Genomic DNA, 57,671 nt, shown 5'->3' on the forward strand with positions numbered 1-57,671 from the left:
GTAACCTAATGTACGACCCTTGCGGGCCGCCCTGTCTTTCTTGTTTTGGCTTTTTCTTGCTGTACAACATTTCAAAGAACTTCTCCGGCCTGCTTGCAGGACGGCTTGTCCAGATCCGCGGCCTCCCGCCGATCCGCTCAAAAAAAGACGCTTCCCGTCCCGTTTTGGCTTGTTTTGGTGTTTTTCGTTCCGGCGCTTCTGCCGGGCTTCTGCCCCGCTTTCGCCGAACAGGACTGCAAAGGTAAGAACTTTTATTTTCCCGGCAATATCTGGTGAAAAATAATTTGAAAATCTTTTTTCCAATATCCCCGATGCCTTCTCCCCGCTTTTCAATTCCCCCAGCGCCTTCTGCGCTTTCGGGAGGACAAATATCGCAGGATTTTATTTCTTAACAAATCACAACCACAACCTTTTTTTACTTTGTCAAGTAAGTGGTTGAGGATAAAGCAGGAATAGATCAAACTTTTTTTTACCCAATCAAAAAATCTGAGGATTAAAATCGAAAACCCGGTGGATTGGACATCTTTCGCTTTGCTGGATTTGGGGAAAGCAGATAGCGAATCGATATCTCATGAGCTCCTCCGGTAGCAGTTTGACCCAACTTTGAAATCAAAAAATCATAACTATATCCAATTTCAATTCCCGACTCAAGACTAATTCCAACCAAGGCAACAATGGACTCACTATTCGGAAGTTGATATTTTGTCGGAAGACCTCGATACCAAAGCCCGAGAATTAGGGGTTCGAAATAAAACTCTGTTCCTATATCCAACTGAGAAAATGCACCCTGACTTTTATAATTAAATGCGAAAGCCAGACTACGTTCCTGATTCGTGTTGTTAAAAAAATCATTGATATCACCTGGAGCCAAATCAAATCTTATCCCACCATGAGCGTTAAACCTGATTGGGAGCGTATTACTCTCTACATCCAAATAACTGATGGGCGGCTCGAGCAAATGGAAAGCCGAGAAACCAAACCAATAACGCTCCCCATAAGCCAAAATACCCGCATGAGCATCAAAAGCCCGTAATTGACTATCCCCCTCAAATCCCTCTCCAGGAGCCCCGATAATTACTCCCCGATCAATATCTAGCTGCGTTCCTAAAATGATATCATCAAAAAGAGCATCTCGGGAATAGAAACTACCCTGCATTCCAAATTGCAAAAAGTCAGATTCGGATAGCCGCAAACGATATGAATAAACCAGTCCTGCCTCCATTACCTGACTTTGAAGGAAACTTTCTCGAGAACCAGTAAAGATCAATCCAAACCCACTGTTAATTTCTTCTTTGAAAAAATCGGCATAAGCAGTGTAGGAAATAAAGCTTTCGTCCAAACCGGGCCATTGATTCCTGAAGTTCGCTCCGAGTCGGGCCTGATCGGTGCTACCAGCAAAGGCGGGGTTCAAATACAAAGGATTTGCATAGAATTGTGAATACTGCACATCCTGGCCTTTTGCAAAAAAGCTAATGAAGATAAACGTAAGGAAAATCCAATCTCGATACCTCATCTAATTAATCGGAATTTTCCTGTCTCAGTAATTGATTCTCCTTCTACCGTTTCAGCATTGATCCTAAAGATATAAAGACCAGCATCCAAAAGCTTTCCCTCTAGGGTTCCATCCCAACCAGGCCCCTGCAATTCATCTGATCGGAAGAGCAACTCACCCCAACTATTAAAGATCATCAAATCGACAGCTACTAAGCCTTTGTATTTGGGAGTGAAAGTTTTGTTTTCATCCGCATTGGGTGTGAAGCCAGTGGGTGACATTATTCGGTAGCTCTTGGTAATCAAAACCGTCTTTTGGAAAGATTCTTGGCAACCGTACTGGTCCGTAATTGTCAATACAACCTGGAACTCTCCCTTTTTTCCAAAAACATGAATGGGGTTCTGCTCCGTGGATGTACTTCCATCACCAAAGTCCCAAGACCATTCCACCGCTCGTTCATCAGCAAGCTCGGTAAAAGCAATCGGATCATCAGCAAATATACCTCCGCTCTCATCATCTCTGATATCCGTTCCCTCTACCACAAAGTCAAAATCTACGGTCAGTGGAATTAATTGGATAAATACCTCCACCTCAGTTGACTGAGTATTGTAACATTCAAAACCCTTTGGTTTTGCAGTCAACTCGTAAAAACCTCCTAAAGGAACTTGCTCGATCTCTTCATTGAATAATTCTAGGCCGTTTCCTGTCAGTCGATAGTCATATTCATCCGGCTCATAATTCAATAAAAAATCAAAAACATTTACCGGTTCATTTATTTCACATCCTATGACCGTCCCGGACATTTGTAGGGAAGGATATTCAGGGAAAAGCACTTGTACTTGATTGGACTTAGCAGGGCAATTCTTTCGATTATAAGCCCAAATCTCATAAAGGCCAGGTTCAAAAACCTCCAAATTCGCAGCCGTCTCTCCTTCGAGCAAAGTGCCATCTTTGTACCATTCGTAGCGCTGATAGGCTTCATCTCCTTCGGAAACAAAAACTACACTTTCACCAGGACAAAGATTAAAAGACTCTTCGATTGGGCTTTCAACTCCTTCGGCTAAAATTCGGACCGGAGCGGGTGATTCCTGAATATTCAAAGTAATCTTATTTCCCGATGATGCTTTACCATAATTATCTGTGATCGTATAAAAGACTTCTACCTGTTGATCTCTTGTACCCGGATTGGGGAAAAAAGTATAAGCCCCAGCTTCGCCAGCTCGAATAGTCCCTTGGGGTAGGACCAAAACCTGATTTTCTTCCAGGCATTTTCCCTGATTGCACACATCAGAACTATTCTCCTGAATATCCTCCAGCTTTTCAAAAAACTGCAAGCAACGAATCTGAGAATCCTGATTGGGAAGCACTACCTCTTCATCCGTAATGAAATACTGATTTTCTTGACCTTCACAAGAAGCCACATCTTCAAAATCCACTCCTTTCGGATCAACGAGATCATCATCTGCAGAAACCTCTACAACAAGATTTCTGATTTCATGGAAGTTGGTAAATCCACCTGTAGAAGCTGAAAATCCGATTTTTAATTCTTTTGGTGGTTGGAAAGCATAGGCTCGATCAAAAATAGCCACCATCCTTGGGTTATTTGGTTCGGTAGTGACCATCATGTCGACTTTAAATTGATAGCCAACACCTTGCTCCACAGGCTGTAGATCTATAAACACTTTCCGATACCCAACTTGATTGGGATCTGTGACCCGTTGTGTACCGGTTCCTCCCGAACTAATTTCAAAAGTCCTTTCTGGGCTTAAGCCTAAGTTGCCTGCATCAAGCGTTCTTCTACCTATTATGAAAGGATATCCTGACAATCCATTCCCGGGACCGCGCACCACAACTGTATTGGGAACTAGTGCTTCGCCAACTCCAGGAAAACCTCCATTTTTTCCCTCAGCAGTATTTCCAAAATTTCCAAACTCATCAAAGCCAATTCCCATATAGGCATTGGTAAGTCCAGGTTCATTGTTTCGCTGTGCATAGCCAAGGGATCCTCCAAATCCTCCTGGAGCAAAATTTTGGGTCGCGGCATCAAATAAAAAAACAGCTAATCCATCTGCGCGATTTTCAATATCTCCCCCGTAGCTGAAATATTCGAATTCTACCTTTATGCCATAAACAGATGGAAAAGGAACATCAATATAAACGTAACCACGCTGCTCAGTCTGATTGTTGGTAAGCCTCAAAACCCCATCAACCAAAACCGCATCGCCTCCAAAAACTGTATTAGCTTGAGTAGAGCTCGTCTGAAAAGTCTCACAATAGGGAAAGCCAAACTGCCCCTGAGCTTTAAGTGAAATTAAAAATAAAATAATGAATGCTATCCTTCTCAATCCTTCAACTTTCTGCTAAAATAGGAACCCCTTCGGTGAAAACTAAAAAAGCCCCGAAGTTTTCACCTCGAGGCCTTAATTTTTCCTTATAAATCAACGAAGAATCGTCTGAACTCTATCTGGTCCCACTGAAACTAATCGAATGGGAACCTGTAATTCTTTTTCCAAGTAAGACACATAGCCTTTCAGTTCGGCCGGAAAATCATCGTATGATCTCACCTCATCCAAGCCACAATTCCAACCCGGCAAAGTCTTGTAGATCGGTGTAGCCTCGATATCTGAAATCTCGAAGGTCAATTTATCTACCACGCTACCATCTTTCAACTGATAATGGGTACAAACTTTGATTTCCTCAAAGATATTCAGCACATCAGCTTTCATCATAAATAGCTGCGTAACGCCATTGATCATGATGGAGTATTTCAAGGCTGGAAGATCCAACCACCCACAGCGACGCGGTCTGCCCGTGGTGCTTCCAAATTCATTTCCCTCCTTACGCATAGCCTCTCCAGTATCATCAAAAAGCTCAGTAGGAAACGGTCCACTTCCTACGCGAGTGCAATAGGCTTTGAAAATACCGAAAACCTCACCAATCCGAGATGGAGCTACCCCCAAACCAGAACAAGCTCCTGCCGTCATGGTACTACTACTAGTCACGAATGGATAGGAACCAAAATCTATATCAAGCAGTGAACCTTGGGCTCCTTCTGCCAAAATCTTTTTACCTCCTGAAAGCGCCTCATTAACCACATATTCACTGTCAATTAGATTTAGGCTTTTGACGAAAGTGATTGCCTCAAAAAAGCTTTTCTCCAATTCCGGTAATTCATCCAGAGGAAAATCATAGAAGGATAAAATGGTCCTATGTTTTTCGAGAAGGGTTTGGTATTTATCATTGAAATCGGGACTTAAAATATCCCCAATCCGAAGCGCAGATCGACCAATTTTATCTTGATAAGTTGGGCCGATTCCTTTGAGAGTAGACCCGATCTTTTTATCGCCCTTGGACTTCTCGTAGGCCGCATCTAATAATTTATGTGTGGGAACGATGATTGTCGCCTTTTTGGAGACGACCAGGTTTTTCATATAATCTATCGAAAACTTCCCAAGTCCTTCGATCTCTTTCTTTAGGATTACCGGGTCTAATACCACTCCATTCCCAATGATATTCAATATCTGCGAGCGGAAAATACCTGATGGAATCTGATGAAGGACATGCTTGATTCCGTCAAACTCCAACGTATGCCCTGCATTCGGCCCACCTTGAAATCTGGCGACGATTTCATATTCAGGAGCCAAAACATCCACAATTTTACCTTTACCCTCATCTCCCCATTGGAGACCGAGCAATACATCCATCTTCATAATGATGCGGGGATTACTTTACTATCAAAGATTTTTTAAAGGCCGAAATTTGCGATTCAAAGAATCAAAACCAAGTGAAACTTGGGAATAATCATCAAATCATTCAAAATTCCTTCTTAAACTAAAATGCAGCTCTAAAATCCTCAACCGAATCATAGACTGAAAAAATATTATTCAACTTAGTAATGATCAAAAGTTTTTTGACATGCTCTGAAGGTGCAGTCAGATAAACTTCTCCGCCGGCATTCCTCATTTTTGTCAGCATGGTAATCAGTAAGCCTATCCCTGACGAGCTAATGTAGCGCACCTCTTTAAGATTTACTACAAATGTTTTAGCACCTTCCTGTATCGCATCGGATACAATCTCTACGAGCTTAGGCCCCATCTCATCACCTATCAAATCTCCCTGAATGTGTAAATAATGGGCCTTATCGTCCTTTTCTGATTGATAGCTTAGTTTCATCTGTTTATAATTTGTTTTTCAAAGGCCACAAACTGTCTTGTACCGATTCCGAGATCCCTTCTGCTTCAGGCAGTCTTTATTTTATCTTTTAATTTTGGATCGTGATCGGTCAGAAGCCAAATTTTATAAAAAGGACCGATCTCCCACTGTATAAAGAAATATTTGAAATCATCCTTGATTTTAAGCTTCTGGACTTGGTCTATTTTCGCAATTCTCCTTGTTACAGTTACCATACAAAATCAATGAATGATGAAGCACCTTGAAGTTCAAGATATCTCCAACGGTATTTTGGATATTTTGGATGCGTGGATCACAAAACTCCAGGACCTCATTGCAATCAATACAGATCAAATGATCGTGCTGTTTGTATCCGTAGGATTTTTCGAATTGCGCTAGATTCTTCCCAAACTGATGCTTGGTCACCAAATCACATTCAACCAATAGATCTAGGGTATTATAAACCGTAGCCCGACTGACCCGATAATTTTTATTTTTCATGCTGATGTAGAGCCCTTCTACATCAAAATGACCGGACCGACTGTATATTTCCTCTAAAATCGCATATCGTTCGGGCGTTTTTCGGAGTTTTTGATTCTCCAGATATGCCGTAAATATTCTCTTGACTTCCTCGAAATGTGCGGTATTCAAAGACATTTATTTATTTTTTTGTCAAATATAACCCTTGCTGGGGAGAATTAATTCACTCTAATCAAATCGAGTTACCTTAATGATCCCTTCGACCTCTTTGAGGTTTTTCACTAAAGTCTCCAAATGCTCCGTACTGTGAACATAGAGCTTGATTGTCCCCTCAAAAATTCCCGCATCTGAATCTACGGTAATAGATCGCATATTCACTTTAAGCTCACTGGAAATCACTTTGGTGACATCATTGATCAGCCCCACCCGATCTGTTCCTACAATATGAAGCCCTGCCAAAAAGGCTATTTCTTTTTGACTTGTCCAGCGAGCTTTGATTACACGGTTTCCATGATTAGAAAGCAACTCCAAGGCATTCGGACAGGATGTTCGGTGGATTTTGATTCCTTCATTCACCGTAACAAAGCCAAACACATCATCACCGGGAATTGGATTGCAACACTTGGCCAATATATAATCAACCACATCCATATCTTCCCCGATCAACAACTGGTCATGATCTGGCCCTTTAAGGCTCTTGATTTCCTTGGTGAAGGTTGATTCATCCCGAACTTTCTCCTGAATAGCCTTATGCTTTAACTTTTGATTTTCTCGGAAATCTTTGAAGGATTTGATTGTAGTTGGATCAATAATCCCCTTTCCAACCTTATAATAAAAGTCGTTGGCTGTCTTTAATTCAAAATAAGCGCGAAGCTTTTCCACTGTCTCGGAGCTAAACTCCATTTTCATTTGCTTCAGCTTACGCTGCACAATCTCTCTTCCGTCTACAATCGCAGACTTTTTTTCCTCCCTTAGCGCATCCTTGATTTTAGCTTTTGCACGCGAGGTGACTACATGATTGAGCCAATCTTCTGAAGGCTTTTGCTTATTTGATGTAAGGATTTCGACCTGATCGCCGTTTTTTAGTTTATGAGTAATCGGCACCAGCTTTTGATTGACTTTGGCTCCGATACATCGGGCTCCCACTTCTGTGTGGATTTCAAATGCAAAGTCCAAAGCAGTAGAGCCGAAGGCCAGTACTTTTAAATCTCCTTTGGGAGTAAAAACAAAAACCTCTTCTTGGAAAAGATTTCCCCTGAAGTCATCCATAAACTCTATGGCATTTCCTTCATTGGATTCGAGCATGCTTCTCACTTGGGTGATCCATTCGTCCAAACCTGAAGTAGTCTTGCCCGGAGCATCTTTTTCTTTGTATTTCCAGTGTGCCGCGTATCCTCGCTCTGCAATTTCATCCATCCTTCTCGTACGAATCTGAACTTCCACCCACTGACCGAGATTACTCATGACAGTGGTATGAAGGGATTCATATCCATTTGAACGAGGTGTAGAAATCCAATCTCGGAGACGGTCTGGATTTGGGCGGTAAAAATCTGTCACGATAGAGTACACTTGCCAACAGTCGGCTTTTTCATTTTCCAACTCAGACTCCAAGATAATCCGTACTGCAAAAAGGTCATATACCTCTTCGAAAGGTATATTTTGTTTTTTCATCTTGTTGTAGATGGAGTAAACCGACTTAGGCCTTCCTTTAATACTAAATTTGAATCCCTGTCGATTGAGCTCCTCCTCGATGGGCTGGATGAATTGCCGGATAAATTTATTCCGGTAGGACTTGGACTCATTGATTTTATGAACGATCGCCTTGTAGGTGGTGGTATCGGTAAATTTTAGATACAAATCCTCGAGTTCGGATTTGATCGCATAAAGCCCTAGCCTATGTGCAAGCGGAGCGTAGAGATACATCGTCTCAGAGGCGATTTTCAATTGCTTGTGGCGAGGCATGCTTCCCAGCGTACGCATATTATTCAGACGATCCGCTATTTTGATCAAAATTACCCGGACGTCATCAGAAAGCGTTAGAAGCATTTTTCGGAAGTTCTCCGCCTGCTGAGAGCTACCATATTCGAACACGCCAGCAATCTTGGTCAAGCCATCAATAATGGTCATGACCTTATGACCAAATTCCCGCTCAATATCCTCTAGCTCCCAATAGGTATCTTCCACTACATCATGCAAAAGCGCAGCTACTATTGACGTGGTACCCAAGCCAATCTCCTCCACACATACCAAAGCCACCTCCAATGGATGATAGATGTAAGGTTCGCCAGATTTACGGCGCATATCCTTATGCGCCTCCAAAGACACATTAAAGGCCTTTTTGATGATTTTCGCATCTCCAGGCTTTAAGATTGGTTTGGCCTGTCGGAGCAGACGACGGTACCTTTTCAGGATTTCTTTTCGCTCTTCTTCTATATCAACTTGGATCATGGACATATTAGAAATTTAACACAAAAATGGTAAGGATGATTTCTATTTCAGAATCTAAAATATTTTTTTCTCGGATGCTTGCAAATATTCAGGAAGTACCTACCTTTGCATCCACAATTGACAGCCGTACGAAAGTGATACGGTCGAAAAGCGGATGTGGCGAAATTGGTAGACGCACTAGACTTAGGATCTAGCGCCGCGAGGCATGGGGGTTCGAGTCCCTCCATCCGCACACAAATCGAACCCTCAATCACTCCCTGAAAACACTCAGGAAAGCGATTGGGGGTTTTTAGTTCGAAATCATCATAAATATTTTATACGTTGGAAATTACACTAGACAAGCATTCCGCAAATCAAGCCTCTATTAAAATTAAACTAACGGAGGCAGATTATCAACCCAAGGTAGACGCCAAGCTAAAAGACTATGCTAAAAAAGTCAGCATTAAGGGCTTTAGACCTGGCAAAGCGCCTGTTTCTATGGTAAAAAATATCTACGGAACTTCCATTCTAGTAGATGAGATCAATTCCATCCTCGGTGATTCACTGAACAATTACATTAAGGAGCAGTCCTTTAGAATCCTAGGAGATCCACTTCCTGTAGAAAAAGTTGAAGATCAAATCGACTGGAAAAAGCAGAAAGATTTTGATTTCGAATACAAAATTGGCTTCGTCGAGAATTTTGAACTTCCAATCGATGAAAATCTTGAGGCGGTGAAGTATCAAATCCAAGTGGATGACAAACTGGTCGATGAAACTATTCAAAACCTCAAGTCTCAGTACGGCGAAAGTACTAACCCTGAATCCGTAGAAGCTGGCGATCATGTTTACGGTGATGTTAAAGCTAAAGAGGGTGATTTTGAGCATACCGTTTCTTTGGATCTATCTAAAATCACCAAAAAACTGGCTGAAAAATTCATCGGAAAAGGCAAGGAAGACGTAGTAGACTTCGATGCTAAGGATGTCAAAAAAGGTCAGTGGGAAGAAGCATTTGGATTAACGGAGGAAGACGCGAAAGACCTATCTGGAGCGCTTTCTTTTACCATCAAGAATGTAAACAGAAAGGCAGAAGCTGAAATGAATCAGGAATTTTTTGATAAAATCTTTGGTCCTGATCAAGTAAAAACCGAAGAGGAATTTATTGCCAAGGTAAAAGAGACCCTTCAGTCTAGCTACGATAGAGAATCTCAAGTTTTCACAGAGGAAGAGTTGAAAAAGACCTTGGTCGAGAAAGCGAACCTTGAACTTCCAGAAGACTTCTTGAAGGAATGGTTGCTAAGAGCCAATGAAGGCAAAGTGACTGAGAAAGATGTAGAAAATGAATTCCCTGCTTATTCAAGACAGTTGATTTGGTCATTGATCTCGAATGAAATCGCTCGTGCTAACGACATCAAGGCTGAGCATGCAGATGTAATCGAGAAAACCAAGGAAATGATCCGTGAGCAATTTGCTTCGTCCGGCCTTGGATCTTCTATGGAAGAGAGCATGGATATGTTTGTTGACAATTACCTACAAGGTAATGAAGGTCAAAACTATATGAACATGCTGACCTCAGCTCAGAATGATAAGGTTTTAGCATATGTTCAAGAGAAAATAAAACTTGTCGAAAAGAACCTAAGCATCGATGACTTTAAGGAACTTTTGGAAAAGTAAATTGCTTTAAAGCTTAAAAAAGTCCTTATTTAAGGGCTTTTTTTATTTTTAAGCAACCATATTCAAAAAACCAATTATGATTAACAAAGAGGAATTCAGAAAATTTGCGATTCACAATCAGGGAGTAAGTGGATCGGCATTTGACCAGTACACCCAACATATCGAAAATATGACCCGAGCGGTCATCGAAGAGCGTCCTTCAAACTTCCGCGAAATCGACGTATTCTCTCGATTGATCATGGACCGGATCATTTTTTTAGGAACTCCTGTAGATGATCATATTGCCAATATTATCATTGCTCAATTACTTTTCTTGGAGTCAGTAGACGCTAAGAAAGACGTATTGCTTTACATCAACAGCCCGGGGGGCTCCGTGACTGCTGGTCTGGGGATCTATGATACCATGCAATATATCGGTCCTGATGTGGCTACTATCTGTACGGGAATCGCCGCATCCATGGGTGCTGTATTACTAGCAGGTGGTGCAAAAAATAAGCGATCTGCCCTCCAGCATTCGCGAGTGATGATTCACCAGCCTTCAGGTGGTATGCAAGGGCAATCCAAGGACATGGAAATTTCCTTGAAATTAATCCTTTCTATGCGTCAGGAGCTTTATCAGATTTTGGCAAATCATACTGGCAAAACTTACGAAGAAATCGAACGCGACTCGGACCGTGACTATTGGCTTAAGGCACCAGAAGCCAAAGAGTACGGACTTATCGACGAAGTTCTAGTTAAAAAATCAGTTTAATGGCACAAGTTACCTGCTCTTTCTGCGGTAGAAATAAAAAGGATGTGGATCTGATGGTCTCCGGAATATCAGCCCACATCTGTAATTTTTGTATCGAACAAGCACATATGATCCTTGGTGAAGAGGAAAAGACTAAGAAGTCTGCCCCTTCTAAACCAAAGTTCAAACTCAAAAAACCGAAGGAGCTCACCGAATTCCTCGGCCAATATGTAATTGGTCAGGAGGATGCTAAAAAAGTACTCACAGTAGCGGTATACAACCACTACAAAAGGCTACAGCAACAAATAGACCCAGATGATATCAAGATTGAAAAATCCAATATCATCATGGTGGGCGATACCGGTACCGGAAAGACTTATCTCGCTAAAACTTTGGCAAGAATCCTTGAGGTACCATTCTGCATCGCAGATGCGACGGTACTCACCGAGGCAGGTTATGTAGGCGAAGATGTGGAAAGCATCTTGACCAGATTGCTTCAGGCAGCAGACTACAATGTGGAAGCTGCCGAGAGAGGGATTGTGTATATCGATGAGATTGACAAAATCGCTCGAAAGTCTGACAATCCTTCGATTACCAGAGACGTAAGTGGTGAGGGCGTTCAGCAAGCCATGTTGAAGCTATTGGAAGGAACGGTTGTGAATGTACCGCCTCAGGGTGGGAGAAAGCACCCGGACCAGAAAATGATCGCTGTCAATACTGAAAACATCTTGTTTATCTGCGGGGGAGCATTTGACGGAATAGCGAGACACATCGCCAAGCGTCTCAATACCCAGCCACTTGGCTTTAGCAAGTCCGCAGGAGCGGCCATGGCTGATAGAGAAAATTTACTCCAATATGTGACTGCTCAGGACCTTAAAGCTTTTGGATTGATTCCAGAACTAATCGGTAGACTTCCTGTACTGACTCACTTGGACCCTCTTCACAAAGAAGCACTCAAGCAAATCCTAACAGAACCAAAGAATGCCCTTGTGAAGCAATACACCAAACTTCTGGAGATGGAAGGTGTTAAGCTGAAATTCAAAGAAAGCGGCTTGGATTTCATCGTCGATAAGGCTGTGGAATATAACCTTGGCGCTAGAGGCCTAAGATCTATTTGCGAAGCAATCATCACAGATGCGATGTATGAGCTCCCATCCGATGACAGTATCAAGGAGCTTGTCATTGATGAGGCCTATGCCAAGTCTCAATTTGACAAGTCAAAATTCAAACGACTACAAGTAGCTTAATATCAGACTAAGCTTTTTATACAAGCCAAATCATAAAAAAATCCCACTACTCATCGTAGTGGGATTTTTCATTTTTTTCAGTTACGCTTTTAATCAAGCTCAACTTCGAAGTAATATTCGGTACCGTCATTAAACATCCCTAATACCACGATTTCTTGACCGCTTAATGAGCTTAGCTCCTCAAGAAGATTTTCTGCATCAGAGATTCTGGTACGTCCATCTTCGCTAATAATGGATGTAATGATAAAACCTGGTCTTGCACCTGCAGATCTCCAAGCGGATCGTCCAACGGTAGCAATCATTGCTCCTCCGGCGATTCGAAGCCGCTCTTTCTGATCATCAGAAATATTTTCAAATACAACGCCGTCATATTCGTAGGTTTTCTTAACCTCTTTCTCTACAATTTTGGTGTTTCCATCAAAGTTTCGGAGGGTAGCCATTGCTTCCATCTTCTTACCATCACGCAAATACTCCACCTTCACTTGATCGCCTGGACGTTTTCTAGCTACCATTTCTTGAAGGATAGAAACGGATGTAGTCTCTCTACCATCCACTCCTACGATGATATCACCTGGCTGCAATCCTGCTTCTTCACCGCCGCTGTTTGGATTTACTCCATTGATATAAACTCCCTGATCTACAGGCAACTCAGTATTTAATTCCTCTGCTAGCTCAGGACTTACGTCTCGAATTGTCACCCCTAATAGCCCGCGCTGAACGGTTCCGTATTCCAAAAGATCATCGACTACTTTCCGAACGAGCGAACTAGGCACAGCAAAGGAATAACCATTGAAAGTACCTGTACGTGTAGCAATCGCTGTATTGATCCCAATCAATTCTCCTGCTAAATTGACCAATGCACCTCCAGAATTACCCGGATTGACCACTGCATCAGTCTGAAGGAAGGATTCAATTTGAAGGTTATTTTCTACTCCACGAAGAATCCCGATGTTTCTGGCTTTTGCCGAGATAATCCCCGCTGTCACGGTGGAATTTAGATTGAATGGGTTTCCTACGGCAAGGACCCACTCTCCTATTTTTGTTTGATCAGAATTACCAAACTTCACAAAAGGAAGACCATTGGCTTCGATTTTCAATAATGCCAGGTCAGTAGTAGGATCGGTTCCAATTACTTTAGCGACAAATCGCTTATTATTGTCTAGGGAGATATCAATTTGAGAAGCTCCTTCGACCACATGGTTATTGGTCACGATATATCCGTCTGACGAAATTATTACACCTGAGCCTGAACTCATGGGATTTCTCGACCCAGGGCCTTGCATTGGGTTTTCATCTCCCGGAGGAAATCCAAAAAGCTCTTCGATTGGATTCCTTGGTCGGGAAGCGGTATATCCTAATGTACTTTTGACGTGTACTACTGCAGGTGTGACTATCTCTGCAGATGCCACAAAATTAATCCCATCAGGGATCGTGAAATTTTCTCCGGCAAGTAGGTTTACGAAACTTGCATTTTGCTTTTCTTCAAATGTGGTAGCTCCCTGTGGCTGGAGGAAATAACTAACCCCTGCCAAAGCCACCATACCTCCAATGAGGGAGGCCAATAGCATTCCTAGAAAGAATTGTCTTTTGCTCATAGTTTACTTTCTTCTTGTTTTGCTGATTTAACTCAAAAATTATTCAATCAGGTCCATTTGGAAAATCAATTTAACCAGTTTTAACCGGCATCTATATTATTCTAACCCAAAAAAAAGAGTGGGGTTCACCCACTCTTCAGATTATTTTACTTCAATCAAGGCTTTATTGACTTTTTTCTCAGCTTTTGGAAGGGTTATTTTCAAAATTCCATCTTCATAGACAGCCTCGATTTTATCTGCCTGTACATTGTCTGGTACGTAAAACACTCTTGAAAATGCACCAAACTGAGATTCAAGGGAATGGAAGTTTTTACCTTCCTTCTTTTCCTCAACTTTTCGCTCACCAGAAATGGTCAAGCGACCATCAGTCAAGTCTACCTTGAAATCTTGCTTTTTCATTCCAGGCACCATTACCTGCAGTTCAAACTGAGAATCATCCTCAGAAATATCTACTGCCGGACTAAACTTTCGATTTACTTCTCCAAGTGACTCATTGAAAAATTTATCAAAGAAGCCACCAAAGGTGGAAGGGAACATCGGGTCGAGTTGATTATATTTTACTAGTTTCATAATTGGTTTTGTTTTGAGTTCTAAACGTTAACTGATTACTGATTAGAAATTTTAATACCAAAGCGAAAAATCAGTCATCTTGTCACTTTTTCTTAGCTAAACAGTAATTATTTTGTCAAAAAGTCATGATATTTTATCAATTTCATTTGACTATGATTTTTCCTATTTTGAGAATTCATTTCTGAATAATATGAAACCACTCCGCCTCTTAGTTTTTAGTGTATTTGTTTTTTTAAGCTTTCCACTGATTTCCAATAGCCAGACTATAAAAAAGGATGTTATTGATAAAATTACTGGCATTTCTGATTCTTTAAAGCTTGAAACTGAAAGCGAAGAGGTAATAAACCTTCTTGAAGTAGAAGAAGCGATAAATCAACAAGAACAGCAATTGAGCAGATTGCTTCCACAATTGATTTCTAAAATAAAACGCTATTCCATCGACATAAGTAAGACGCAGCTTTTGCTCAAAGAGCCCTTGGATACTACCGAAATGACTGAAATAATTCCTGAATTGGATCAGGCGATTCGCTCGATGCGGGGATTGATTGAAGACACGGTCCGGCAGGATAATGTGCGATACCTCAAAGGAATGAGCGCTATTCTCAGTGGAATATTAAGTGAAATTGAAAAGTTCGAAGCTATAATTGATTCTAGAGTAGATCTTGTTTTGAGGGCAAGTGAAAATCTCAATAAAATACAATCTGACTCTATTATTCGATATGACACAAAGAAACTCGAGTTTGCCCCTGAAGTATTTCAAGAGATTAATAATCTAAAAAAGCAAGTCTTCGATCTCGAAAAAGAGATATTCAAACAAGAACTCTTACTAACTAGATACCAATCACAATTAAATGATCTCAATAACCGAGTAATCTCTACAAGTCAATATTTCAAGCAAAAATCAAAGGAATTAAATCGTAAAATATGGAGTAAAGAAGTCAACTACTTATGGGAACAAAAAGATGAGACCTACGGGTCACAGAAATCGACTCTCACGATTATAAAGGAATCATTTTTTTCTAACGGAACCTTTGTTCTCTATTTCGTTGAGCGTAACCTGGCAAAACTCATTTTTTTCTTTGTGATACTAATTGTAGTTGGTTTTTATCTCAGAAGAACTATCAAACTAATCGAGCAAGAGAAGAATTTTAGCCAGACTATTTTATCAAAAAGCAAGTCTATCCACAACTACCCATTAATCTCCTCCTTTTTGATCATTATCCCTTTATATTTCTTTGTTTTTGATAGAACACCATTAGCTTTTAATTCAGCACTTTCAGTCATATTTTCCTTTCTATGTTCTTGGGTTATCAAAGATTTTTTCCCGGAGCGATTTAAGCGACTTTGGTGGATTTTTCTACCATTGACTCTTATTGGCCCTGTGCTTGGGGTGACTTGGGAGCACAACTATGGTGAAAGATTTTACTATTTGATAGCCAACATATTAGCCCTACTTTTTGGCTTTCTGGCACTTTCTACCATTAAAGAAAAAGATTTCAAGGGTAAATCCATCCTAAAAGTCCTCTTAGTTCTTTTGATCGTAACTCAGGTCTTTTCTCTAGGAACAAATACTTTTGGAAGGGTAAGTTTGGCTAAACTTTATGGTACCACAGGCATCACAAGTTTCTTCCGTGGAGTATCACTCTATATTTTTACAAACTTGGTGATGCAGTTTTTTTACCTGACTATCGAGTCAAAAAAAGAATCAGATACGATCTCAAGCTACATTGATTTTAGAGAGCTTGAAAAAAGATTTGCAGGGATTTTACAGGTTTTTGCTTTCAGTATCTGGGCCTATGGAATATTGATACATCTAGGTTACTTCGACACGATTTATGAAGGAGTTTCTGATTTCTTATCTGAGGAATATACCCTCGGAGAGACATCATTCACTTTTGGAACAGTACTGCTTTTTATGATCATCTTGTTGGTTTCGTCTTTCCTTTCTAACAGTATTGCCTATTTCTTTTCCACCTTTGATCAAAAGAACGCCACATCCCGGAAAAATCGACTTGGAAGTTCTGTCCTTTTGATACGATTAGCTGTGATGACCATAGGTTTTTTTATAGCTCTCACGGCAGCAAAAATACCTCTAGACCGAATCACAATCGTCTTGGGTGCTCTTTCAGTAGGTATTGGTTTTGGACTTCAAACCATCATCAATAATCTGGTTTCAGGGATAATTCTCGCATTTGAGCGTCCTATACAGATCGGAGATGAAATCGAAGTAGGAATGAATAAAGGTACTGTCAAAGAAGTCGGCATTAGAGCAAGTAAAATCCAAGCCTATGATGGCTCCGAAATAGTAGTTCCAAATGGAGACCTGCTCTCTCAAAGCCTGATCAATTGGACGCTTTCTGATAAGAGACGTCGAGTGGAGCTCATAATTGGAGTGGCTTATGATTCCGACATGAAGAAAGTCAAAGAAATATTGACGGAGATCTTGAATAGAGATAATATTTTGAAATTACCTCAGCCAAGAGTCTTTATGCAAAATTTTGGAGAATCTTCTGTTGACTTCAGGTTGCTTTTCTGGGTGGGAAGTATGGATATATGGCTAGAAATGAGGTCTGAGGTCATGACTTCGATCTTTGAAGCCTTTCAGCAAAATCAAATCGAGATTCCTTTCCCAAAAAGAGACTTGTATCTTAAGACTGTTCCTTCAAGTTGGCAGGAAAAAGTATCTCCCCCGATTAGGGAAAATCAGGAAGGCAACTCAGAAAGTCAGGCATAAAAAAATCCCCGGGGCGACCGGGGATTCACTTTCAAATCAAAATTGCATTTATGCTTTTTTGACGTTGATGGCATTAGGACCTTTCTTGCCATCTTTGACGTCATAAGTGACTTTGTCATTCTGGGCAACTTTGTCCACCAATCCGGTTGCGTGCACGAAGACATCACTTTGTGATTCATCGTCCACGATAAAACCGAAACCCTTGGCTTCATTGTAAAACTTTACTGTACCGGTAAACATAATAAATTGATATAAATTGTAATTGAACGTGCTGTTAATGTAAATATTTGTTTATAAATATCAAAAATTCCAAAATTCTATTTTGTTGCAATGAAAAAAATTTTTCTAATCCGACATGCAAAATCTTCCTGGGATGAGCCTTGGCTAAGAGACCATGACAGACCGCTTGCCCCAAGAGGTCTTAAGGCTGCTCCCATCATGGGAAAGCGACTTTTAAAAAAGGAAATTTTCCCTGATTTAATTATTTCATCTACAGCAGAGCGGGCAAAAGAAACAGCTATCCTTGTGGCAAAGGAACTAGGCACGACCAATCAAAAAATAGTGTTGGAATCCAGCCTTTATCACGCTCCGCCCAGCACTTATCTTAAGGTAATCAGACAACAACCCGAATCCATTCAAACTTTATTTTTGGTTGGACACAATCCGGGAATGACTGATTTGATTCAAAAATTGGGTGTGGACCTGGATAATTTGCCCACGGCTGGTATCTGCGGATTTACCTGCCTAGCTAATACCTGGAAGGAGTTTTCTAAAGAAAATAGCCAGTTGATTTTCATTGATTATCCAAAGAAAAGCACTTAAGGCGCCTCATACTTGCGGACATCTTGCTGCACTTCCTGAAACTCCTCTGGATTACTCAACAAATACTCGATTTTTCGGGCAACCTCTTCCGCCTTTACAAGCTCTCCCTGTTCTTTGAACTCCAAAAACTTCTGTAGTTCTGGAAAATCACTTTCTGCTGCCTTCCGGATTTCTTCTTGCATGTCAGTATCTACGATTCCGGGCGCCAAGCTGAAAAACCTAAAGTCAGAAGCCCCACTTTCTTTGTCGGCCACCATGGTAAACATGGCTAAAGCAGCTTTGGTACTGCAATATCCACCCCAACCTGCTACCGGTCTTGTGGCTGCACCTGAGGAAATATTACAGACCACTTTCTTCGCCGGGTGGTTTTTATAGGCCTTGATAAAAGCATTTGAAAGGTACATGGGAGCCAGCAAGTTGAGATTGACTTGCATACGCATTTCGCGCGGATGCATCTTACCGATAGGTTTGATCTCTCCTATCCAGCCAGCATTATTTACCAGGACGATTTGCTCGTAAGAATCCTCTGGAAAAAGGCCTTCCAATTCATTTTTCAATATATCCAGATCCGAAAGATCCAAACTAACCTGAGTTAAGTTGGGTGAATCTATATCTAATCTACTCCTCGATATTCCGATTATCTCAACACTTTCTAAACTCAAGTAATGCTCTAAAAGGGCTTTCCCCAAGCCTTTTGAATGGCCGGTGATTACCACAAGTGACTTATTCATATTTTAATTGATCAGGGTGATGAGTCAATTCTAACAAGTATCAATCCAAATTACTAAACCAGATTAAAAAGTTCCAGTTTGACCATTCAAGGAAAAAGCCCCGAACAACTCCGAGGCTTGTCAATTATAGAATGTATTGGGAAAGGTCTCGGTTTTTCACCAAGGTACTTAGACGCTCTTGCACCATTTCCTTTGTCACCATTATCTTCGAATTGGGTTCGATAGTATCCGGCACATCAAAAAGGAAATCATTTAATAAGTGGGACATGACGGTGTGCAATCTACGGGCACCGATATTTTCCACTTCCTGATTGATCAGAAAAGCAATACGAGCGATTTCCTCGATGGCCTCATCATTAAATTCAAGCGAAACCTGCTCTGCATCAAAAAGAGCTTGATATTGCTTGGTAAGCGCATTTTTGGGTTCACGAAGGATACGGGAGAAATCCTCCTGTGTCAAACTCTGAAGCTCGACTCGTATAGGGAATCTACCCTGAAGTTCTGGGATCAAATCAGAAGGCTTACTGACATGAAATGCACCTGCTGCTATAAAAAGCACATGGTCTGTGTTGATCACTCCATATTTGGTATTGACGGCAGAGCCTTCTACAATCGGCAGTAGGTCACGCTGCACACCTTCACGACTTACATCTGGTCCACCTCCATTTTTACCAGACTTGGAAGCCACTTTATCTATCTCATCTATAAAGATGATTCCGTTATTCTCTGCGAGTTTGATCGCTTCTTCTTTTACCTCGTCAAAATCTACCAACTTCGCTACCTCTTCTTCCAAAAGAATTTTACGGGCTTCGGCTATACTTACTTTTCGCTTTTTGGTACGCTTGGGCATCATTCCTGAGATCATATCCTGTAGCCCTTGCATGCTGGCATCATCCATCATGCCGTTTCCTATCATACCTACTCCGACTGGAGGCGCAGACTTCACATTGACCTCAACCTTGCGATCGTCTAGTTCGCCATTCCGAAGCTTTTCTCGGAATCGCTCTCTCGTACGCTCATTCAACTCGCTATCATCCGATGGCTCATCATCCGCATTCGCTGCTACGGGAGTTGTCCTGAATCCAGCACCTTTGACTGGAGGAATTAAAATATCCAAGATTTGCTCCTCCACAGCTTCAGCTGCCCGAGCTTTTACCGCCTCATTTTTGACCTCTCTCACGAGATGGACAGACTGCTCAACCAGGTCCCTGACCATGCTTTCCACGTCTCGGCCCACATAGCCTACTTCAGTGAATTTGGATGCTTCCACTTTGGTAAATGGTGCTTGGGCAATTTTTGCCAAGCGACGTGCAATTTCGGTTTTACCAACCCCAGTTGATCCAATCATCAAGATATTATTGGGGACGATATCCCGTTGAATATCAGATTTGACCATCATCCGACGTATACGATTTCGAAGTGCAATAGCCACATTTCGTTTTGCGTCGCCTTGTCCGATGATATATTTATCAAGCTCCACGACAATTTGACTAGGAGTAAGAGATTCTATTTTATTCATTTCAATGTTCTTTTAGTAAACAACCGGATTGATTCGCGGCTGTTTGGATGATTTTCAATCAGCCTTTCTTCTCATCTGGAAAAGAAAACTGTAAAGGCCTATCCACTTTTGACTTCAAGAGCGCAATGTCCAATACCTCGCTGACTCGATCCACAAAGTGAAATTCCAATCCTTTGAGGTAATTTTCGTCGATCTCATCGATATCCCGCTTATTCTTTTTGCAAAGAATGATTTCTTTGATTCCTGCACGCTTAGCCGCTAAGATTTTTTCCTTTATCCCTCCGACAGGCATGACCTTACCAATTAGGCTGATTTCTCCAGTCATAGCGAGCTTCGTTTTTACCTTACGCTGCGTATAGACAGAAGCCATTGCAGTTAGCATGGTGATACCAGCTGAAGGACCATCCTTGGGAACAGCTCCAGCAGGAACGTGTACGTGCAAATCATAATGCTCAAACACCCGGTGATCAATTCCAAGCTCCTCTGCTCTCGATTTGAGATAAGAAAGCGCGGTCATTGCAGATTCCTTCATCACATCACCAAGTTGACCGGAAAGTGTAAGTTTTCCCTTTCCTCTGCTCAAGCTCGATTCAATGAACAGTATTTCTCCTCCCACACTGGTCCATGCCAGACCCGTAACTACTCCGGCAATGGTATTGTCTTGATAAGTTTCCTTATCAAAAATCTCCGAACCCAATATCTTACGAACTGCCTCGGCGTTGACCTTCGGGTCATATTCCTCCTCCATCGCAATAGACTTGGCGATATTCCTCACAACTTTACCGATAGCTCGCTCCAAATTCCTCACACCAGATTCGCGAGTGTAATCTTCAATTATTTTCACCAAAGCAGCCTTGTCAAAACGAATCTGACTGGCCTTTAAGCCATGCTCTTTCCGCTGCTTAGGTACCAAGTGGCGTTTGGCTATTTCCACCTTTTCCTCTTGGGTATAGCCTGTCACCTCGATGATTTCCATTCTATCCCGTAGGGCAGGCTGGATCGTATCAAGGGAATTAGCCGTAGCGATGAAAAGCACCTTACTCAGATCATATTCTACCTCCAGGAAATTATCCATGAAGGCAAAGTTTTGCTCAGGATCTAATACCTCTAGAAAAGCTGAACTTGGATCACCACGGAAATCAGAAGATAGCTTATCGATTTCATCCAAAACGAATACCGGATTGGAAGTTTTGACCTTCTTCATGTTCTGAATTACCTTACCGGGCATCGCACCGACATAGGTTTTCCGATGTCCCCGGATCTCAGCTTCGTCATGAAGTCCTCCCAAAGACATTCGAATATACTTTCGCCCTAAGGCCTTAGCGACAGACTTTCCAAGGGAAGTTTTACCCACTCCAGGAGGGCCATAAAGGCAAAGAATGGGGCCTTTCAAGTCATTTTTCAATTTCAATACAGCCAAGTACTCGATGATCCGTTCTTTGACTTTATCCAAGCCAAAGTGATCGGCATCTAGCACCTTTCGAGCATGCTTCAGATCAAAATTATCTTGGGTGAACTCATTCCAAGGCAATTCGACCATGGTCTCGGCATAATTCAATGCAATTGGGTACTCTGCTGCCGATGGGTTAATCCGTAGAATTTTATCAAGCTCTTTTTCGAAATGCTTTTTGACCTCAGCTGGCCAGTTTTTCTTTTCCCCTCTCATTCGGAGGTCTTCGACTTCCTTTTCGGGTCCTTCTTCACCCAGCTCTGTCTGGAGAACTTTCATCTGCTGACGCAGAAAATAATCCCGCTGCTGCTGATCGATATCGGTATGCACCTTTTTTTGGATTTCGGACTTCAGCTCCAGCATCTGAATATCCTTCATCATGTACTCCAAAAGTAGCGTAGCTCTTTCTACTCCATCGTTGATTTCCAAAAGACGCTGCTTAGACTCTACAGGAGCATTGATATTGGAAGAAAGAAAATGGGTTAGAAATGGTGTATTATCAATATTATCTAGGGCTACCTGTGCCTCCCGTGGGATTTCAGGATTTAAATGTAAAATGCGAACGGCAGCATCTTTGAGAGACTCTTCCAATGCCTGAATTCGCTTTGAGCTTTTCGGGAAGTTTTCTTCCAAGTATTTTACTTTCGCAATAAAATAAGGATCCTCAGTAACCTGTTCAGTGATTTGGAACCTTTTCTTACCCTGAATGATGATTGTGGTATTTCCATCGGGAAGCACGATCATTTTGACGATTTTCGCGACGGTACCAATTTGATAGATGTCTTCCCAGCTTGGGTCATCTGTATTCGGATTGATCTGGGCACAAACTCCGATTAGTTTATCGCCTTTTTGTGCTTTTTTGACCAGTTTGATAGAGCGCTGTCTTCCTACAGTGATCGGTATGACCACACCCGGAAACAGCACTGTGTTTCTCACTGAAAGTATTGGAATCTCTTCCTTTAATGTATCTGACACCTGCTGACTGTCATCCTCCTCAGTGATCAATTGGATGAGGTCACCCTCATTGGCAAAGTCACTGACCATCAAATTTTCAAGCAGGGATTTTTCGAATTGACTCATATAGACATTTTGACAGACAAGCTGTCGGTTTTGGCTTAAATAAAAGAAGAACCTTCAATCTACAAAGGTTCTTCCATAAAGTTCAATGGCTGTGCCAAAGCTTATTCGGGTCAGATTGGCAGACCTTAGGATTAAAAGTACCCAAAGTCTTTCCAGAATCTCATGATAATATCTCGACGTAGCGACGGAAAATAGCGAATTCGAGCATTGCCTAGAATATTACCATCTCAAACTCAAATTGTTCCTGCTTTTTTTAAGTCTGGATTGTTTAAAAAAAGATCAAAAATAACTCTGATCAAACTCCCAGATTAACTGTATCCCGATTTGATAAAACATGCCATTAAACCCAAAGGTAAAGCCTTCCAGAAAATTAAATTGGCCAACTCCTCGGTCCCATTTTTCAAATGAATCTGTCCCCCACCTAATTCGTAAGTCATGGTTTTGACTAAATTGGGGAAAAACATAGTCTCCCACTGCTACCGATGGGAAGCGTAACACTTGATAGTTTTCCAGGTAGGTCTTTTCAGTGATCCAGCTTTCGGTAGATGGATTGAAGGATTTCAACACCAGCCTTTCTTGATTAGAAACTATTTCGTTTGAAAAGGCATATTTCTTTCCTTGAAAATCAAAAATAGAATATGGTTTACTCACCTCTCTATAGCCTTTGAACTCGCCCGGCAACTGAACCCATTCTCGTGTTGATAGGTCTAGCTTATACCTATTTTTGGAATACGTGATATCAAACTCACCTCTGACAAATCCTCCTTCGATATAAAATGCCCCATCCTGAGCATACATAGCTTCTGGCTGTTCGATAAGGAAAGGCATAGACGGAAAGACCTGTTTATCTCCAGTATTTGGATCAATGACAGTCAAAACACCTCCTTCATTTCCGTAGGAGTAGTAATCATCATAAAGAAACAGTTTTTGCCCATCTGTGAGAAGGTAGTAATAAACAAATTTATCGTATCCAGTTACAGGAAGAGTAAACAATTGGGTAACCTTTCTATTTTTTGGATCAATTCGAAAAACCCTCCTTCCATCTCTTTGGTAAACAAAATCACCAACGGTCACGATAGATGACTCGCCGTAGGTCAACTGCACTCCGCTGTAAGACATGATGGGAATACCCGGATCCGTCAAGAAAACCTCCGCAGAGTTATTTGAAACCTTTCCAGCCACTTTTGACCGAACTCGGATTTGTCTTCCATAGGGATGCTCTTTGTAGTTCAATTGAAAAGAATAAGTGTCATTCGTAACGGAAATTGGCTGAAAATAAAGCCCTCCTTCGTCTAAAATAATCTCATTGGCCTCTGGAATTTCAGAATTGAAATTGACCCCCTTTAAACTAATCGTATTACCAAGTTTAACCCTGATAGATTGATCAGGCTCAAGTTCGGTTGGATTGAGGCGAACCGCATTTTCCAAGTCATAGGTCTTTCCCCTTACTACAACACTGAGCTTTGGATTCAGGCTTTCAAAAGCCACTTTGGACTGGAAAAAGATTACGCTATCTGTATATACAGCGTCCAATGTCCTTTCCTCCCCATTGGCCAATCGTGCAATCACATAAGAAGCATCTGACCGCATGTATTTTCCCTTAATCTCCAATCTGGGCCCATAATTCTGTGGAACAGGGTTAATTGAGAATTCGGGTTCCCTAAATTTCACTTCTTCAATTATACCCAAAGATTTACCCGCTATATCAAATGAAAATTCCAGATATGAAGATGATTGATAGGGAGCATTGAAGGAAAGCATTGAGGGTAGAAGGAATCGAAAGCTTTCCTTTTGCAAATCAAAAACAGTAACTGCCTGTCCATTGACGCTTACCGCATAGTTACTGATTTGATTACTCAGATTCTTTCCAAAAACTGTCACTGTATCACCGAAATACAAAGGTTCGGCATATTGCAACCTTTCAAATTGAAAACCGGATGTGGTCTGACTGGTAAAACTTAATGGGCTGGAATAAACAGTATATTCAGCTGTTTTCAGATAAGCTCTTACTGCATACCTTTTGCCACCTTGCAATCCAGCTTTGGCTATTTCCGAAAAAGATTCCGAAGGTGCTCCTGAAAAAGCAATTTGCTCACCACCTCCAATTTTTGGACCTTCTGTTTCGCCGTATTCAAAATTAGTGGTTTGAGCATAGATAAATCCATGCTCTATGATTTGATCCGAACCAAAATCCTGAATAGTAGCTGAAAACTTAACTCCAAGAGAAGCTTCATTTTCCACTGCACTCATCTTTACCTGAGGATTTGTGCGGGGAACTACTTGCTCTTCACTGCAACTAGCTACCAAAATGAAAGCCATTGCGGAAATGAGGGATATGCGTAAACTTTTCATTTATCTAAATCGAATACCTGTGGAAATTGAAAAAATCAAACTGGAATGACTACGACTATTATTGGGTAGCTCTACATTGAATATATCTGATATGGGCATCACTTGGGCTTCTATCAGAAGCTGTAAATCTGAACCTATTGGTGTAATACTAGAAAGCTTGGCTCCATAAGTCACGGTAGAAGAGAGACCCTGTACATGGTTTCGGTCAAAGGTAACTACCTCGGTTCGACTGGAATTCCAATTATTTATCCTGCCATTCTCATAGGTGATTTCCTGCGAAACAACTGAAACCATTGGGCCTCCCGAAAAGACTGTGCGACCCTTTTTCAAGAAGAGATAATTGAGATAAATGGGAAAATGAATTCTTGTTCCATTAAATGGCTGTTCGCCAATTTCGAGTGATCCGTTTGATCCTTCAAAACTTGAATTGATCTCCCCTGAGAATGAGGAATAATATGCTCTCAATTCCAACTGAAAACGAGGTGTATTTCTAAAAGAGTGCAAAGTCAGTCCACCGAAAAAATGCGGGTAGGCTGAAATTGAAATTTGATCCTGCCGAGACTGGCTGACTTTCTCCCCAATGAAATTTTCAGCAGAAACCCCAACTCCCAAAGCAAATCCTAATTTTAAGAATGGAGACCGATCTACAAAAACATCATAAGACTGACCCTGACACTTATGATACATTTCGAGAAGATCAATCAGTTTAGACTCTACCAAGTCTGACTTCTCAATAGAAGCTGCAAGCTGTGTCCCACATTCTCCTTCCATCAGAGTCTTAAGTGTAGCAACATATTCTCTAATCTGCTTGCTAACTTTTTGTCCCTGATAGACTACCGTCCGGTTTGACTTTTTCAATTCGAAAAGATCGGAACCATTATCGATATAAAAATCACCCACAAACTTCACCAACGAAAGAGAGGAGCTAAATAGAAGTTGTCCAAAAACAAAGTTGCCTTTTGCAGGAATTTCATAGGTTCTGAAAACCCGGCCAGATTCAAAACCAAACTCAAGAAGCTCCCCTGGTAGAAAAACCTCAACCTCTCCTCCCTGTGTAAGAAACTCGATTTGATCGAAAGTCACTTTTTTAAAATCCATTAAAATCTGACCTTGCACCTTCTGCCCATCAAGCCGAACAATGTAATCTTGGGCACTTTGTGAAGGAGGAGAAACTGCTTGACCCAGCACTGTAAGCTGGAAAAGCAGAGTGGAAAGCAATAGGAAAATTAGCCTCATAAATCAATCTTATAGTTGGGCGAAAATCAGAAAAAAATGATTAAAAACTACAGCTTCCTTAAAATAAATTTTTCTTTTGATTCTCGTCAAAAAATAAAAAACCGAGCCTTATGACTCGGTTTTTTTACTTGGTAAATTCTCGAGGCCATCAACCTCCTGTAAATATTTTCAAAATGTCATTTCCTATCGCGAATACCATCAAAACCAAGAGAATTACCATTCCGACTTTTTGGGCATTTTCCAAGAATTTATCCGAAGGAGCTCTTCCGGATACCATCTCATACAACAGGAACATCACGTGACCTCCATCCAAGGCCGGAATCGGCAATAAGTTCATAAAGGCCAAGATCATGGAAATCAAACCAGTGATACTCCAAAATTTACCCCAATCCCAAGAATTGCCATAGATTTTTGCCATTCCAATAGGACCACTCACATTCTTCGCAGAGACCTCACCGGTAAACATCTTACCCAAAGCCTTGGCGTTGATGATCACCACTCCAAATGCTCGCTCCGTTCCTTTGCTCAAAGCTTCAGCGAAACCAAATTGTCGCTTCACAGGCTCAATCAGTGGATTGGCTGCTATTCCGATCGTTCCTTCAGCTGATACAGGAACTCTAACAGTGTCCCTTACTCCATCGGATTCAATTAAAAGTTGCGCTTCTTGAGTTTTTAAGTCAGCTAGGGCCGACTGTAATTCATCAAAATAATATACCTGCTGACCATTGACAGCTAAAATCTTGTCTCCTTCTTCCAGTCCTGCTGTCTCAGCAGCCTCTCCAGGTGCCACATCCAAAATCTCAAAAGGAAAGCGGATCGAAACAAACTTAGCGAAGGCTTCCTCGGAATTGAATGAATTGATAAAGCCTCTCGGAATTTCGATTTTGACCTGCTCCCCATTACGATCTACGGTGTAGTATCCATTTTCTGAAAGCAGCACACTGCCACTGCTCAGTTCATTTAGGCTTTGGTAAGGTTGACCGTTTACATCTAAGATTTTGTCTCCGGTCTGAAAACCTATGGATTCACCGTATTCGTATGCAACAATTCCATTTTCGATAATCTGATCTCTAGAAAAATAGGTCTCTCCGTTATTGTAAACCAGGATCACAAAAATAATTATACCTGTAATCACATTGACTATAATCCCTCCCAGCATTACGATCAGCCTTTGCCAGGCTGGCTTAGATCTAAACTCCCAAGGCTGAGGTTCAGTAGAAAGCTGCTCTGTATCCATGGACTCATCGACCATACCGGATATTTTCACAAAGCCCCCTAAAGGAATGGCTCCAATCGAATATTCTGTCTCTCCCCACTGAAATCCCGCAATTTTAGGAGGAAAACCAATCGAAAATTTTTCCACCCGCATGCCAAACATCTTGGCAGTCAATAAGTGACCCAACTCGTGCAAGCCTACTAGGATTGATAATCCCAATAAGAGCTGGCCCACCATAATCAATGTATCCATTATTTATACTTTTTAATTAATTCATAAGAAATAGCCCGGACTTCTTCGTCACTCGACACATAGTCTGATAGGCTTGGGTGGCTGATAAAATCAACCCGATTCATGGCATCTTCGATCAAATCGGACATTTGAAGGAAGCCAATCTCATCTTTTAGGAATGCCTCGACAGCTACTTCATTGGAAGCATTGAGAAGGCAGGCAGCATTTCCACCCTTATGCAAAGCGTCAAAGGCCAATTGAAGGTTCCTAAATGTTTTCAAATCCGGCTTTTCAAAAGTCAAATTTGGATAGTTTAAGAAATCAAATCGTTCGAAATCGCTTTTCAATCGATCCGGATAGCTCATCGCAAACTGAATGGGGATACGCATATCAGGAAGTCCGAGTTGTGCTTTGATCGAGCCATCTTCAAACTGCACCAAGGAATGAATTATACTCTGAGGATGAACAACTACATCGATTTGCTCGGGAGTCAATCCAAAAAGCCATTTTGCCTCGATGACCTCCAAGCCTTTATTCATCAACGAAGCCGAATCGATAGTGATTTTAGCACCCATATCCCAATTCGGATGTTTCAGTGCCTGCTCCTTGGTTACGCTTGCCAAAAACTCTCTGTCTTTGCCACGGAATGGGCCACCTGAGGCAGTCAGGATAATCTTCTCAATCGGATTGTGCCACTCTCCTACCAAGCACTGAAAAATTGCCGAGTGTTCCGAATCGACCGGGTAAATATTAACTGCATGTTCTTTGGCCAATTGGGTAATAATCTCTCCTGCTACCACCAAGGTTTCTTTATTGGCTAGCGCAATTTGCTTCCCAGCTTTGATCGCATGAACTGTGGGAATCAAACCTGCATAACCCACTAAGGCTGTCAAAACCACATCGATGGTTTCCATTTCCACCACCTGAGCAAGGGCTTTTGGTCCAGCAAAAACTTTAATATCATGTGGAATAAGCGCATCTCGCACCACCTGATACTTGGATTCATTGGTAATTACTACCGCATTTGGCTGGAATTCTAGGGCCTGCTTGATCAGCAAGTCACAATTATTTTGGGCCGTAAGTACTTCGACTTGGAAGTTCTCAGGATGCTGACGGATCACCTCCAGGGTTTGTGTACCGATACTACCTGTACTCCCTAGGATGGCTACGCGCTTTACTTCGCTCATTTTTTTGATTTGATGGAAAAACAGACTCCGAATAGGAAAGTTTTTAGAATAGCTGACAAAATTACAAGATGCTGAGAATTTACAGGTACAAATCGTCAGTTTTTCCCAAAAGGAAAAGTTTTTGAGCTAGGCAAGCTTAAAATATGTGAATTCGCCCAACAGAAATGAATTTTGGTCGTCAAGTTGAGAAAAGAAAGCGTATGGAAAATTTACTCAAAACTACCCTAGTGGGTTTTTTGGCAGGCATTTCTGGAGCCGCATTTTGGACACTTGCAGATATCGCCCCGGAAAAAGAAACCTACACTTCCCCTAGCCCGATGGCAGAGAGATCGGAAGTCCTAAACACTACAATTCCTGAATCTACACCTAGAAGTTTTGCGACAAACCCTCCCATCTCTTTCGTAGCTGCTTCTGAAAACAGTACGGAGTCAGTTGTTTTTATCAAAAACTTCTCTGGTAGTGATCCCCGCCGATACAGCATGTTTGATTACTTTTTTGGTACTGGGCCAACCCAACAAGTAAGTACTGGCTCAGGCGTAATCATATCGGATGATGGATACATTGTCACCAACAATCACGTGATAGACCGCGCAGAAACCATTGAGGTGATTCATAAGAAAAGAACCTATCAAGCGAGATTGGTTGGAACTGACAAAAACACAGATATCGCAGTACTCAAGATTGAAGCGGACAATTTACCGGCAATTAGAAAAGGAAGTTCTCGAGACCTTCAAATCGGAGAATGGGTCATTGCCGTCGGCAATCCTTTCAACCTTACCTCCACCGTGACTGCAGGGATTGTCTCTGCCAAGGAGCGTCAAATCAATATTTTGGGAGGTGACTTTCCTCTGGAAAGCTTTATCCAAACCGATGCACCCATTAACCCGGGGAATTCAGGCGGAGCACTCGTCAATGTAAATGGAGAACTCGTTGGAATCAATACAGCTGTCCTATCCCGAACGGGTTCCTACACAGGATATGGATTCGCTGTGCCGGTGGACATCGCAATGAAAGTAGCCAATGACCTAATCAAATATGGAGAGGTACAAAAAGCCATTCCTGGAATTGAGGCGGTAGAGATAACTCCTGAATTGGCGGAGGAAATGAAAATTCAATCCCTCGATGGAGTGATTGTCACTCACGTCATTCGAAATGGAGCAGCTGAACAGGCTGGCATGAAGCGAAATGATGTGATTACCCGAATCGGCGATCAAGTCATCACAGGAATGGGAAGTTTCGAAGAAGCGCTTTCATATCACTATCCCGGAGATAAAATTCCAGTTACCTACACCCGAGATGGAAAAGCCAACAACACAACCCTGACATTACAAAATCTGGAAGGTGGCACAGGGGTATTGAAGCGGGAATACTACAGCTCAAGACTGCTAGGTGCCCGGCTCGAAGCAGTCAATACAATTGAGAAGGATAAGTTGGGTATTTCCTACGGAATTAAAATTACGGCTCTTTCAAGAGGTTATCTCCGAGACTTAGGACTTCGCAATGGTTTTGTCATCACAGAGATCAACAGAGAGCCCGCAAACAACCCGGAAAAGGTGGGTAAGTTTTTGGAAGATTACAGCGGAAAATTGCTGATAGAGGGGGTAGCATCCAATGGCCAACCATTCATGCAAAGCTACACAGTACGATAAAAAGAGGGCTTCGGCCCTCTTTTTTTTGAAGACTTGTTGATTTATCCTTAGCTTTAATAAGGTCTCAGAGAATAGTTCGAAAGAAATTTCGAAAAGAGTTAAAAGACCAAAACCTAAACGATAATCCAATGAAATCCATGCCGCCATCCTGTGAGGACTGCTTTCAGGAATTCAAAATAGCTTTGGAAGATTTACAGATTTTTGTCAAGCAAGCTCGATTGAGAGAGTTATCTGAATCTCGGAAAAGGGAACTGATTGCCAATTTTGAAGTGGCACATGAATTAGCTTTGAAAGTCATAAAATCTTATCTAAAAAGATGCGGAAAAGGCCCTTTTACGGGTTCCCGAGACCTAACGGTAGAGGCCTTTCATGCAGATCTGATTGATGATGGAAAAGCCTGGCTTGATATGGTGATTGACAGGATTCAATACAATCCGATATACGAATTAGACAAGCAGCCTGAATTTTTTGAAAATATTGTAAAGAAATATACTCGCCTATTGGATCGGTTCGAAGATACGATGGATAAAATACTAGCTTGAGAGGTTAGTAAGATCTCATTTTAAACTTCTTCTTCAGCTCGTTTATGGAGTTTTTGAACTGATTGTCCGTATCAATCATGTCATTAACGGTGGTAAGGGCATGAATCACCGTCGAATGATCCCTACCCCCAAAGTGATAGCCGATGGATTTCAATGAGTGATTAGTGAATTCCTTAGAAAAATACATAGCCACCTGCCTCGCAATTACAATTTCCTTTTTCCTTGTTTTTGCTTTCAGATCATCCAAAGCAATCCCAAAATATTCGGAAACCGTTTTCTGAATGAAATCAATACCAACCTCAGTTTCGATATCTTTGATGATATTTTTCATCACCGTCTTCGCCAACTGCAGGTCAATATCTACGCGATTCAGCGAAGCATGTGCAATTAGTGAAATCAGTATTCCTTCCAGCTCTCTGACATTGGTATCCACCGTGTAAGCCAAATATTCCACTACATCATCGGGAATAAAAATCCCCTCCGACTGCATTTTCCTTCTGATAATCGCAACCCTCGTCTCAAAATCAGGCATTTGCAAATCAGCTGTCAAACCCCATTTGAATCGGGAAAGAAGACGCTCTTCCAGACCTTTCAGATCCCTTGGGGGACAGTCTGAGGTCATGATGATTTGCTTTTTACTCTGATGCAAGTGATTGAAAATGTGGAAAAACATCTCCTGCGTTCTATCCTTTCCTGCCAAAAACTGAATATCATCGATAATCAAAACATCCACCTGCATATAAAAATTGGTGAAGCTTTTGACATTACCATCCTTGATAGAGTCCATGAATTGATTCACAAACTTCTCTGAAGAAACATACAGCACGAACTTATCCTCAGGACCATTTTTAATCTCATTCCCTATAGCTTGGACCAAATGGGTTTTTCCAAGACCAACTCCCCCATACACCATCAAAGGGTTAAAAGAGGTAATCCCCGGTTTGGTAGCAACAGCAAAGCCTGCCGACCTCGCCAAACGATTACAATCACCCTCGATATAAGTACTGAAGGTGTAAGTCGGATTCAAGTTACTTTGGGTAAGCATCTCATCGCCCAAACTATCCATCTGGAAGGGACTTCTTTGAGATTCATCTTTTCCATTCGATCCAACAGGGACTTTTTTGGCCCCATGATTTCCTTGGGGATAAGAGACCATGTAAGGTTGATTAGAGGAGTTACCCCTGTCCACGACCACAGCATATTCCAGACGACCACCTTGTCCTAGAATGGTCTTAATTGCAAGCTTAAGCTCCTGAATGTAGTTGTCTTCCAACCACTCATAAAAAAATTGGCTTGGCACCTGAATAGTCAAGGAGGTACCCTCAAGCTTAACCGGGTTGATTGGCTTAAACCAAGTAGAAAAGCTCTGCTCGCTAACGTGCTGTTCAATCACACGTAAACACTCATTCCAAACTGCGCTAGCTTCTGAACTCATTTGAGAAGATTTCTGAAAATTGGTAACCGGTCAGGCTTTGACAAGGAGGTCAAAATTGAAGAAAAATCATATAAATAAAAAATGTCTAAGCGCTTGAAAAAGTGATTTTTTTTGCTTTCCTCAATTACTAAGAACGCTTTTATCAATTCAAGCATAATTCTTTAAACTGAAAACTAAGGCTATTGCTCTCCAACATTGAATGAATTATAGCTACCTATAGGTTTTAAGAAAGGTTATCCTTGCAAGGAATCTCATTCGATTCCTTAATTTTGAAAAGAAGTCTTATCGATTTAACCAGATACCCAAATATGACAAATCCAGATTTTTTTCCTTTTCAAGCTACAAGCAAATCTGATTGGAGAAAGCAGATTGAAAAAGACTTGAAAGGAAAAAACTTTGAAGAAACGTTAGAAAGCCAAGTTTGGTCGACTATCAAGCAGTCACCTTATTATGATTCTTCCGACTCACAAGGAATAGCTACCCAGTTGAGATTTCATCCAGAACCAGAACTTTCAGTTCTAGGCTCTCGAATTTGGGCAAATGCTGCTGAAGTTTCCAGTTCTAACCCAAAAGCTAACAATGCTACTATTCTTTATCAACTCCAAAACGGCGCTGATGCATTGATAATCCATGCTTCAGAATCCACCAATTGGAGTATTTTGCTGAAGGAGGTGCAATTGGAATATATATCCGTCTACATTTTACCGGAGAAAAGTGTCCGGGATGCCATTTCATTTTTGAATTATTTGGAACTAGTGAAATTTCCTTCCGGAAAGCTAAAGGGAGCCATACTTTGGTCTCCCACCGGTAGCTTATTTGAGGAAGAAAGAGACTGGACAAAGGCTTTGAAAGATGCTCATTCTTTAATTGAGAAGACAAAGCCATACCCCAATTTCTCTCCCATAACCTTTGATTTTTCCAGATATGCAAACGCTGGTGCTACAGGCCTGACTGAAGTTGAATATGGCCTAGGAGAAATCATTGAGACAGCTTCCAGACTAAAAATGCAAGGAGTAGAATTGCAGGAATGGTTTAGTAAAATATGCATTCACACAGCAGTTGGAGAGCCTCATTTCCCAGAAATGGTCAAACTAAAGGCGATTCGGATTTTGACTTCAGAATTGGCGGAAAAATTTGATGTGAATTTGGGAATTGAACAGATTCAGATCATTGCATCAAGCAGTCTTTGGACCAAGTCACTAATTGATAAAAACAATAATTTCATCCGTCAGACCTATGAGGGTCTAGCTGGGATTTTGGGAGGTTGTAATGTCCTTTGGGTCCGAAAATGGAATGGTGATGAATCTGATGCACTTAATTCGAGAATTGCACGGAATGTCTCTTCCGTGCTGAAAGAAGAGAGTTATTTAGATAAGGTGATGGATCCTATGGCAGGTAGCTTTTATCTGGAAAGCCTTCAGAAGGAATTTATCGAGCTTATTCAAGCTGCAATTTCCAAACTGGAAAAAGAAGGCGGCTGGCTTTCTCATTTTCAATCTAAGGCAGTTCATGAAAGAGTCAAATCAGAAAGGTTAGCCGCTCAAGAAAAAGTGAAGGAGAACCAACTGAGCAAAGTGGGTGTAAATCGCTACCAAGCAAGCGGTAAGTTGATCAATAATTTGGCTTTCCAACCTATCCAAGAAAGTGGCTACGAACTGAAACCAAGCAGAGAAACATATCTGATCGAACAAGAAATCCTGAAAAAATGAGACCTGACTTTTCTGACTGGAATATAGATAAACAATCAACCACGACAAGCCAATCGGATGCGCGATGGATGTCACCTGAGCAAATCGAGGTTCCTCCTTTTTTTGACCCTACATCTATCAAAAAACTGGACCATCTTAAATTTTCGGCTGGAATCCCGCCATACCTGAGAGGCCCATATGCTTCCATGTATGTCATGCGCCCTTGGACTATCCGGCAATACGCAGGCTTTTCTACTGCGGAAGAATCCAATGCATTTTACCGGAGAAATTTAGCTGCAGGCCAAAAGGGGCTTTCGGTAGCATTCGATTTACCCACGCATAGAGGTTATGACTCAGATCATCCACGGGTAGTTGGAGATGTCGGGAAGGCAGGGGTAGCGATCGATACAGTGGAAGACATGAAACTTCTTTTTGATCAGATTCCCCTGGATCAAATGTCTGTTTCCATGACCATGAATGGGGCTGTTATTCCAGTTCTAGCTTTTTATATAGTAGCTGCTGAGGAGCAAGGTGTCAGTCCCGAGAAGCTGAGTGGAACCATACAAAATGATATTCTGAAGGAGTTTATGGTTCGAAATACCTACATCTATCCACCGGTGCCAAGCATGCAGTTGATCGCGGACATCTTCGAATACACATCGAAATACATGCCTCGATTCAACTCAATCTCCATATCCGGCTACCACATGCAGGAAGCAGGGGCAACGGCTGATTTGGAACTGGCCTATACCTTGGCGGATGGTTTGGAATACCTTCGAACCGGAATTAAAGCCGGTCTGGATATTGACGAATTCGCTCCGAGGCTTTCCTTCTTTTGGGCCATCGGGATGAATTACTTTATGGAAATCGCGAAAATGCGTGCCGGAAGATTGCTTTGGGCTAAAATCGTCAAGCAGTTTAATCCCAAAAACTCCAAGTCCATGGCTCTCCGGACCCACTGTCAAACCTCAGGATGGTCGCTGACCGAGCAGGATCCTTACAATAACATCACCCGGACAGCGATTGAGGCATTAGGTGCTGCCATGGGCCATACACAGTCACTTCACACCAACTCTTTGGATGAGGCGATTGCATTGCCGACCGATTTCTCGGCTAGAATTGCACGGAATACGCAGCTTATTCTTCAGGAGGAAACAGGCATCACCGATGTGGTAGACCCTTGGGGAGGTTCCTTGTATGTGGAGTATTTGACAGATCAATTGGTGGATAAAGCTTGGAAACTAATCGAGGAGGTAGAGTCATTGGGAGGAATGGCTAAAGCGATCGAGGCGGGAGTACCTAAGCTTCGAATCGAAGAGGCCGCCGCCAAAAAACAAGCACGAATCGACAGTGGTCAGGATATCATTGTTGGGGTAAATCGCTATCAGATCGATGAAGAGTCTACGATTGAGCTCCTTGAAGTGGATAACCAAGCTGTACGCGAATCACAAATCAAAAGACTGGAGCAGGTCAAGTCATCCAGGAATGATTCTAAGGTCCAAGAATCCCTGGATCGAATCACAGAGGCCGCCAAAAGTAAATCTGGAAATTTATTAGCTTTAGCAGTAGATGCAGCTAGAAACAGGGCTACCCTTGGGGAAATTTCCGATGCAATGGAAAAGGTTTTTGGACGGCATCAAGCACAAACTAAATCCGTGACCGGTGTGTATGCAAGTGAAGTAAAAAATCAGGATTCATTTAAAAAGGCGCTTTCCCTTTCTGACGAGTTTGAAAAACTGGAGGGAAGAAGACCCCGGATTTTAGTCGCTAAAATGGGTCAGGACGGACATGATCGAGGCGCCAAGGTAATTGCCACAGGCTTCGCCGATATGGGTTTTGATGTGGATATCGGACCACTTTTCCAGACTCCAGAGGAAGTTGCCATGCAGGCAGTTGAAAATGATGTTCACATTGTCGGTGCTTCCTCCTTGGCAGCTGGGCATAAGACACTCATTCCTCAATTGATTCAAGAACTAGCCAAGCTTGGTCGAGAAGATATCATGGTGGTAGCAGGTGGAGTTATTCCTCCGAAAGATTATGATTTTCTTTACCAACAAGGTGTGGCTGCTGTATTTGGCCCTGGCACAGTGCTTTCTGAAGCGGCTATTAAAATCTTGCAAAAGCTGTTGGTAGAGTAGATCGAAATCAGAGGAATCAGTTTCAATCTTGAGCTTTGAGGATTTTTAGATTACCTTAAGGAAATAAGTTTTAAGTAATCACATGAATAACTACCTCCTCATCTACGATCCAAATTTGGATGAAAGCGAGCGTCAGAATTTTTTCGAGAAACTGGAGCCCCAGCCTCAGCAATTTATTGCCTACGAACCTGAGAATTGGGATCAGTTTTTTGAGTCTGACGTGCTTCTTCTTTGGGTAAATGATGAGCAGGGCTATTCCATCCTTCGATCGATTCCCGATCAAGGACCTAGCTTGGTATTTTTGCCACACCCAGATCTCAAGATGATCGCTCGATCCTTGAATATTCCAAGCTCGAAAGAAAAGGCTTTTCGACTTTTTTCAGAAAGCGAATCTATTCCAAACTTCGATTTACTCAAGATCAATGAGAAACTCTGCATGAACTCTCTTGTCATCGGAGATTCGCTCAGTGTGCTCTATGATTCATTTGGAAAAAGCTTTTTCGGTAACCTGAAGGATCGATTTTCAAGATTTTTTATGCTTTTCAGAAAAGTAGATCTCAAGCAAGTCAAACTAAGCTACCTCTCCGGAGAGGAGGAAAAAACTATAGAAACTGCGGCGATGGGCATTTTAGCTGTACCGCATTGTGAGAGCAATTTGATTTTCAAGCGTGTCATCAAAGATAGTGGACTCGATGACGGGCTCATTCACGTGATTTTGGTATCACCAAAAAGCCTCTTTTCCATAATCCAATTCGGAATCCAGCACCTTTTCTTTCCGATCAAGGGGTCTACCATCCCTGAATTTTTGACCTACATCTCCACTTCAAAAATGACGATTGAAAGCCAATCTTCCCTGACCTTTGCGATAGATGGAGAAGAGCTTCAAGGTGAAAAAATCGAGCTAAATATCGATGAAAGAAAGGTCAAGATTCTTCCAGGATTTGAAAAACTGAAGGAGAAGGAATTCAAGCAAAAGGAAATTAATGTCCAGAAGCTGCCTACAGGGAAACTACGGGAAGAACTTACCAGAAGACATCTACCTTGGGTAAGACACGCTACCACTGAGGAGTTTAAGGATTTGTTTACCATTTTGAAGCAGAATGCACAGGCTTCATCCAGCTATTTGGTCTTAATGGCACTTTCCACCTTGATCGCCACATTTGGACTTTTTGGAAACTCCACTCCTGTAGTAATCGGAGCCATGATCCTAGCGCCCCTGATGGGTCCGATTATTTCGCTTTCCATGGGAGTGCTCAGACAAGATGATATTTTGATCAAAAACAGCCTGATCACGCTCTTTTGGGGTATAGTGATCGGTCTTTTTTTCGCAGTAATAATCACCTGGATCACTCCCCTCAAAGTCCCCAATTCTGAAATTGTGGCTCGAATCCGTCCTAACTTATTGGATTTGGGAATCGCCATTGCATCTGGTATCGCAGGTGCCTATGCCCATTCTAAGGAAGAAATCGCCAAAACACTGGCAGGAGTAGCCATTTCAGTGGCTTTAGTGCCGCCTTTGGCCGTGGCTGGAATAGGCCTGGGCTGGGGTGATTGGAACATCTTTTGGGGTGCAAGCTTGCTGCTCGGCACCAATCTAGCCGGTATTGTAATGGCAGCAGCGGTGACTTTTCTGATTCTCGGCTTCAGCCCCTTCCGTCTGGCAAAAAAAGGAATCCTAATTACGATCTTGATGTCGGTTTTGGTTACTGCACCGCTGGCTTTGAGTTTCAGAGACATGGTCAAGGAAAATAAACTGATCCAGGAGCTAAGTGGAAAGGAAATCCCGCATGGATTACTGAGAAAAGTGGATGTGGTAGGGTTAAATCCTTTACGCCTTTCAGTGACAATTTTATCTGACAAGGAACTTAATCAGGGTGATTTTCAAGCGATCAAAAATGAAATTGAGGAAAAAATTAATCAGCCCATTGAATTGGAATTAACGCTGGGAGTGAGGGTTTTTGACTAATTAGATTTCCATTTCTAAAAGCGCATAACTCAGACTTTTTCCGTGCGCATCCAAAGCCAAAGAGGTAGTGACTCCACCTGCTAATGCATCTTCGCAGGTGAATTGCAATGCATGTATCGATGGCAATACATAGCGGGTTACATTTCCTTTAATCTGCCCTTTAAGATGGCTCTTTACCCGGTCTGCTGTTATGTTTTGAACCAGCCAATCAAAGTCTTTTGAATCAAAGGGGATAAGGGATAGTACTAAAATATTCCCTTTATCACCAGCTCGACTGTGGGCAATATCTACTAGCTTTTTCATGTTGAAAGTAATTGAAAATCAGGTTTAATTTGATTCCGATCCAGAAGAGTGGATACCACGCCAACGACCTGAGTGACCATTTTTCGGGCACCTCCCCCACCTGCAGGTCCATTGGTATAGAGCGCCTCTACTTCCTCGCCAATTAGCTGGGCTTGTTCTAATGTTTTACACATCCCCGCCACTCGAAGCCGAACTTCATAAGGATTTGAATTTTTGGAAAGATCATTAGGATGAAGCGAATTCAAACCAATCAAATCAACTCGAAGATTGGGCACTAGGCCCTTAATTCGCTTTTCGATAATCTCCCCTGCCAAACGTGCTCTTTCAACAGCATGGCTTCCAGCATAGGAAATTTCGCCTTCACCTTTGAATCCTGCCTCATATCCGACACTGACCTTATATTTTTCCGGCCTTTCGATTCCACCGCCACCGGTTACTTGCAGTTGATCGAAGGCAATTTCTTCAAATTGGACGGTGGAAAAATCAGCAACCACATCGGGGGTGATATAATGATGGGGATCTAATACCTCATACAGCAATTGCTCTTTTGCAATCCGTTGAGAGATCACTCCGCCAGTTCCCTCAACTTTGGAAATAATCCCTCTTCCATCCGGAAACACATCCACAAAAGGATGTCCCAATTGATCCAGGCCAGGAATAGGCTTAGACACAGGATCGGCAAAATAGCCCCCAGTCAATTGTCCGGCACATTCTAAAAGATGACCCAAAACGATACCTTTTCCCAATAATTCAAATTGATCCAATCCCCAACCAAATTCATAAATCATCGGTGCCAAAAAAAGCGAAGGATCAGCCACTCTTCCCGTGATAATTATATCGGCATCAGAGGCCAAAGCTGGCAAAATCGCCTCCACGCCCAAATATGCATTAGCTGAAAGGAGTTTCCCTTCGGATTGAACGGGCCGAATATTTTCAAGCGAATGTTCCTCTCCAGAAATGAAATCAAGCACATCATCTCCAATGACCGCCGCTACCTTTATTGATAGATTTTGAGACTTGGCTAGCTCAATAATTCTCTTAGCGCCCACAATAGGATTTGCAGCACCCATATTGGTAACTAGACGTGTTTTGTATTGAAGTAATAAAGGAAGCAAATCCTTGAGCCGTTTTTCCAAAAGAACATCATACCCAAATTCGGGATTTTGCAGCTTTCTTTTTTGAGCTAAAGCAATCGTACGCTCAGCTAGGCATTCAAGGACTAAATAATCCAGACTTCCTTTTTCCGTAAGAATCAATGCCGGCTCGATCCGATCTCCCGAAAAACCTGCACCACAACCAATTCTGATTTTTTCCTTCATATCAAATATGGATTACTCCGATTAGGATGGCAACGGTCAACATCACCAAGCTTACCAAGAAAGCCAGAGGAATGGTCTTTTTTTGATGGTCTCCCAAATCAACTCCCGACAAGCCAACCAATAAATAAGTAGATCCAGTCAGAGGACTAACCGGGAATCCAGTTGTCATTTGACCAAAAATAGCAGCCTGCCCAACCTCTAAACCACTAACCTGAAAAGACTCGGCTGTAGAGGAGAGCAAAGGCAAAATACCAAAATAGAATGAGTCAGGGTCAAAAACCAAGCTAGCAGGCATGGATAAAATTCCTGTCAAAAGCGGCAATTGTCTTCCCATAAATTCCGGAAGAATCACCTGAATGCCATCTGCCATCGCTTCCATCATACCACTCCCTTTTAAAATGCCTGTAAAGCATCCCGCTGCGAATAAAATACTTGCCATTAGCAAGGCTTCCTTGGCATGCGCATCGACTCTTTCCTTTTGATCCGAAACATTCGGGAAGTTAAAAACGAGCGCTAAACCAAAGGCAATCATAAATACCGCATAGGGAGGGGCCAAGCCTAGGACAATGGATGTTACAGCCAAAAGGATCAACCCGATATTTATCAGAAATTTCCATTTTGGAAGCTTGATTTCATCTTCATCAGAATCATCAATTTTCACCGAAGCCAAAGGTTGAACATTAACTCGTTCTTTTTTTCCCAAGAAATAGGCAATCCCCAAAACCGTCAGTAATCCCGCTAAAAAGGGAATAAATACTGGATTGAATAACTCTGTCACGGAAACCTCCAAAGCTGATGCGGCTCGAATAGTAGGCCCTCCCCAAGGCAAAATATTCATAGTGCCTGCTGCAAGAGCAGTAGTACAGGCCAGTGTGAGGCGACTCATTCCCAACTGATCGTAAATAGGCAACATAGCTGGGATTACAATCAAAAAGGTGACTGCACCCGATCCATCCAAATGTACCAGCATAGCCAATACTGCCGTAACCATAACGATTTTCAAAGGATCGTTTCCTGCAAGTTGGAGTAGTTTATAAATAATGGGCTTAAACGTACCTGCATCCATGAGTACTCCAAAAAACAGGATGGCAAAAACGAACATCACGCCAGTTGGCGCTATGGATGAAATCCCTTCTGAAATCATCTGAGGAAGTTCGCTAGTTTTCCCAGCAAGAATCCCTGTCAGCACAGGCACCAATATCAAAGCTACCACCGCAGAAGTCTTTTTGCTTAAAATCAAATAGAGGAGTAAAGAGATGGTCAGAATACCGAGGATAGCAAGCATAAGCTATTGATTGAAGCTTTGGGTAGAATGGAGTAATCTTTTAGATTTCTTCTCATTCTGATGAAAAGCAAGATTAGGCAAAGGAGGGAAAAAGAGTAATTTTCTCATGGGACTGGATTAGTCCATCAAGAAAATCAAAAAAAATATTGTTTCAAAACGAAACAATAACCTATTCATAAACAAAAATGGGCTCCCCATTTTGGCAAATCACCGACTTAGGTGGAGAAACATACATGCAATCTGAAAAACGGTTGTTCTGAATATTATCTTGTTCCTGAAGCTCATTGTAGCGTTTTACTTTGGCTAGAAACTCAGGGACATTTATTTGATTGGAATAGGCGATGTATTCCCAAGGACCACCACAAGGCTTACTTCCCAAAGCGACGAAAGACCATTCATCAGTATCAGAACATGTCTGCGAACTGGATAAATTTTGGATTTCCTCATAAAGCTCTTCCATTTCAGCCGAAAAATCCACCTTTTGATCGCTTTCAAAAGCAAAGCAGGAAGAAAGGAAAAGCAAAAGGACTAAACCGTAATTGATTTTCATAATTTTCTAAAAACTTTATCCTTAATACGATTTTGAGTCAAAAAACGATACAACAACTTCGATTCTTTGGGGGTAAACCCAATCGAAATCTGAAAACCAAGATAATTTAGAATTCGTAAAGAAATTAAGTTTTTAAAAAATCGCTATATTTAATTATGAAAAACAACTTTTTACTTCTGGTCTTCGCGATTTTCTTTATGAGTGCCTGCACAAAGTCTGAGTTACCCGATATTCAAGAACAACCTTTTGGCGTGTACAACGCAGTATCCATTACCACTACCATTCCAATTGATATTTCAAGATCTGGTCGGCAGACTACGGAGCACATAGACGATTTCTCCTATTGCAGTGAGTTTTATTCCATCGAATGGCGTCTTAACAAGGAAACCCCCATCATGGATTTTGACTATTTCGACTTTCACAGATGGTATAATGAAGAGACCAAGGAAGAAGAAACCATCATGGGCTGTGGAATCACGAGAAGAATTGTACAACTGGGGGCTAATAACAGCCTAGAATTGAGTTTTTTTGGCGATGACGGTACATATTACACGGATCCATATAGAATAGACACCTATTTTAAAATCAAAAAGCTGGAGTTTTTCCCAAGACAGGAATCCATCAATCTAGTTGCTGACCAGCAATTTTATGACTTCGTAACTGAAGAGTTTGTAGAAATAGAAGTCATTTACAGGTTTCAATTTGGTGCTCCGGCTTTTGAGTACTGAAATGGGTGGAAAAGAAAAAACCACCCATTTCTAGGTGGTTTTATTCATATTCTAATTTATTTCTTAAATCACATCCTCTCCACGCAACTTCAATACCGCTCCTTCTAGCATATCCGATACCCGGATTTGGCAGGAAAGTCGGGAAGTAGGGAAGTATTCCGGTAGATTTTCCAGTTGATCGAGTTCGATATCTGTGGCTTCACCTAGCTCATCCGGTCCTTCGAGAATCTCGATATGGCAGGTAGCACAAAGAGCCATTCCTCCACAGGTCGCCAAAATTGGATATTCTGAAGCTTTTAAAATCTCCATGAGGCTGAATCCCATATCGGTTGGAGCCTCTACTTCTTGGCGATTGCCATCTTGATCTTCAACTGTAAACTTTACCATGCCGCAAAGATAGAATTAAAAGGCATTGACGCCATTCACGGTCGTATATTTGAAACTTAATTTTTGATCAGGATATACATATTTGAAAGCTGAATGCATCATGATCGCTGCCTCGTGGAACCCACAAAGGATCAATTTCAATTTGCCCGGATAGGTGTTGATATCACCGATCGCATAGATGCGCTCCACTCCTGTCGAGTAATCACGGGTATCCACCTCAATGGCATTTTTATCGATAGAAAGTCCCCAATCTGCAATTGGACCAAGCTTTGGACTCAAACCAAATAGCGGAATCAAATAATCCGTTTCGATTTTATATTCGTTTTTGGTTTTATCAGTGAGCGTCACCGAATCCAACTTTCCGTTTCCGGAAATCTCTTTCAGGTTTGCAGAAAGAATCAAATCGATTTTTCCTTCACTGGCCAAATCAAAAACCTTGGCAGCAGAATCAGGCGCTCCTCTAAAGGTCTCATTTCGGTGGACAAGCGTCACTCGCTTAGCCACATCAGCCAAATAGATGGTCCAGTCCAAAGCAGAGTCTCCTCCACCTGCCAAGACCACATTTTTATCTCTGAAAGTCTCCGGATTTTTCACCATGTAGGTAACTCCTTTGCCTTCAAAAGTCTCCAAATTATCCAAAACAGGCTTTCTTGGTTCGAAGCAACCTAAGCCTCCCGCAATCACGATTACTTGAGCATGAACCTGAGTCTTATCGCTAGTGGTTACGATATAGCTTCCATCCTCTTGCTTCTCTAAGTGATCGACACGCTCTCCTAGAGTGAAGGTAGGCTTGAAAGGCTTGATTTGCTCCATCAAATTATCCACAAGTTCCTGCGCTTTGACCTCAGGGTATCCTGGAATATCATAAATTGGTTTTTGAGGATATATCTCTGAAAGCTGACCACCCACCTGCGGTAAAGCGTCAATCAAATGGCATCGCATTTTCAATAAGCCTGCTTCAAAAACTGCAAATAGGCCTACCGGGCCGGCTCCGATGATACAAAGATCTGTCTGAATCATGATAGGTATTTTTTGGGAAAACCCCGTGTTAATCCAATTTGTTCGTATAAATATTATTAGTATGCTAAATAATTATTCTTCCATCACCTGACCGCCAAGGTTCTGATAAATGGTATTCAGAATTCGCTTAAACTCCTCAAAATCCTCTTCGTTCAGATTCTCCCAAGCTTTTTCGCGAATTTGAAGGATTTTTGGACGTAGGGCTGTGACTTTGGACACGCCTGAGTCTGTCAAGTGCAACTGAAAGCTCCTTCTATCTTGAGGATGAGGAACACGCTTTACATATTCCTTTTTGCTGAGCAAATCAATGATCCTGGTTAAGGTCGGATGATCTTTGAACACCAAGTTTGCCAACTCGGTTTGGCTCATCGGACCAAATTCTGAAAGATTTTTCAGAACCAGCCATTGATCTACCGTCACATCAAAATCTCCCTGCTTAAACTGCTGCTGGGCGTATTGTTTTACCTTTCGGGCAGTTCGATCGAGAAGAAATGAATACTTGGCAAATTGCTCCTGTGTCATACAAATAATTAGTGTGACAAATATATGAATTTTCTTTATGATTAAGATAATCCCCTATCCCAAAGAAGTTTGGGACTCTTCAAAAAATTCAGCAATTGAATGATAAATTCTATCTCCTACTTGAATTCGAAAGGGGTTCTCAAGAACTTGAATTCGCTCTTCAGTCCGAAAGGTAGACTTACGTTTTCTCAGGGCTTTTTCAAGCCAAAAAACAAGGTCCTCAGAGCCCTGTATTTCCCAGCCTGAATCCTCCGATCGCAGGTTGACTTTCCCTCTTTTAGGATCAAAAAAGAATCTATCCTTTGGAAGCAATTCATTGATCTGTGCATTCAAGATCAAATCTTCAGGCAGGCCTGCAATCAGCGGACTCCCACAATTCATTAACCACAACTGATGGGCTGTCTCAATCGCAATATCCAAATCATGGGTTACCACAAGGATAGCTTTATCTTGGTTTTTTGCGATATCCTGAAGCAAGAACATGATTTCATGCCTATTCACCAAATCCAAATGGGAGGTTGGTTCATCCAAAATTATAACCTCCCCATCTTGAGATAAAGCCCTGGCAATCATTGCCTTTTGACGTTGACCATCGGACAACTCACCGAGTCTCTCTTTCCGAAGAAAATCCATTTTGGTAGCGGCCAGCGCCTCATTCACATATTTCCTGTCCAGTTCAGACAGGGTTCCGCTCCATTTTAGATAAGGAGTTCTTCCCAATCCTACCAATTGCTCGACGGTCATTTGTGCCGGAATGATCGGTTCACTGAGTACTACCGATAATTTCTTGGAAAGCTTTTCTCTTGGATAGTCTACAGGTGATTTGTCCAAAAGTTTAATCTCTCCTTCAAAAGGCCTGATTCGACCCAAAATCGCTTTGACCAGCGTAGACTTTCCTACACCATTGGGCCCTAAAAGACAGGTCAACTGTCCTGAATAGAGCTGAAAATTCAGGTCAGATAAAATCACTTTTCGATCTTGGCCTTTCTCATAGCCCAGCGATAGATTTTTACCTGTCAAAACCTGATCCATATCAAAATTCTTTACTGAAGTTTCTTTTTAGAACCAATGCTATCACAACGGGAGCTCCTACCAATGAGGTGACCGCATTGATCGGAAGGGTCTGAGCCGAACCCGGAAGTTGTCCGATGGTATCGCAAAGCAAAAGTAGGCCTGCTCCCAGTAATGCCGACCCAGGGAACAATATCCGATGATCTGCGCTTTTCCAAACCAACCTAGCCAAATGGGGAACAGCTATTCCCACAAAGGCAATCGGACCACAGAATGCGGTGATACTCCCTGCCAAAATACCGGTGCTTATTATCACCAACCAGCGTAATCGAACTGGATTGATTCCCATGCTTTCCGCATAGGTCTCTCCAAGAAGTAAAGCATTAAATGAGCGAGTCGCCAACAGCAAAGGAAAAGCACCAATTGCCAGCAACAATCCTAAAAGCCCAACTTGATTCCACCCAAGTCCACCCAGACTTCCCATCGACCAAATGGTATAAAGCTTCAGTGCCTCTGCTTCAGAAAAGAAGGCCAATACCGAAATGATAGCCGAAACGGCAGCTCCAAACATAATTCCCACGATCAAAAGTGTCATGCTATCCCTGACTCGCCAAGCCACCAAACTCACCAAAGCCAATACTGAAACTGCACCAAGGATCCCTGCTATGGCAGTGGCCCAAGAGGAAATCACCATTCCGGAAAAGCCCAAAAAGGAACCCGCCAAAAGAAGTATAGCAACTCCAAAACCTCCTCCAGAACTAATTCCAAGCACGTAAGGACCTGCCAATGGATTTCGAAAAAAGGTTTGCATCTGAAGACCACTTAGACTGAGTGCGATTCCAGCCATGACTGCTACCAGAGATTTCGGAAATCGATAATTCAGGATAATCTCACGATGAGATGATTTTTCCCATTCTCCAGTGAATAGGCCTGAAAGTATGGTGTCGACAGGAATGGAGACTGAGCCCAAGGCCAAGTTGATCAAAAACAGAAAAACTAGAGCTACTGCAGCTAAAATAAAAAAGAAGGCGTTTTGGTTAGTTTTCATCGAGTTGACGATAAAAATACAAATCATAGTCCGACAAAAGCTGTGGATGGAGGATTTTGATCAAATCCTTCAAAACCAAATCAGGTCGAACATAACCCAACTCAAAATATTCCAAACCTCCTTTTGGCCCCTTCTTTTTGGTGTAGGTGTAGATGGAACCACTCTGGAATGCTTGAAAGGAACGATACCTCGGCTCAGCATCTCCCATTTGCTCTACACTTTCATAGTCGGCTGAGCCTATCCAAATTGGGGCCTCCATCGCATGATCGAGTACATATTCATAACTCAGCTGTATACTCCCACTTCCATCTTGATCCGAAAAAACATAATCCCCACCTGCATTTTGGAGGATTTTTGCACCCCAACTATCTGCTCCAGGTACGTACCAGACATCTTCATAAAGCACTCCTGACAAGACTTCTGGCTTTTCCAGATTAGGTTGGTTTTTGATTAGGCTCTCAGCTTCTTGGTAGGCTTTCTCGATTTCTTCAAAGACCCCGACAGCCTCCTCATATTTACCCAATAAAATTCCTGTAAACTTGATCCACTCTGCTCTGCCCAGTGGATGCTGCTCCACGTATTCTCCATTAATCAGTGCAGGAACGCCTGATTGCCCCAACAAATCCAATTGCCGCAAATCCTCACCAAGGGTAGAAATCATAACCCAATCAGGCTGTAAATCAATCATCATTTCAAGATTGGCAGATGGTCCTGAGCCTAAATCGGCCATCTTTCCTGATTCGATTTGTCCCCAAACCTTTTGGGAAGAAATCAGATCAAAATTTGGAAAGCCAATCAATTTATCCGTGTCACCTAGCAAATCCAAATGTGGGATTTGAGTGGTAGAAGTTAAAATCACCCGATCTACAGGCAGCTTCACTACTGCATCAACTTCAACCTCAGGCTTCTCAACCTCTTCATTCAAAATCAGGTAGCGATAGGATTTATCAGCTCCTGTCCAAGGCTGATTGACTTCTAAAATCCAAAAACCTTCCCCCTTCTTAACTTCAAAGCCTTTGGCATAGGTCAAGGAGACAGTTTCTAAGCCAATTATCTCAGTTTTTGGGGACTGACAACTGATAAAAACTATGACTAAAAAGAAGAAAATTTGGTGAATCGGTCTCAAATTCGTGTCATTAATCGATTCAAAGTAAGTGTATTGCCTTTCATAGAACAAAATTTTTTTCAACTACTTCTTTTCACCCGGCAAAAAGTCCCTTATGTTTGTGAAAGAATAAGGTTCCTGATTTTCAGCGAAAATCCAGGATTAAAAGGGAATCCGGTGAAATACCGGAGCTGTCCCCGCAACTGTAAGTTCTGAAGAAGCTTTTGCGAACCACGCCATTGAGTCGAATGCTGATGACTTGAGAAGGCCGCAAAAGTAGAACGAGCCAGGAGACCTGCCTAATTCTGACAAGATTCTGTGCTTTCGGAGGAAAAGCGAAGAAGACATGCATTCAAAGGTCCCTCTGGATCCTTTGCAAAATTCATATCTTCCCATTTCTCTTCAAGCCCGAATCGATTGAACCATTTTCATTCGATCAGGCATGATTTTATTTGTATGGGTACTTAGTCTGTTCGGCTTTCAAGCCGAGCAGCAGGATACGGTACGACTTCAGGAAATTGAGGTGAGTGCGCCTGTTTTTGAAACATTTGGGCTTGGAAAAAAGCAGCTCAACTGGGACAAAGCCGCGCTTGAAAACTATCAATCAAGAAGCCTTAGCGAACTATTGCAGGAAAAAAGCCCTCTTTTTATCCGTCAATACGGGCCTAGTATGCTTGCTTCACCCAATTTTCGCGGAACTTCCGCTGGGCATACTGCGATTTTTTGGAATGGGATCCCAATCAATGGCCCATCTTTAGGTCAAAGCGATCTTTCAATCATCCCATTGGCAGCGCCGGACCGAATTGACTTGATCTTTGGATCAGATGGTGCGCTTTTGGGAAATGAAGCATTGGGAGGTTCCATTCTCCTGCAAAGTCAAGCCAATTTTAAAGAAAGTCCAACTGCTTCAATCAGCCAGGAAGTCGGTAGTTTTGGACAAAGTGCCACTGCATTTCAAGCTGGATTTTCTGAAGAAAAATTAGCTTTTCAGACAAAGATTTATTCCCAAAAGGCTGAAAACGATTACACTTTTCGAGACCTATCTTTACCAGGGACACCCGAAAAAACCCAGACGCATTCCGCCTTTTCCCAGAAAGGAATCCAACAGGATATTGCTTGGAAAATCAATCCCAGCCAGAGATTAAGTACTTCCTTTTGGTACCATTTAGCTGATCGGGAAATCCAACCCCCTATGGGGTCTGACACTCAAGATACCCAAGAAGACCAAAGCTTTCGACTTTCCCTAGAGTATCTGAAATTCTGGGACAAAAGCAGATTAGAAGTACGCTCAGGCTGGGTCAGAGATGATCAACTCTTCAATCAGTCACTCAATCAAACCTCAAGCTTCTTTCTGAGTGGAGATTGGGAAGGAGACATCGGGAAGGATTGGAAAATCAGGCTAGGAACCCGAGGAACTCACATTCAGGGAAATCTATCCACCTATTCTGCTACAGACCAAAGATTGGAGACCTATCAATTCATCAGGTTTTCCGGGCTGAAAAACATCAACCTCTCCTTGAACCTTCGTCAATTATTGGTGGAACAAAAATGGCAGCCTTTGCTTCCCTCTTTGGGTATGGATTGGATTTTAAGCCCAACTTTCTCACTAAAAGCCTCTATTGCCAGGGGGCTTAAAGTACCTACACTCAATGACCGCTTCTGGGAACCCGGCGGTAATCCAGAATTACTTCCTGAAGAAAGCTGGCAAGGAGAAACTGGTCTGATATGGAAAAAAGGCTCTTTCCATTCAGAACTTACATTTTTTGCCATGGATGTAGAAAACTGGATCATCTGGATGCCAAAGGGAGCCATATGGTCTCCTGATAATATTCGAAGGGTAAGAAATACCGGAATTGAATGGGCAGGTGGAACTGAATTCGCTATGGGTTCGACTAGACTTAAAATCGATTTGGCCTACAATTATACCCAAGCCATCAATCAATCGAATTCAGAAGAATCTCCAACGTTTTGGAACAGACAGCTCCCCTACACGCCCGTACATCAGGCGCAAGGTGGTGTAGAATTGATTCGGGACGGATACTCATTCCGTCTGAGCTCCCAATATGTCGGGCAAAGGGCAACAACCCTTGACCATTCCAGAATCATGGATGCATACTCGCTTTCCCAACTGCATTTGAATTATAAAAAGCTCTGGCTTGGCCCTGTACAAGTGCCTATTTCTCTGAGAATCGAAAATCTATTCAACAAATCCTATCAAGTGCTCTACCTGCGACCGATGCCGGGTAGATCCATTCATTTTAACTTCAAAATCCAACTATGAAAAAGAATCTATTTAAATCATTTTTGATCAGCTTTTTAGCAGTATCACTTTTCGCTTGCTCTGAATCAGAGCCAGAAAGACCTCTTGGCGAATACGAACAAGGCATACTCATTATGAATGAGGGAGCCTTTGGTGCCAACGATGGGGAAGTTTTCCATTTGAATACTAACACCGACGAACTAAAGAGTAATATTTTTGAACTGGAAAATGGCCGTCCATTCGCAGGTCTTTTGCAGGATATGATTTTAGAAGAAGATCGCCTCTATCTAGTAGCGAATACCGGAAAAGTAGAAATTGTAGATGCGCGGGATTTCAAAAGTATAGGTTCAGTGACTGAAGATTTGGACGTACCCCGGTCTTTAGTAGCGAATAGCGGCAAACTCTTCATTTCTGATTATGGGCCTTATGAGTCTGATTTCAGTACCCCTAACTCTTACATTGCCGTGGTACAAAGCCTTGAAGGAGGGACTGTTTCGAAGAAAATTCCTGTTTCCAGAAAACCAGAGGATATGATTAATGCCGGCAGGTATATTTTAGTGGCTGGCTCCGAGGAGGGTAAAGTAGAAGTCATTGATGCTCGGACCGAAGAGGTTCACAAAACTATCGAAGTGGATGGCAGTCCAAAGAAGTTTTTTGAAGCAGATGGATCAGTTTTCCTTTATTCCACTTCCCCGGAAGAAGTCATTTTCTACAGTTTCCATTTAGATAATTTCACTTTAAGGACTACCAATTATTACCCAATTGTCAATGCGACGGGAAAAATTGCGATTTCCCCCGAAGGTGTCGCATACATGCTGACTAGTTCAGGATGGCCTGATTACCAAGACGGAGTAGCTAAACTTGCTCTTTTTGATTCGGAAATAGATCTGGATTGGTACAACGGTTCGGGTTTTTATGGTATTTCCTACGATCCCTTACTGCGTGAGATTTACCTCACCAATTCAAATGGATTTCAAGGAAATGGAACAGTGACTGTTTTGGATGAACAGGCTATAGAAAGAAGAACTTACGAAGTGGGTAGAGGACCATCGGGCTTCCTTTTTAGATAAAAAAAAGCGTTGTCACTCCTATAGAAGCGGCAGCGCTTTTTATTTTAAATATCAATGATTTTTAATTTTTCTACTTTTTGAAGAATACCCCCGTCAGCTCTTTTGCAAAAGCGATGGGGTTGAGCGTTCCTTTTTTTACAGCTTCCTTTCCCTCCGGCAATCGCTTTTGGATCTCTGGATGTTCCAAAAAAGCTTTTCCTAAAATTGATTGGATACTTTCGTCCAACCAATTTAGGCGTTGCTTGGCCCTATTTTCATTCCATAATCCTCGCTCCACCATGTGATTTTGGTATTCGGAAATCTTCTTCCAGCAATCATTTAGCCCATCACCTGTCAAGGACGATCCGATCGTAACTGACGGATACCAGCCACTTTCTGATGGCGGAAAAAGATGCAAGGCATTCTGGTAGTGATTTTTGGCTCGTTTTGCAGCAGGAATAGTATCTCCGTCAGCCTTATTGATAAGGATTCCATCTGCCATTTCCATAATCCCCTTTTTGATTCCCTGCAGTTCATCACCAGCACCTGCCAGCATCAGCAAAAGAAAAAAGTCCACCATACCTTTCACGGCTGTTTCCGATTGGCCCACTCCTACTGTTTCTACTAAAATCACGTCAAAGCCAGCGGCCTCACAAATCAGCATAGATTCCCGGGTTTTGGAGCTTACTCCACCCAATGTCTTGCCGGAAGGACTAGGCCGAATAAAAGCCCTTCGATCAGCCGCCAATTTTTCCATTCGGGTTTTGTCCCCCAATATGCTACCCCCAGTTTTTTGACTCGAAGGATCTACAGCCAAGACAGCCACTTTCTTCCCCTGGTCCAATAAAATCCTGCCAAAAGCCTCGATAAATGTACTCTTTCCCACCCCCGGCACTCCGGTAATTCCTATTCGAATCGAGTTGCCAGTATAGGGTAAGATTTCTTGAACCAGTGCACTTGCCAAATCCGAATCAGCACTCAAATTACTCTCTACCAAGGTAATTGCCTGCGCCAAAACAGCTCGATTTCCTGCCAAAATCCCCGCTTTGTATTCCTCTAAAGATTTCCGCTTTTTAATCATTGTCATTAAAGGTAAATCGGCTTTCTCCCAGAATGGACTTCTCATAGCTCGCCAATAAATACTTTTCCCACTCTTTTGGAAAATGCGGTTCCTTGGGTGTAAGTGTCAATGATTCGCTAGGAGTATCCTTGAAGAAAAAAACCTTGGTCTTACCGTATTTAGTATGTGGCTGAGCTTCGCCAAATTCCTTCATCCAGCTTGGATCTGTATCCAAGACTTTTACTGCATAAATACGCAGCACCGGACCGGTATTATTTTCATTTCGGTAAAAATCTATTTCCTCATATTTCCCTTCGAATCGCTCCATTCCGGGCTGAGAAAAGCTTTCCATCATAATGTAGATAAGGAGTGCTGTTACAGCCAGAGAAATAAACAGAATCAATCGACGAGAGTTCTTCAAATTATTAGGGGTTATTGGCTTTTGGCCTTAATTTAGCCCAAAATTCTGACAATGGGATTCGAATACATCAAAGCCCTTCATATCATTTTTGTAGTCACTTGGTTTGCAGGGCTTTTCTACATCGTCCGCCTTTTTATCTATCAGACGGAAGCCATGGAGCGACCCGAGGCCGAGCGAGCGATTCTCAAGCCTCAACTTGACCTGATGGCCTCTCGACTATGGTATATTATCACTTGGCCATCTGCTGTTTTAACACTCATTTTTGGATTCTGGGTTTTGACCTATCGAATGGGCTACCTTCAGCTGGGATTTATGCATGCCAAACTTGGCTTTGTAGCCTTACTCTACGGATATCACATAGGCTGTCATATTCTTTTCAAAGAAATACAAAAAGGCCGAACTCGCTGGACATCCACACAGTTAAGAATCTGGAATGAGGCTTCGACCCTACTCTTATTTGCCATTGTTTTTCTCATTGTGCTGAAAAGCACAGTCAGTATGCTTTGGGGGATTGTAAGTTTGGTTGGGTTAGGCGTCACATTGATGCTGGGAATCCGCATTTATAAAAAATTCAGAAATCGAGCATGACGGAAGCGACACACAGAGGGAGGATTATAATTGCGACCTGCCTACCGCAGGCAGGGATTCCATCTGACCGCTAAAAATCAAATTATAAACAGGTGAAAAGATTAAAAACATGCATAAAGTCAAAATTCTCTTTTTTGCTTTGGGAGCCATCCTCTTCTGGCAGTGTGAAAGCCCTCAATCAGGGTCTGATGGAGGAGGAAGCTTACCGATTTTAGGAAATCGCCATGTGGATCAAATTGAGCGGGATGGAAAAATGGTTGAAGATACCGTATATCATGAAATCGCTGATTTCGAATTCGTCAACCAACTGGGTGATACCATTTCCAATGCGGATGTTGAGGGGAGAATTTATGTGGCAGATTTCTTCTTTACTACTTGCCCCACCATCTGTCCGATCATGAAAAAGGAGATGCTGAGGGTTTATGAAGCTTATAAGGACAACCCAAATTTCCTCATTTTAAGCCACTCCATAGACCCTACACATGATACCCAGGAAGTATTGAAAGTCTACGCCGAAAAGTTAGGGGTGAACGATGCCAAAACTTGGAATTTCCTAACCGGAGATGCTGAAAAGATCTATGAGATTGGTCAAACAAGCTACCTCACCACTGCTATGGAAGATCAAAATGAACCCGGTGGTTTTCTACACAGTGGAGCTTTTGTGCTTGTAGATGGCGATGGTCACATCAGAGGAGTGTATGATGGAACCAAATCTGATCAGGTAGATCGCTTGATCCGCGATATTCCAAAATTACTCGAGCAATGAGAAAATCTATCTTTGCTTTTCTGCTTTTGGCAGGAATCGCGTGCAGTCCAAAAAGCACCCAAGAGGAGAATTATCTGTCAGAAATCTCCGATCCAGATGTCATGAAATATGCCATACATGGCAAGACACTCTATGAAAACTACTGCGCAAATTGCCATCAGGCTGACGGCAAAGGACTTGGAAAACTCATCCCTCCTCTAAAGGATGCAGACTACTTTCGAGCTAGTATTCCGCGGGCAGTTTGGATCATGAAAAATGGGCAAAAGGGCGAAATAATGGTCAACGGACAAGTCTACGATCAGCCTATGCCTGCCAATCCAAACTTAAAACCACTGGATATCGCTCAGATTTCCACGTACTTGTACAATATTTGGGGCATGAATGAAGGTGTAATTACTTCGGCTGAAGTAGAGAAGTATCTCCAAGAAGCACCAGAGAATTATTGATCTTCCAATAGACTGGAAGCTTTTGCTAAAGCAGTCTTGATGTCCTCATTGACTTTTCGGACCTTGACCATTTGATCCTCTAGGTAGGCCTTTACTTCCTCAGGGCTGCGTTCTCCGTTTTCCTGCTCATATTGTCTCATCCAAACAAACATCCCCTCATGGGCTTGGTTCAGATCATAAGCCAGCGCCTTTAGCTCTTGAACCCTCAAGCTATCCCCTTCTTCATTAGACTCAAGTTCCTCAGCCAGATTCAAAGCCTGTTTTTCAAGGTTTTTCAGTTTACCCATCTGAGGCATCACCTCATCATGAACTGCAATGACTTCATCTCTAAGTTCCTTATTTTGATCCGAAAGGGAAGTACCACAAGAGTACATTAAAAAAACAGTCAACAAAGTGAAAATGTATGAATACTTAGTCATGATTATCAGATAATTTATATTACTAATTCAATTTTTTCTGAGTTTAATTATAGTTTTTACTGCGAAGTAAACCATTAGGCAAATATAGAATTGGATTGGTATTTAAAGCGTACTTTGAAGAAAAATATAAGTTTAAAAATCAATATTTGATTCAAAGGGCTTAATTTCGAATTCAAGTTCTAAGCGGAAATCACCATTCAAATACCACAAATCATTCAATTATGAAACCATACTGTTTTGCAGATGGACAATTCGTCCCAACACAAGATGCTACCCTCCACGCTTCAGATTTAGGTTTGATCAGAGGTTATGGCATTTTTGATTTTTTTAGGACAGTCAACTATCAACCTTTGTTTTTGGAAGATTATTTGGATCGGTTCATTCGCTCTGCGGAAAAAACCTTTATTCCTCTTCCCTACAGCCGCTCAGAATTAAAACAAATCGTCACCCAACTTATCCAAAAAAACGATCTAAAGGCCGGTGGAATTCGGATGGTATTAAGTGGTGGAATGTCTGAAAACCATTTTTCCCCTGGAAAAGGAAAGCTATTTCTATTTGCAGAAGAACTCATTTTCCCTGCAAAAGAAAAATATGAGCAAGGCATCAAGTTATTGACTTTGGAACACGTCAGACCTATCGCCAGTATCAAAACCACCAATTATGCTTTGGCCGTATGGCACTCTCATATTTGGAAGGAGCAAGGAGCCGAAGATGTACTTTACCACCAAAATGGATATGTAAGCGAAAGCTCGAGAAGTAATTTTTTCATTGTGAAAAACAATGAAATCATCACCCCATCTGAACACATACTATTAGGCATTACCCGTAAAAACATTCTAAAACTGGCAGATATCCCTGTCCACATCCGCCCATTAACCCTAAAGGAAACTCTTGAGGCTGATGAAGCTTTTATTACCTCTACAACAAAAATCCTTCTTCCGGTCACTCAAATTGATGAGCAACCTATTGGTACCGGGAAACCGGGCCCTATTTCATTGGACTTATTGAAGCGGTTTAAAAATCTAGAATCTGAGCTTACTAAAGCCTGAAAGCACTATTCAACTAACGTTGCGTCCTGAAGAATATACATGAGTTTTTCAGGATCTTTGGAATTCAAGGTTAGCTTGCCACGTACCTTCACTCTTTTCGAAGTGTATTTGATTGGGTTGGAAAGCATAACTTCCATTACCGTCTCAGGGCCTCCGGAACCACAAAAAAAGCATTCAGCCAAAGGAAGGCTTGATAAAATGATGTGATCCGGCTTAAACATCCCTTCAAATGGAATGATATAGCCATCAGCCTCTACCATTTTGCCCTCAAGCTTCTGAATATTTTCAGAGAAGACAGGGACATAAAGCTCACCAAATTCATCCTCACTGATTTTATAACTTACCTCGGCCAGATTTCTCCAGACATTATCTTGCTGGGCGAAAACAAAGGATGGCTTCGCGGCGAGGATCATGAACGCTAATACTAAAATTGGGCTTATTCTTTTCATGTGTTTATAATTTGTCTTAATCGGTCAGATGGAATTTTGCAATTATAATCATCTCTTTGTTTGACGGGTAAGTCATGCCTGCCTGCGGAAGGCAAGCTCGATTTCATGTCAAATATTCGATTTGAAAGTCAAAACTACTTCAATTCACAGCTTGATTTGACTATTTGAGTTTTTATTTTCTTGTCAATTGATTGGCGATACTTGTCTGATAAGCGGACCAAGCTGGGATGGCCGAAGCCAAAACTCCCACTGTTAACGCATAAATGACTATCCAAAGTTCAGCAGATAGGAAAGTCCATGCCTCCAGGCCAGCAGCAATCCCTTGTTCATTTTGCGCAGCTAAAATAGAGAGGAAACCATGGCCCAGCAATATTCCCAGTAGAGCTCCAAAGAAAGTCAAAGAAACCCCCTCTAGAAATATCAAAATCAGCAATTGAAATTTACTGGCACCAATAGCTCGGAGTACAGCCAAGTCATAGCGCCGTTCTTTCAATGAATTGTAAAGGGCAATAAATATTCCCAGGCCTGAAATCGCGATCAGTACAAAAGCCAATCCCTCCAATACTTGAATACCAACTCCAAGGAGCTCAAACAAGCGTGACATCTCGAATGAAGGAGAAGCTGCCTGCATATTCGTATTAGAATTAATCATCCGGGGTAGCTGTACGGCAGCCATAGGGCTTCGGTACTGAACCAGCAAGGTGGTAACCTCACGATCTTGATCCGTTTTAGGAAAACCGGATTTAGCGACTGGATGATGGAATTTGGCATCATGGTCATGGTCTCCATGTTCCTGGTCCTGACTTTCAACGACCTGATCATTATCCTCTTTTGAAGCCATTTCATCCGTATCTGACTCTCCTTCTTCATCGTGCGTATACCATACTGACTCGATTGAAGTTAGGACCAGTCTATCTACTACATTTCCTTTTGGCTCTAAAACTCCAACCACTCGAAAATCATGATGATCGTGATCATGACTTCCCACACTAATGCCATGACTTCCCGTAAATGTATCTCCAAGCTTTAGACCTGATTTTTCGGCGACCATCGCCCCTAGCACCACCTCAAAGGGTTCTTCCCAGGCTTTTCCCGAAGCAAATCCGACCTCATACAAACTCAAATAGTCATGATTGGTGCCCACGATCCGGTAACCCTGATAGTTATCACCAAGTGCCATGGGGATAGTCTGCTTGACTAGGCGACTTCTAGAAAGGCGAACCGCCTCATTCATAGGAATATTTCCTGTAGGAAAATCAACATGATAGACACTGGAAAGAATCAATTGGAGAGGACTTCCTTTGGCTCCCACCACCAAGTCGATGCCAGCTGCATCTTGCGTCATCTTTTTCTCAAATTGGTCCTGAATCAATAAGAGGACGGTAATAATTGCCAGGCCGAGAGCCAGAAGCAATACATTCAGCCCAGTGGATAAGGGACGAAAGGTCAGGTATTTCCAACTTAATTTAAAAAGGTTCATACGGATTTGACTTCGATGTAATTGGAAATTTGCTCTTTGACACGATGG

The 57,671-nt window shown here is 42.0% G+C and carries 51 protein-coding genes, 1 tRNA gene and 1 riboswitch (1 of these 53 running past the window's edge); of the genes, 18 read left to right on the top strand and 34 right to left on the bottom strand.

What is annotated here, in order from left to right; genetic code table 11:
* The 7 genes from CDH51_RS20285 to CDH51_RS06045 all read right to left on the bottom strand — a co-directional run.
* A partial coding sequence (locus tag CDH51_RS20285) for a hypothetical protein (RefSeq protein ID WP_232724764.1) occupies window positions 1–333 on the bottom strand: 333 nt, incomplete at its 3' end.
* Between the two features lie 160 nt (window positions 334–493).
* Window positions 494–1,513, bottom strand: coding sequence for a PorP/SprF family type IX secretion system membrane protein (locus CDH51_RS06020; protein ID WP_100627839.1), 1,020 nt, complete (start codon window positions 1,511–1,513; stop codon window positions 494–496).
* On the bottom strand, window positions 1,510–3,837 hold the full coding sequence (locus CDH51_RS06025; RefSeq protein ID WP_100627840.1) for a PKD domain-containing protein: 2,328 nt from the start codon (window positions 3,835–3,837) through the stop codon (window positions 1,510–1,512). The genes CDH51_RS06020 and CDH51_RS06025 overlap by 4 nt, the downstream gene beginning before the upstream one ends.
* Before the next feature lie 93 nt (window positions 3,838–3,930).
* Window positions 3,931–5,202, bottom strand: coding sequence for an adenylosuccinate synthase (locus CDH51_RS06030; RefSeq protein WP_100627841.1), 1,272 nt, complete (start codon window positions 5,200–5,202; stop codon window positions 3,931–3,933).
* 121 nt (window positions 5,203–5,323) lie between these two features.
* Entirely contained in the window at window positions 5,324–5,665 is a 342-nt protein-coding gene (locus CDH51_RS06035; protein WP_024281579.1) for an STAS domain-containing protein, read from the bottom strand.
* A 180-nt stretch (window positions 5,666–5,845) separates the two neighbouring features.
* Window positions 5,846–6,319 (bottom strand): Fur family transcriptional regulator, encoded by a 474-nt coding sequence (locus CDH51_RS06040; protein ID WP_100627842.1) that lies wholly within the window; start codon window positions 6,317–6,319, stop codon window positions 5,846–5,848.
* Between the two features lie 51 nt (window positions 6,320–6,370).
* Window positions 6,371–8,590, bottom strand: coding sequence for a RelA/SpoT family protein (locus CDH51_RS06045; RefSeq protein ID WP_100629351.1), 2,220 nt, complete (start codon window positions 8,588–8,590; stop codon window positions 6,371–6,373).
* Between the two features lie 150 nt (window positions 8,591–8,740).
* Between CDH51_RS06045 and CDH51_RS06050 the strand changes: the two genes are divergently transcribed.
* From CDH51_RS06050 to clpX, 4 genes are all read left to right on the top strand, one after another.
* Window positions 8,741–8,822: transfer RNA gene (locus CDH51_RS06050), tRNA-Leu, on the top strand.
* An 89-nt stretch (window positions 8,823–8,911) separates the two neighbouring features.
* Entirely contained in the window at window positions 8,912–10,240 is a 1,329-nt protein-coding gene (tig, locus tag CDH51_RS06055; RefSeq protein ID WP_100627843.1) for a trigger factor, read from the top strand.
* A gap of 76 nt (window positions 10,241–10,316) precedes the next feature.
* Window positions 10,317–10,991, top strand: a complete 675-nt coding sequence (locus CDH51_RS06060; protein WP_026945583.1) for an ATP-dependent Clp protease proteolytic subunit — start codon at window positions 10,317–10,319, stop codon at window positions 10,989–10,991.
* The gene (gene clpX, locus CDH51_RS06065) at window positions 10,991–12,217 is read left to right on the top strand and encodes an ATP-dependent Clp protease ATP-binding subunit ClpX (RefSeq protein WP_100627844.1); all 1,227 of its coding nucleotides are present in this window, start codon (window positions 10,991–10,993) and stop codon (window positions 12,215–12,217) included. Before CDH51_RS06060 ends, clpX begins: the two co-directional genes overlap by 1 nt.
* 89 nt (window positions 12,218–12,306) lie before the next feature.
* On the opposite strand, the gene CDH51_RS06070 is transcribed toward clpX, so the two are convergent.
* Both CDH51_RS06070 and CDH51_RS06075 read right to left on the bottom strand, forming a co-directional pair.
* Window positions 12,307–13,812 (bottom strand): S1C family serine protease, encoded by a 1,506-nt coding sequence (locus CDH51_RS06070; protein ID WP_100627845.1) that lies wholly within the window; start codon window positions 13,810–13,812, stop codon window positions 12,307–12,309.
* 141 nt (window positions 13,813–13,953) lie between these two features.
* Window positions 13,954–14,382, bottom strand: coding sequence for an Hsp20/alpha crystallin family protein (locus tag CDH51_RS06075; RefSeq protein ID WP_100627846.1), 429 nt, complete (start codon window positions 14,380–14,382; stop codon window positions 13,954–13,956).
* A 190-nt stretch (window positions 14,383–14,572) separates the two neighbouring features.
* On the opposite strand from CDH51_RS06075, the gene CDH51_RS06080 reads away from it, so the two are divergent.
* The gene (locus CDH51_RS06080; protein ID WP_157807050.1) at window positions 14,573–17,116 is read left to right on the top strand and encodes a mechanosensitive ion channel domain-containing protein; all 2,544 of its coding nucleotides are present in this window, start codon (window positions 14,573–14,575) and stop codon (window positions 17,114–17,116) included.
* Between the two features lie 48 nt (window positions 17,117–17,164).
* On the opposite strand, the gene CDH51_RS06085 is transcribed toward CDH51_RS06080, so the two are convergent.
* Window positions 17,165–17,356 carry a cold-shock protein gene (locus tag CDH51_RS06085; RefSeq protein WP_024281570.1) on the bottom strand — a complete coding sequence of 64 codons (192 nt, stop codon included), beginning with the start codon at window positions 17,354–17,356 and terminating at the stop codon, window positions 17,165–17,167.
* Between the two features lie 90 nt (window positions 17,357–17,446).
* Between CDH51_RS06085 and CDH51_RS06090 the strand changes: the two genes are divergently transcribed.
* Window positions 17,447–17,938 carry a SixA phosphatase family protein gene (locus CDH51_RS06090; protein ID WP_100627848.1) on the top strand — a complete coding sequence of 164 codons (492 nt, stop codon included), beginning with the start codon at window positions 17,447–17,449 and terminating at the stop codon, window positions 17,936–17,938.
* Here the strand turns inward: CDH51_RS06090 and CDH51_RS06095 are convergent.
* The 7 genes from CDH51_RS06095 to CDH51_RS06125 all read right to left on the bottom strand — a co-directional run bounded on the left by CDH51_RS06095 (window position 17,935) and on the right by CDH51_RS06125 (window position 28,940).
* On the bottom strand, window positions 17,935–18,669 hold the full coding sequence (locus tag CDH51_RS06095; protein WP_100627849.1) for an SDR family NAD(P)-dependent oxidoreductase: 735 nt from the start codon (window positions 18,667–18,669) through the stop codon (window positions 17,935–17,937). The two genes, CDH51_RS06090 and CDH51_RS06095, sit on opposite strands and share 4 nt — an antisense overlap.
* A gap of 124 nt (window positions 18,670–18,793) precedes the next feature.
* Window positions 18,794–20,188 carry an ATP-dependent protease ATPase subunit HslU gene (gene hslU / locus CDH51_RS06100; protein WP_100627850.1) on the bottom strand — a complete coding sequence of 465 codons (1,395 nt, stop codon included), beginning with the start codon at window positions 20,186–20,188 and terminating at the stop codon, window positions 18,794–18,796.
* Between the two features lie 58 nt (window positions 20,189–20,246).
* Entirely contained in the window at window positions 20,247–22,718 is a 2,472-nt protein-coding gene (gene lon, locus CDH51_RS06105) for an endopeptidase La (protein ID WP_100627851.1), read from the bottom strand.
* Between the two features lie 279 nt (window positions 22,719–22,997).
* A complete protein-coding gene (locus CDH51_RS06110; RefSeq protein WP_100627852.1) occupies window positions 22,998–25,070 on the bottom strand; it encodes a Kelch repeat-containing protein in 2,073 nt (690 codons plus the stop codon).
* Window positions 25,071–26,306, bottom strand: a complete 1,236-nt coding sequence (locus CDH51_RS06115) for a hypothetical protein (RefSeq protein WP_100627853.1) — start codon at window positions 26,304–26,306, stop codon at window positions 25,071–25,073.
* A gap of 148 nt (window positions 26,307–26,454) precedes the next feature.
* Entirely contained in the window at window positions 26,455–27,774 is a 1,320-nt protein-coding gene (gene rseP / locus CDH51_RS06120; protein ID WP_100627854.1) for an RIP metalloprotease RseP, read from the bottom strand.
* Window positions 27,774–28,940, bottom strand: a complete 1,167-nt coding sequence (locus tag CDH51_RS06125) for a 1-deoxy-D-xylulose-5-phosphate reductoisomerase (RefSeq protein ID WP_100627855.1) — start codon at window positions 28,938–28,940, stop codon at window positions 27,774–27,776. The genes rseP and CDH51_RS06125 overlap by 1 nt, the downstream gene beginning before the upstream one ends.
* Before the next feature lie 200 nt (window positions 28,941–29,140).
* On the opposite strand from CDH51_RS06125, the gene CDH51_RS06130 reads away from it, so the two are divergent.
* Together CDH51_RS06130 and CDH51_RS06135 are read left to right on the top strand one after the other, a co-directional pair.
* Window positions 29,141–30,589, top strand: a complete 1,449-nt coding sequence (locus CDH51_RS06130; protein ID WP_100627856.1) for a S1C family serine protease — start codon at window positions 29,141–29,143, stop codon at window positions 30,587–30,589.
* 137 nt (window positions 30,590–30,726) lie between these two features.
* Window positions 30,727–31,131 carry a nucleotidyltransferase substrate binding protein gene (locus CDH51_RS06135; protein WP_232724765.1) on the top strand — a complete coding sequence of 135 codons (405 nt, stop codon included), beginning with the start codon at window positions 30,727–30,729 and terminating at the stop codon, window positions 31,129–31,131.
* Window positions 31,132–31,135: 4 nt separating this feature from the next.
* On the opposite strand, the gene dnaA is transcribed toward CDH51_RS06135, so the two are convergent.
* Window positions 31,136–32,566: a chromosomal replication initiator protein DnaA gene (gene dnaA, locus CDH51_RS06140; protein ID WP_100627858.1), complete on the bottom strand. Its 1,431-nt coding sequence runs from the start codon at window positions 32,564–32,566 to the stop codon at window positions 31,136–31,138.
* Window positions 32,567–32,874: 308 nt separating this feature from the next.
* Here dnaA and CDH51_RS06145 point away from each other — a divergent pair, with 308 nt between their 5' ends.
* From CDH51_RS06145 to CDH51_RS06155, 3 genes are all read left to right on the top strand, one after another.
* Window positions 32,875–34,275 (top strand): methylmalonyl-CoA mutase family protein, encoded by a 1,401-nt coding sequence (locus tag CDH51_RS06145; protein ID WP_100627859.1) that lies wholly within the window; start codon window positions 32,875–32,877, stop codon window positions 34,273–34,275.
* On the top strand, window positions 34,272–36,392 hold the full coding sequence (gene scpA / locus CDH51_RS06150) for a methylmalonyl-CoA mutase (protein WP_100627860.1): 2,121 nt from the start codon (window positions 34,272–34,274) through the stop codon (window positions 36,390–36,392). Before CDH51_RS06145 ends, scpA begins: the two co-directional genes overlap by 4 nt.
* Window positions 36,393–36,474: 82 nt before the next feature.
* A complete protein-coding gene (locus tag CDH51_RS06155; RefSeq protein ID WP_100627861.1) occupies window positions 36,475–38,358 on the top strand; it encodes a TIGR00341 family protein in 1,884 nt (627 codons plus the stop codon).
* Here CDH51_RS06155 and CDH51_RS06160 read toward each other — a convergent pair whose 3' ends face one another.
* From CDH51_RS06160 to CDH51_RS06175, 4 genes are all read right to left on the bottom strand, one after another.
* Window positions 38,359–38,661, bottom strand: coding sequence for an AtuA-related protein (locus CDH51_RS06160; RefSeq protein ID WP_100627862.1), 303 nt, complete (start codon window positions 38,659–38,661; stop codon window positions 38,359–38,361).
* Entirely contained in the window at window positions 38,658–39,980 is a 1,323-nt protein-coding gene (locus tag CDH51_RS06165; protein WP_100627863.1) for an acyclic terpene utilization AtuA family protein, read from the bottom strand. Before CDH51_RS06165 ends, CDH51_RS06160 begins: the two co-directional genes overlap by 4 nt.
* A 1-nt stretch (window position 39,981) precedes the next feature.
* Complete coding sequence (locus CDH51_RS06170; protein ID WP_100627864.1) at window positions 39,982–41,265, bottom strand: CitMHS family transporter; 1,284 nt, start codon at window positions 41,263–41,265, stop codon at window positions 39,982–39,984.
* A gap of 169 nt (window positions 41,266–41,434) precedes the next feature.
* Window positions 41,435–41,815 carry a hypothetical protein gene (locus tag CDH51_RS06175; RefSeq protein ID WP_100627865.1) on the bottom strand — a complete coding sequence of 127 codons (381 nt, stop codon included), beginning with the start codon at window positions 41,813–41,815 and terminating at the stop codon, window positions 41,435–41,437.
* Between the two features lie 155 nt (window positions 41,816–41,970).
* Between CDH51_RS06175 and CDH51_RS06180 the strand changes: the two genes are divergently transcribed.
* On the top strand, window positions 41,971–42,543 hold the full coding sequence (locus CDH51_RS06180) for a hypothetical protein (RefSeq protein WP_100627866.1): 573 nt from the start codon (window positions 41,971–41,973) through the stop codon (window positions 42,541–42,543).
* Window positions 42,544–42,606: 63 nt separating this feature from the next.
* On the opposite strand, the gene CDH51_RS06185 is transcribed toward CDH51_RS06180, so the two are convergent.
* The 6 genes from CDH51_RS06185 to CDH51_RS06210 all read right to left on the bottom strand — a co-directional run bounded on the left by CDH51_RS06185 (window position 42,607) and on the right by CDH51_RS06210 (window position 47,561).
* Entirely contained in the window at window positions 42,607–42,930 is a 324-nt protein-coding gene (locus tag CDH51_RS06185; RefSeq protein ID WP_100627867.1) for a 2Fe-2S iron-sulfur cluster-binding protein, read from the bottom strand.
* Window positions 42,931–42,945: 15 nt separating this feature from the next.
* Window positions 42,946–43,950 carry an NAD(P)/FAD-dependent oxidoreductase gene (locus tag CDH51_RS06190; RefSeq protein ID WP_100627868.1) on the bottom strand — a complete coding sequence of 335 codons (1,005 nt, stop codon included), beginning with the start codon at window positions 43,948–43,950 and terminating at the stop codon, window positions 42,946–42,948.
* A gap of 72 nt (window positions 43,951–44,022) precedes the next feature.
* Window positions 44,023–44,472 (bottom strand): MarR family winged helix-turn-helix transcriptional regulator, encoded by a 450-nt coding sequence (locus CDH51_RS06195; protein WP_035483180.1) that lies wholly within the window; start codon window positions 44,470–44,472, stop codon window positions 44,023–44,025.
* Between the two features lie 54 nt (window positions 44,473–44,526).
* Complete coding sequence (locus tag CDH51_RS06200; protein ID WP_100627869.1) at window positions 44,527–45,504, bottom strand: ABC transporter ATP-binding protein; 978 nt, start codon at window positions 45,502–45,504, stop codon at window positions 44,527–44,529.
* Between the two features lies 1 nt (window position 45,505).
* On the bottom strand, window positions 45,506–46,531 hold the full coding sequence (locus CDH51_RS06205) for an iron ABC transporter permease (RefSeq protein WP_100627870.1): 1,026 nt from the start codon (window positions 46,529–46,531) through the stop codon (window positions 45,506–45,508).
* Window positions 46,521–47,561, bottom strand: coding sequence for an ABC transporter substrate-binding protein (locus CDH51_RS06210; RefSeq protein WP_232724766.1), 1,041 nt, complete (start codon window positions 47,559–47,561; stop codon window positions 46,521–46,523). Before CDH51_RS06210 ends, CDH51_RS06205 begins: the two co-directional genes overlap by 11 nt.
* A gap of 190 nt (window positions 47,562–47,751) precedes the next feature.
* Window positions 47,752–47,953, top strand: a riboswitch (cobalamin riboswitch).
* A 125-nt stretch (window positions 47,954–48,078) separates the two neighbouring features.
* On the opposite strand from CDH51_RS06210, the gene CDH51_RS06215 reads away from it, so the two are divergent.
* Both CDH51_RS06215 and CDH51_RS06220 read left to right on the top strand, forming a co-directional pair.
* A complete protein-coding gene (locus CDH51_RS06215) occupies window positions 48,079–49,917 on the top strand; it encodes a TonB-dependent receptor (RefSeq protein WP_100627871.1) in 1,839 nt (612 codons plus the stop codon).
* Window positions 49,914–50,966: a YncE family protein gene (locus CDH51_RS06220; RefSeq protein WP_100627872.1), complete on the top strand. Its 1,053-nt coding sequence runs from the start codon at window positions 49,914–49,916 to the stop codon at window positions 50,964–50,966. The genes CDH51_RS06215 and CDH51_RS06220 overlap by 4 nt, the downstream gene beginning before the upstream one ends.
* A 70-nt stretch (window positions 50,967–51,036) precedes the next feature.
* Here CDH51_RS06220 and meaB read toward each other — a convergent pair whose 3' ends face one another.
* A complete protein-coding gene (meaB, locus tag CDH51_RS06225; RefSeq protein ID WP_394335572.1) occupies window positions 51,037–52,026 on the bottom strand; it encodes a methylmalonyl Co-A mutase-associated GTPase MeaB in 990 nt (329 codons plus the stop codon).
* The gene (locus CDH51_RS06230) at window positions 52,019–52,426 is read right to left on the bottom strand and encodes a hypothetical protein (protein WP_133389831.1); all 408 of its coding nucleotides are present in this window, start codon (window positions 52,424–52,426) and stop codon (window positions 52,019–52,021) included. Before CDH51_RS06230 ends, meaB begins: the two co-directional genes overlap by 8 nt.
* A 51-nt stretch (window positions 52,427–52,477) precedes the next feature.
* Here CDH51_RS06230 and CDH51_RS06235 point away from each other — a divergent pair, with 51 nt between their 5' ends.
* The 3 genes from CDH51_RS06235 to CDH51_RS06245 all read left to right on the top strand — a co-directional run bounded on the left by CDH51_RS06235 (window position 52,478) and on the right by CDH51_RS06245 (window position 54,226).
* Window positions 52,478–53,014: a CopD family protein gene (locus CDH51_RS06235; protein WP_100627875.1), complete on the top strand. Its 537-nt coding sequence runs from the start codon at window positions 52,478–52,480 to the stop codon at window positions 53,012–53,014.
* Window positions 53,015–53,123: 109 nt separating this feature from the next.
* On the top strand, window positions 53,124–53,780 hold the full coding sequence (locus CDH51_RS06240; RefSeq protein WP_026945546.1) for an SCO family protein: 657 nt from the start codon (window positions 53,124–53,126) through the stop codon (window positions 53,778–53,780).
* Window positions 53,777–54,226: a c-type cytochrome gene (locus CDH51_RS06245; RefSeq protein ID WP_100627876.1), complete on the top strand. Its 450-nt coding sequence runs from the start codon at window positions 53,777–53,779 to the stop codon at window positions 54,224–54,226. The genes CDH51_RS06240 and CDH51_RS06245 overlap by 4 nt, the downstream gene beginning before the upstream one ends.
* Here CDH51_RS06245 and CDH51_RS06250 read toward each other — a convergent pair.
* A complete protein-coding gene (locus tag CDH51_RS06250; protein ID WP_157807051.1) occupies window positions 54,220–54,645 on the bottom strand; it encodes a hypothetical protein in 426 nt (141 codons plus the stop codon). The two genes, CDH51_RS06245 and CDH51_RS06250, sit on opposite strands and share 7 nt — an antisense overlap.
* Window positions 54,646–54,866: 221 nt before the next feature.
* On the opposite strand from CDH51_RS06250, the gene CDH51_RS06255 reads away from it, so the two are divergent.
* Window positions 54,867–55,694 (top strand): aminotransferase class IV, encoded by an 828-nt coding sequence (locus tag CDH51_RS06255; protein ID WP_100627878.1) that lies wholly within the window; start codon window positions 54,867–54,869, stop codon window positions 55,692–55,694.
* Window positions 55,695–55,699: 5 nt separating this feature from the next.
* Here CDH51_RS06255 and CDH51_RS06260 read toward each other — a convergent pair whose 3' ends face one another.
* The 3 genes from CDH51_RS06260 to CDH51_RS06270 all read right to left on the bottom strand — a co-directional run.
* Window positions 55,700–56,107: a hypothetical protein gene (locus CDH51_RS06260; RefSeq protein WP_232724826.1), complete on the bottom strand. Its 408-nt coding sequence runs from the start codon at window positions 56,105–56,107 to the stop codon at window positions 55,700–55,702.
* Window positions 56,108–56,315: 208 nt separating this feature from the next.
* A complete protein-coding gene (locus tag CDH51_RS06265; RefSeq protein WP_100627880.1) occupies window positions 56,316–57,623 on the bottom strand; it encodes an ABC transporter permease in 1,308 nt (435 codons plus the stop codon).
* A protein-coding gene (locus CDH51_RS06270) for an ABC transporter ATP-binding protein (RefSeq protein WP_100627881.1) crosses the window boundary here: on the bottom strand, window positions 57,620–57,671 show its 3' portion. It continues 581 nt past the right edge of the window; only the last 52 of its 633 coding nucleotides appear in the window; its start codon lies beyond the right edge, outside the window; it ends in the stop codon at window positions 57,620–57,622. Before CDH51_RS06270 ends, CDH51_RS06265 begins: the two co-directional genes overlap by 4 nt.

Origin of the sequence: Algoriphagus formosus (genome assembly GCF_002807035.1) — a bacterium.
GTDB classification, from domain to species: domain Bacteria; phylum Bacteroidota; class Bacteroidia; order Cytophagales; family Cyclobacteriaceae; genus Algoriphagus; species Algoriphagus formosus.

Excerpts from the sequence above, each read along its gene's own strand:
- CDH51_RS06195 (WP_035483180.1), bottom strand. The coding sequence starts at position 44,472 with ATGACACAGGAGCAATTTGCCAAGTATTCATTTCTTCTCGATCGAACT.
- CDH51_RS06155 (WP_100627861.1), top strand. The coding sequence starts at position 36,475 with ATGAATAACTACCTCCTCATCTACGATCCAAATTTGGATGAAAGCGAG.
- CDH51_RS06235 (WP_100627875.1), top strand. The coding sequence starts at position 52,478 with ATGGGATTCGAATACATCAAAGCCCTTCATATCATTTTTGTAGTCACT.
- CDH51_RS06245 (WP_100627876.1), top strand. The coding sequence starts at position 53,777 with ATGAGAAAATCTATCTTTGCTTTTCTGCTTTTGGCAGGAATCGCGTGC.
- CDH51_RS06165 (WP_100627863.1), bottom strand. The coding sequence starts at position 39,980 with ATGAAGGAAAAAATCAGAATTGGTTGTGGTGCAGGTTTTTCGGGAGAT.
- CDH51_RS06180 (WP_100627866.1), top strand. The coding sequence starts at position 41,971 with ATGAAAAACAACTTTTTACTTCTGGTCTTCGCGATTTTCTTTATGAGT.
- CDH51_RS06145 (WP_100627859.1), top strand. The coding sequence starts at position 32,875 with ATGACAAATCCAGATTTTTTTCCTTTTCAAGCTACAAGCAAATCTGAT.
- CDH51_RS06070 (WP_100627845.1), bottom strand. The coding sequence starts at position 13,812 with ATGAGCAAAAGACAATTCTTTCTAGGAATGCTATTGGCCTCCCTCATT.
- CDH51_RS06130 (WP_100627856.1), top strand. The coding sequence starts at position 29,141 with ATGGAAAATTTACTCAAAACTACCCTAGTGGGTTTTTTGGCAGGCATT.
- CDH51_RS06205 (WP_100627870.1), bottom strand. The coding sequence starts at position 46,531 with ATGAAAACTAACCAAAACGCCTTCTTTTTTATTTTAGCTGCAGTAGCT.
- CDH51_RS06090 (WP_100627848.1), top strand. The coding sequence starts at position 17,447 with ATGAAAAAAATTTTTCTAATCCGACATGCAAAATCTTCCTGGGATGAG.
- CDH51_RS06255 (WP_100627878.1), top strand. The coding sequence starts at position 54,867 with ATGAAACCATACTGTTTTGCAGATGGACAATTCGTCCCAACACAAGAT.
- meaB (WP_394335572.1), bottom strand. The coding sequence starts at position 52,026 with ATGATTAAAAAGCGGAAATCTTTAGAGGAATACAAAGCGGGGATTTTG.
- CDH51_RS06220 (WP_100627872.1), top strand. The coding sequence starts at position 49,914 with ATGAAAAAGAATCTATTTAAATCATTTTTGATCAGCTTTTTAGCAGTA.
- dnaA (WP_100627858.1), bottom strand. The coding sequence starts at position 32,566 with ATGAGTTCAGAAGCTAGCGCAGTTTGGAATGAGTGTTTACGTGTGATT.
- CDH51_RS06170 (WP_100627864.1), bottom strand. The coding sequence starts at position 41,265 with ATGCTTGCTATCCTCGGTATTCTGACCATCTCTTTACTCCTCTATTTG.
- clpX (WP_100627844.1), top strand. The coding sequence starts at position 10,991 with ATGGCACAAGTTACCTGCTCTTTCTGCGGTAGAAATAAAAAGGATGTG.
- CDH51_RS06080 (WP_157807050.1), top strand. The coding sequence starts at position 14,573 with ATGAAACCACTCCGCCTCTTAGTTTTTAGTGTATTTGTTTTTTTAAGC.
- CDH51_RS06175 (WP_100627865.1), bottom strand. The coding sequence starts at position 41,815 with ATGAAAATCAATTACGGTTTAGTCCTTTTGCTTTTCCTTTCTTCCTGC.
- CDH51_RS06020 (WP_100627839.1), bottom strand. The coding sequence starts at position 1,513 with ATGAGGTATCGAGATTGGATTTTCCTTACGTTTATCTTCATTAGCTTT.
- CDH51_RS06200 (WP_100627869.1), bottom strand. The coding sequence starts at position 45,504 with ATGGATCAGGTTTTGACAGGTAAAAATCTATCGCTGGGCTATGAGAAA.
- CDH51_RS06115 (WP_100627853.1), bottom strand. The coding sequence starts at position 26,306 with ATGAGGCTAATTTTCCTATTGCTTTCCACTCTGCTTTTCCAGCTTACA.
- CDH51_RS06060 (WP_026945583.1), top strand. The coding sequence starts at position 10,317 with ATGATTAACAAAGAGGAATTCAGAAAATTTGCGATTCACAATCAGGGA.
- CDH51_RS06075 (WP_100627846.1), bottom strand. The coding sequence starts at position 14,382 with ATGAAACTAGTAAAATATAATCAACTCGACCCGATGTTCCCTTCCACC.
- CDH51_RS06160 (WP_100627862.1), bottom strand. The coding sequence starts at position 38,661 with ATGAAAAAGCTAGTAGATATTGCCCACAGTCGAGCTGGTGATAAAGGG.
- CDH51_RS06260 (WP_232724826.1), bottom strand. The coding sequence starts at position 56,107 with ATGATCCTCGCCGCGAAGCCATCCTTTGTTTTCGCCCAGCAAGATAAT.
- CDH51_RS06095 (WP_100627849.1), bottom strand. The coding sequence starts at position 18,669 with ATGAATAAGTCACTTGTGGTAATCACCGGCCATTCAAAAGGCTTGGGG.
- CDH51_RS06135 (WP_232724765.1), top strand. The coding sequence starts at position 30,727 with ATGCCGCCATCCTGTGAGGACTGCTTTCAGGAATTCAAAATAGCTTTG.
- CDH51_RS06125 (WP_100627855.1), bottom strand. The coding sequence starts at position 28,940 with ATGAGCGAAGTAAAGCGCGTAGCCATCCTAGGGAGTACAGGTAGTATC.
- hslU (WP_100627850.1), bottom strand. The coding sequence starts at position 20,188 with ATGAATAAAATAGAATCTCTTACTCCTAGTCAAATTGTCGTGGAGCTT.
- CDH51_RS06250 (WP_157807051.1), bottom strand. The coding sequence starts at position 54,645 with ATGACTAAGTATTCATACATTTTCACTTTGTTGACTGTTTTTTTAATG.
- CDH51_RS06185 (WP_100627867.1), bottom strand. The coding sequence starts at position 42,930 with ATGGTAAAGTTTACAGTTGAAGATCAAGATGGCAATCGCCAAGAAGTA.
- CDH51_RS06085 (WP_024281570.1), bottom strand. The coding sequence starts at position 17,356 with ATGTTTACCGGTACAGTAAAGTTTTACAATGAAGCCAAGGGTTTCGGT.
- CDH51_RS06215 (WP_100627871.1), top strand. The coding sequence starts at position 48,079 with ATGATTTTATTTGTATGGGTACTTAGTCTGTTCGGCTTTCAAGCCGAG.
- lon (WP_100627851.1), bottom strand. The coding sequence starts at position 22,718 with ATGAGTCAATTCGAAAAATCCCTGCTTGAAAATTTGATGGTCAGTGAC.
- CDH51_RS06240 (WP_026945546.1), top strand. The coding sequence starts at position 53,124 with ATGCATAAAGTCAAAATTCTCTTTTTTGCTTTGGGAGCCATCCTCTTC.
- CDH51_RS06110 (WP_100627852.1), bottom strand. The coding sequence starts at position 25,070 with ATGAAAAGTTTACGCATATCCCTCATTTCCGCAATGGCTTTCATTTTG.
- CDH51_RS06040 (WP_100627842.1), bottom strand. The coding sequence starts at position 6,319 with ATGTCTTTGAATACCGCACATTTCGAGGAAGTCAAGAGAATATTTACG.
- CDH51_RS06265 (WP_100627880.1), bottom strand. The coding sequence starts at position 57,623 with ATGAACCTTTTTAAATTAAGTTGGAAATACCTGACCTTTCGTCCCTTA.
- CDH51_RS06045 (WP_100629351.1), bottom strand. The coding sequence starts at position 8,590 with ATGATCCAAGTTGATATAGAAGAAGAGCGAAAAGAAATCCTGAAAAGG.
- CDH51_RS06035 (WP_024281579.1), bottom strand. The coding sequence starts at position 5,665 with ATGAAACTAAGCTATCAATCAGAAAAGGACGATAAGGCCCATTATTTA.
- rseP (WP_100627854.1), bottom strand. The coding sequence starts at position 27,774 with ATGGATACATTGATTATGGTGGGCCAGCTCTTATTGGGATTATCAATC.
- scpA (WP_100627860.1), top strand. The coding sequence starts at position 34,272 with ATGAGACCTGACTTTTCTGACTGGAATATAGATAAACAATCAACCACG.
- CDH51_RS06190 (WP_100627868.1), bottom strand. The coding sequence starts at position 43,950 with ATGATTCAGACAGATCTTTGTATCATCGGAGCCGGCCCGGTAGGCCTA.
- CDH51_RS06030 (WP_100627841.1), bottom strand. The coding sequence starts at position 5,202 with ATGAAGATGGATGTATTGCTCGGTCTCCAATGGGGAGATGAGGGTAAA.